Source organism: Labrys methylaminiphilus subsp. lupini, assembly GCF_051161885.1.
Taxonomy (GTDB): Bacteria; Pseudomonadota; Alphaproteobacteria; order Rhizobiales; family Labraceae; genus Labrys.
In genome coordinates, this window is the sequence record NZ_JBMDIH010000002.1 from 1,326,233 (window position 1) to 1,382,579 (window position 56,347).

The window sequence follows — 56,347 nt, forward strand, 5'->3', positions numbered from 1 at the left end:
TCGGTCCCACCCTCGGCGCTCCCGTCGCGATGGGCTATGTTCCCACTGCCAGCGCCGAGCCCGGCACCCGGCTGTTCGCCGAGGTCCGCGGCAAGCGCCTGCCGGTCGTCGTCGCTACCCTTCCCTTCATCACCCCGCGCTACAAGCGCAGCTGAGAGGCCCACCATGACGAAATTCACCGAAGACCATGAATGGCTTGATATCACCGACGGCGTCGCCACGGTCGGCATCACCGGCCATGCCGCCGAGCAACTCGGCGACCTCGTCTTCGTCGAGCTGCCAGGGGTCGGCAAGCACTTGTCGAAGGGGGACGTCGCGGCAACGGTCGAGTCCGTCAAAGCAGCCTCGGACGTCTATTGCCCGCTCGATGGCGAGATCGTCGAGGTGAACGAGGCCATCGTCAACGACCCCTCTCTCGTCAATTCCGATCCGCAGGCCGGTGGTTGGTTCTTCCGTCTCAAGCTGGCCAATGCCGATGATGCGACTGGCCTGATGGACGAGGCCACCTATAAAGCTCACATCGGCTAAAGCGTTTTGTGATGTGACGGAAACATCAAGAATCGCAAAGGCGCTCGAGCCAATTCTTTGAATTGGCTTGGAAACAAGGAGTTGGAGCAAACAAGCGTTCGGTCTCGAACGCGCTTTGCTCTGAGAGGGTACGATGTCTCATACCGAAACCACCTATGATCCCTATGATTTCGCCAACAGGCGCCATATCGGCCCCTCTCCGGCTGAAATGACCGAGATGCTGAAGGCGGTCGGCGCCGACAGCCTCGACGCGCTCATCGATGCCATCGTGCCGTCGGGCATCCGGCAGAAGGCGCCGCTCGCCTGGGGGCCGGCTCTGTCCGAGCACGGTGTGCTCAACCGCCTGCGCGAGGTCGCCGACAAGAACCGCGTGATGATCTCGCTGATCGGCCAGGGCTATTACGGCACCGTCACGCCGCCGGCGATCCAGCGCAACATCTTCGAGAACCCGGCCTGGTACACCGCCTACACGCCCTATCAGCCCGAAATCAGCCAGGGGCGCCTCGAGGCCCTGCTGAACTTCCAGACCATGATCTCGGATCTGACCGCCCTCGACGTCGCTAACGCCTCGCTGCTCGATGAAGGCACGGCCGCAGCCGAGGCGATGGCCCTGTGCCGGCGCTCCGCCAAGTCGAAAGCCAACGCCTTCTTTGTCGATCACCATTGCCATCCCCAGACCATCGCGGTGATCGAGACCCGCGCCGCCGCGCTGGGCTGGAAGGTCGTGGTCGGCGATCCCTTCGCCGATCTCGATCCGGCAAGCGTGTTCGGCGCGCTGTTCCAATATCCCGGCACCTACGGCCATGTGCATGACTTCACCGGCGTGATCGAGGCACTGCACGGCGCCGAGGCCCTGGCCTGCGTCGCCGCCGATCCGCTCGCCTTGACCATTCTCAAGGCGCCGGGCGAGATGGGCGCCGACATCGCCGTCGGTTCGACCCAGCGCTTCGGAGTGCCGATGGGCTATGGCGGCCCGCATGCCGCCTATATGGCGGTGCGCGACGCGCTCAAGCGCAGCATGCCCGGCCGCATCGTCGGCGTTTCCATCGATGCGCGCGGCAACCGCGCCTATCGCCTGTCGCTGCAGACCCGCGAACAGCATATTCGCCGCGAAAAGGCGACCTCGAACGTTTGCACCGCCCAGGCGTTGCTGGCGGTGATGGCTTCGATGTATGCGGTGTTCCACGGCCCGACCGGGCTCAGGGCGATCGCCGAGCGCGTCCATCGCAAGACGGTACGCCTGGTCAAGGGCCTGGAGAGCCAGGGCTACCAGGTCGAACCATCGACCTTCTTCGACACGGTGACGGTCGAGGTCGGCGCGGTCCAGGGCGCCATCCTGAAGGCGGCCGAGGCCGAAGGCATCAATCTGCGCCGGGTCGGCACCAGCAAGATCGGCATCGCCTATGACGAGCGCACCCGCCGCGGCCATACCGAAGCCATCTGGCGCGCCTTCGGTATCGACCGCAAGGATGACGACCTCACCCATGAATATCGGCTTCCCGAGACCCTGGAACGGACGTCAGCCTATCTGACCCATCCGATCTTCCATTTGAACCGCGCCGAAGCGGAAATGACACGTTATATGCGCCGTCTGGCCGATCGCGATCTCGCACTCGACCGCTCGATGATCCCGCTCGGCTCCTGCACCATGAAGCTGAACGCCACCGCCGAGATGACGGCGCTGAGCTGGCCTGAGTTTGCCGACGTCCATCCCTTCGCACCCGATGGCCAGACCCGGGGCTATGCCGAGGCGATCGCCGATCTCGAGGTCAAGCTCTGCCAGATCACCGGTTATGACGCCTTCTCGATGCAGCCCAATTCCGGCGCGCAGGGCGAATATGCCGGCCTTCTGACCATCCAGGCCTATCATCAGGCGCGCGGCGACCATCATCGCGACGTCTGCCTGATCCCAACCTCCGCCCATGGCACCAATCCCGCCTCGGCGCAGATGTGCGGCATGAAGGTGGTGGTGGTCGGCGCGTCGGCCAATGGCGACATCGACCTTGCCGATTTCCGTGCCAAGGCGGAGGCCCATTCGGCCAATCTCGCCGCCTGCATGATCACCTATCCCTCGACCCATGGCGTGTTCGAAGAGACGGTGCGCGAGATCTGCGAGATCACCCACGCCCATGGCGGCCAGGTCTATCTCGACGGCGCCAACATGAACGCCATGGTCGGCCTCGCCCGTCCCGGCGACATCGGCTCCGACGTCAGCCATCTCAACCTGCACAAGACCTTCGCCATTCCGCATGGCGGCGGCGGTCCAGGCATGGGGCCGATCGGCGTCAAGGCCCATCTGGCGCCTTACCTGCCGACCCTGCCGCAGACCGGCGAGAAGGGCGCGGTATCCTCGGCGCCTTATGGCTCGGCCTCGATCCTGCTCATTTCCTGGGCCTATTGCCTGCTGATGGGCGGCGAGGGCCTGACCCAGGCGACCAAGGTGGCGATCCTCAACGCCAACTACATCGCCAGCCGCCTCTCGGCCTCCTATCCGATCCTTTATTCGGCCAAGGGCCGGGTGGCGCATGAGTGCATCCTCGACACCCGCGTGCTGAAGGATCGCGCCGGCGTCAGCGTCGACGATATCGCCAAGCGGCTGATCGACTGCGGTTTCCATGCTCCGACCATGAGCTGGCCGGTGGCGGGCACGCTGATGGTGGAACCGACGGAAAGCGAACCCAAGGCCGAGCTCGACCGCTTCATCGCGGCGATGCTCGGCATCGCGGCGGAGGCCGAGGCGATCGTGGCGGGTAAACTCGATCCGGAGGACAACCCGCTCAAGCATGCGCCGCACACCGTCGAGGATCTGGTGGGCGAATGGAACCGGTCCTATAGCCGCGAAATTGCCTGCTATCCGGCCGGCGCCTTCCGGGTCGACAAATATTGGTCGCCGGTCAATCGCGTCGACAATGTCTATGGTGACCGCAACCTGATCTGCTCCTGCCCGCCACTCGAAAGCTATGTCGAAGCGGCCGAGTAAAGGTTGATAGCCACGCGCCCGGCAGGCGGTCCTTCAGGGCCGCCTGCCTTGATTAGAGAGCGTTGATTAGAGAGCTTGGCATGTTTCTGTCGATTTTCGACATCTTCAAGATCGGTATCGGGCCTTCCTCGTCCCACACCATGGGGCCGATGGTGGCGGCGGCCCGTTTTCTGGAGGAACTGCGTGCCCTGGTCAGGCACGAGCCTGCGATGACGGGCCTCAGGCTCAAGGCCAGCCTGCACGGCTCGCTGGCCTTCACCGGTCACGGCCATGCCACCGACCGTGCCGTCATCCTCGGGCTGATGGGCTTTCTGCCTGCCACCATCGATCCGGACCTGGCACAGGAGAAGGAAGCAGAACTCCGCCATGCCGGCGTGATCAGGCTGCCAGGCCTGCCGCCGCTGAGCTTTACCCCCGACACCGACCTCATCTTCGACTATGGCCCACCTCTGCCCGGCCACGCCAATGGCCTGATCCTCGCGGCCACGGATGCAGAGGGCGCGGTGCTTCTCAGCCGGATCTTCTATTCGATCGGCGGCGGCTTCGTCCTGTCGGCCGAAGAACTCGAAGCCCAGCGCAGCAAGGATGCGTCTTCGTCCGATGAGCCGGGTGCGCTCGGCTTTCCCCATCCCTTCGGTACGGCTGCCGAAATGCTGGCGATGGGCGCCGCCGCCAATCTCAGCATCGCCGAGATGAAGCGGGCCAATGAAGGCGTCGTCCACGGCGGCGCTCTCGACGACAAGCTCGATGCGATCTGGGTTGCGATGGACGGCTGCATCGACCGGGGTTTACGACACGACGGCATTCTGCCGGGCGGCCTGTCGGTGCGGCGTCGTGCACGCACCATTCATCAGCAGCTTCTAGCCGAACAGGGCCGCAATCTCGAACAGCCCCATGTCGTCAATGACTGGATCTCGATCTATGCCATGGCGGTCAACGAGGAGAACGCCGCCGGTGGACGCGTCGTCACCTCGCCCACCAACGGGGCCGCCGGCGTAGTGCCGGCCGTGATCCGCTACTATCGCGATCACTGCCGTGGCTCGAGCCATGAAGGCATCCGCGACTTTCTGCTGGTTGCCGCCGCCATCGGCGGCATCATCAAATACAACGCCTCAATCTCGGGAGCCGAGGTCGGGTGCCAGGGCGAGGTCGGATCTGCTTCGGCCATGGCGGCGGCAGGGCTTTGCGCAGCGCTCGGCGGCTCCAACGAGCAGGTGGAGAACGCGGCCGAAATCGCTCTGGAGCATCATCTTGGCATGACCTGCGATCCGGCCAAGGGCCTGGTGCAGGTGCCCTGCATCGAGCGAAATGGGCTCGGTGCGATCAAGGCGGTGAGCGCCGCCAGCCTGGCCTTGCGCGGCGACGGCAAGCATTTCATGCCGCTCGACAATTGCATCGAGACGATGCGCCAGACCGGCATCGACATGAATCTCAAATACAAGGAGACCTCGACCGGCGGGCTTGCCGTCAACCTGCCGGAATGCTGAGAGCCGACGAGACGAGTTACGATCGGAACGAAGGCGTTGCTCTCCACGCGCAACTCTGTCGCCGTCGCGGGGGCCTGGCTCATTCCTTCCTGGCGGCGAAGGCGTCGAGCGTGTGTTCGGCACTAGCGAGGGTGGGAGTGGCGACCTCACCGGAGTCGAGATAGAGAATGCGCCCTTCCCGCGCCGATCTGAGGAACTTGTCCCAGCCCGGCATGATCTTGTCGAGGCGGGCGCGGATCGCTGCCTGCGAGCGGTCCTTTTCGGCATAGCCGGCCAGTTCGATCAACTCGCCAAGAGTCATATAGTGGGGGCAATGAATGTCCTGCGGCAGATAGGCAATATCGCGGGCGAGCACTTTCCGCCTGATGGCGCCGACGGGGCCTTCCCGCCAGTGTGATCTCGCCGGCGCTCAGGGGCAAGAAGCCCATGATCGCCTCCAGCAGCGTCGATTTTCCGCAGCCATACCCATGCCGAGCTTCTGACCCGTCCCGAGGTAATCGGCTCGGCGCATTGGTGCGTCATCGGAACGACAGAGGACGCAGCCGGGCAGATCGGGCAATAGGCCGGTGCCGGCGCCATCTACGGCTTCATCATCCTGCCGGGCGGGTCGGCCGAAGCATTGCAGCTGGCACTCGATGACCTGGTGCCCCGGCTGGTTGAAAAGCCCGCCTGTTCCGCGATGAATACCGCGGATCTACCTTTGCCGATCACATCGAGGACGATGACGATGCCTGAAACTCGGTGTCCCGATCTCGCTCTGTCATTTGATGGAGCTGAGAAGACCGGCACACCAAGACCATGCCTCCGCCTGCCCCCTCAGGCATATTGCGCGAGGCCATGGCCGAGGGACCAATTGGCTTTCGCAACCTCGACCAGACTGACGAAGACGTCATCGGGCCGGATGCCGGGCTCTTGGCCGAGCAGTTCGGCGATCCGCCGGAACAGCGCCTTTTTCTGTTCCTTGCTGCGGGTGTCATTGGCGGTGATCTGGATCAGTACGAGATCGTCGCTGCGGGCGACTCCGAGATAGGAGGCGCCATAGCGGAAATTGCCGGCCTCATGTTCCGTGATGGTCATGAACTGATCGTCCTCGGGCACGTCGAAGGTCTCGCGCATCGCGCGATAGAGGCCGTCGAAGATGGCTTGCCGGTAGGCCTCCGGCTTTCCGGCCCGCAACGAGATGTGTGTAAGCGGCATATCCGTTCTTCTCCATGATTTCCGTTCGAGATTAGCGGCCGCCCCAACATTTTGATATTCTATGAAAGTGGATATCAATGATAACGATTGGAAATGATGGAACGCCCCCTCGACCTCGATGCCATCAGGGCCTTCGTCCATATTGCCGAGCTCGACAGCTTCACCCGGGCGGCCGAAGCCATGCAGACGACGCAGGCCGCCGTCAGCTTGAAGCTGAAGCGCCTCGAAGACAGGCTCGGCTGCCGGCTCGTTGAGCGGACACCTCGCTATGTGCAGCTCTCGGCCCAGGGCGCTACCTTCCTCGATCATGCCCGCGAGCTTCTCGAAGTGCATGACCGCGCGCTCGGCGTGTTTGCCGGGGCTCGTCAGCGCCTTACCATCGGCATCAGCGATCATGTCGCCGGGCCGGAACTGCCGGCGCTGATCGCGCGCATGAATGCGCAGGACCCGCAGCTTTTGATCGAGATCCGGATCGGCTCGTCCGGTGATCTGCTGCAAAGCTTCGACCGGCGGGAACTCGACACGGTGATCGTGCGCCTGCATGCCGGGCGGAGCGATGGCGAGATCATCACCGAGGAAAAGCTCGGCTGGTTCGCGGCGCCGGGCTGGCAGCACCGGGCGGACGAGCCTCTGCCGCTTGCGACATTGGCTGAACCCTGCGGCGTGCGGGTGATGGCCGGCCGGCTGCTCGACGCGGCCGGCATACGCTGGACGGAGATCTTCGTCGGCGGCGGTGTTGCGGCGGTGGCCGCCGCCGTCATGGCCGGACTCGGCGTCGCGGCGTTGGCGCCACGCATGCTGCCCTTCGGTGCGGTCGAGGTGGGGGCCAGGCTCGGCCTTCCCGATTTGCCGCGCCTGCCCGTGCTGCTGCATAGCCGGCTTGGCAATGGCCGGCCACGCGAAGCACTTGCCGCTCTGTCCGCCGCCTTTCGGGCCGCGGTGCGCGGCTAATGCCCCAGGAAAAGCACGGAAGCATGTGTCGCTCTCCAAGAGTTAATTTTTTGAATTATATATTCATTCTAATTTACTGAAAAACTTAAGTATCTATGCCTTTCATGGGGTAGAGCGTAATGCCGACTCCCCGGCACCGGCAAACGGTATCGCCGCGAAACGGTTGATCGCTTGTCCGCTCGACAGTATCCCTCTTGTCGACAAGAGGATTCTGAAATGAAGAAAAAGTCAGAGGGCGGCCCGTCCACGGAGCGCAAGCGCGGTTCCGGCGTCAAGATGGTCTACGACCTCCTGCGCGACGAAATCCTCGATCTGGTGCTGCCACCCGGAAGCCCGATCGATGAGGTCCAATTGGCGGAGCGCTTCAAAATGTCCCGCACGCCAATCCGCGAGGCCCTGGTGCGACTCGCCGGCGAGGGATTGATCGACACCCTTCCCAATCGTTCGACCATGGTGTCGAGCATCGATTTCCTCAACATGTCGCCCTTTTTCGATGCGTTGGTGCTGATGTATCGGGTGACGACACGGCTGGCAGCCGAGCATCATCGCCAGCAGGATCTGGACGCGATCCACGCCCGCCAGGCAGAATTTGCCGCGGCGGTCGAGGCCCAGGATGCCCTGGCGATGATCGCCACCAATGCCGCGTTCCATTCGGCCATCGCCGAAGCCGGCCGCAATCCCTATTTTGCCGGCCTGTTCCAGCGGTTGCTCGACGAGGGCCGGCGCTTCCTGCGCCTTTATTACCAATCCTTTGACGACCGGTTGCCGCAGCGCTTCGTCGACGAGCACGAAGACATGATCAATGCCGTCGTGGCGCGTGACGTCGACCTCGCCGAACGGCTGGCCAAGATCCACGCCGAGCAGATCGTCGAGCAAATTCGCAAGCTCCTGGTCCGCGACCGCCGTCTCGACATCGCGCTTTGAGGCGTTTTTCTCCAATTTTCCTGGCTCGCCGCGAAACGAAAAGGACAAGCGAAAACAATTCATTACGATAAGTATCGTTCATATAAGAGGGGCTTCGTATCTTTGTATGTCGATTTCTTGTCGACAAATAATATACAAACGCGTATGAAGACGTCGAAGGCGAGGAACCGGTGCCCTTGCGGTGCTACGATCAAGCCTATCCGACAGGCCAACAGAGGAACCCGAGATGAAGGCCAAGATTTTCTCCGGTGTCATCCCCGCGCTGATGACCCCGTGCAAGGCAGACCGCAGCCCGGATTTCGATGCTCTCGTGCGCAAGGGCAAGGAGCTCATCGCCGACGGCATGTCGGCCGTGGTCTATTGCGGCTCGATGGGTGATTGGCCTCTCCTAACCGACGCCCAGCGCATGGAAGGCGTCGAGCGTCTGGTCAAGGCCGGTATCCCGCTGATCGTCGGCACCGGCGCGGTCAATACCGCCTCGGCCGTGGCGCATGCTGCCCATGCCCAGAAAGTCGGCGCTCAGGGCCTGATGGTGATCCCACGTGTGTTGTCGCGCGGCTCGGTGGTCGCGGCCCAGAAGGAACATTTCAAGGCCATCCTTACGGCTGCGCCCGATCTGCCGGCCGTGATCTACAACAGCCCTTATTACGGTTTCGCCACCCGTGCCGACCTCTTCTTCGCCCTCAGGGCCGAGCATTCCAACCTCGTCGGCTTCAAGGAGTTCGGCGGCCCGGCCGACATGCGCTATGCGGCCGAGAACATCACCAGCCGCGACGATGGCGTCTCGCTGATGATCGGCGTCGATACCGCCGTGTTCCATGGCTTCGTCAATTGCGGCGCCACCGGCGCGATCACCGGCATCGGCAATGTGCTGCCCAAGGAAGTGATCCATCTGTGCAAGCTGTCGCAGGCCGCCGCCGCCGGTGATGTCGACGCCCGCCAGCGCGCCCAGGAACTGGAGCAGGCCCTGGCTGTGCTCTCCTCCTTCGACGAAGGACCGGACCTCGTGCTCTTCTTCAAGCACATGATGGTGGTGAAGGGCGACAAGGAATACGCCCTCAACTTCAACGAAACCGATGTGCTGTCCGACAGCCAGCGCGGCTACGCCGAGACTCAGCTCAAGTTGTTCGACACGTGGTATGCACAGTGGAGCCGCCTCCCCGGCGCCGTACAGAAATGCGCCGCCTGACGGCATTGTCGAAAGCACTGAACTGAAAAAGGCCCTCCCATCCGGAGGGCCTTTTTGCTGCTGGCCGGCTCTACAATCGCAACGAGGCCGACAAGAACTCGATTTTGTCATGCCAGAGCTTGTCCCGGGCATCCAGATACCGCAACCCATCGAGATAATGGCTAGATCACCGGGACAAGCCCGGTGATGACAAGAAGCGAAGGTTCCTGCGATCGGTCCGGTTCTGAAGAGCAGTCACCCAGCCAATATGAGGCCCCTCAGTCCACGGCGTCGAGGCCGAGGGCCAGCAGGCGGTCGAGCTGCTCGACCTCCGCTGCACTGAGGAGGATGCCTTCCGCCTGTGACTTGGAGCGCGCCACGAACCGGCGCTGGGACGGAAGCCTGGCGCCCTGCCCGACGATGGTTTCGAACAGAATCTCGGCGCGAGCGAAGGGATCTCCCGGGCGTCCGGCGGCGAATTTCTCGGGCGAGAAGGCAAGGATCAACTCGCCATGCGCCGGCGCCAGGGTGGTGGTGCCCAGGGCTTCCAGTGCTTCGGGGCTGGTGAGATCCCCGATCATGATGCCGGCCAGGAGTTCGATCATGGTGCCGATCGCCGAGCCCTTATGGCCGCCGAAGGGCAGCATCGCGCCGGCAAGAGCCGCCGCCGGATCCGTCGTCGGCTTGCCCTCGGCATCGATTGCCCAGCCCTCGGGCAATGGCTTGCCGGCCCGCCGATGCAGTTCGATCTCGCCGCGCGCCGCGACGGAGGTGGCGAAGTCGAAGACATAGGGCGGCTTGCCCTGGCGCGGCCAGCCGAAGCCGAAGGGGTTGGTGCCGAGCAAGGGCTTGTTGCCGCCGGTGGGCGCCACGGCCGAGTAGCTGGGGCACATCACGAGACCGGCGAGACCCTGCTCCGTCAAGGCCTCCACCTCGGGCCAGAGCGCCGAGAAATGGGTGCAGTCGTTGATCACCAGCGCGGCAAGCCCATAGGAACGCGCCCGCTCGACCAGCAAGGGAAGGCCGAGTTCGAAGGCCGGATTGGCGAAGCCGCCCTTCGCGTTGACCTTGACGATGGCCGAGGCGTCCTGAGCCGACAGTTCCGGCTCGGCGTCGGGGCGGACCTTGCCGGCCTTCACCGTGCGCAGCGCGCCCTCGATACGATAGATGCCATGCGATTTGCAGGCGTCACGCTCGCCGGCGACGATCACCCGCGCCACAGCTCCGGCCTGCGCGGTATTGAAGCCGGCCTTGCGGAAGATCGCCTCCACCTGCTCGCTCAGTTCCCTCGTCGTCAAAAGACGGCTGTCAGTCATGGCATGCCTTTCCTGGTCGTTCGCGTTGCCGCTCGATATCACGGGTTGATAGAAAAAATACACGGTGTATACATATAATCGACAAGCGCGATGAAATTTCGCGTTTCCCCCGCACGGCTCGGAAGGAATGGCATATGGGCTTCACTCCCACAGGCAAGCATCTTGTCACAGGTGACTGGGTCGAAGGCGAAGGGTTCTTCGCATCGGCCCCCGCCCATGGGCCCACCCACCGGTTTTCGATCGGCACGAGCGCGCTGGTGAACCGGGCCTGCGAGGCGGCCGAGGACGCGTTCTGGCATTTCGGCTATGCCAAGCGATGGGAGCGCGCTGCCTTCCTGCGCCTCCTCGCCGAGGAGATCGAGGCGCGCGGCGAGGCGATCACCGAGATCGGCAGCCAGGAAACCGGCCTGCCTGCCGCACGCCTGCAGGGAGAGCGCGCCCGCACCACCGGCCAGCTCCGGCTCTTTGCCGATCATGTCGAGCTTGGCGGTTATCTCGACCGCCGCGTGGATGTGGCGTTACCCGATCGCCAGCCCGCCCCGCGGCCCGAGATCCGCATGATACAGCGCCCCATCGGCCCCGTCGCGGTGTTCGGTGCCTCCAACTTCCCCCTCGCCTTTTCCACTGCCGGCGGCGATACCGCCGCCGCGCTCGCGGCCGGCTGCCCCGTGGTGGTCAAAGGCCATTCGGCCCATCCGGGAACGGGCGAGATCGTGGCTGAGGCCATCGACGCCGCCATCCGCAGGAGCGGCATGCATCCGGGCGTGTTCTCCCTAATCCAGGGCAACAGCCGCGAGATCGGCCAAGCCATCGTGCAGCACCCGTTGATCAAGGCCGTCGGCTTCACCGGCTCGCTCGCAGGTGGCCGCGCACTGTTCGATCTCTGCGCGGCCCGCCCGGAACCGATCCCCTTCTTCGGAGAGCTCGGATCCGTCAATCCAATGTTCCTGCTGCCCGAAGCCCTCAAGGCACGACCCGAGGCACTCGGCCAAGGCTGGGCAGCCTCCCTGACCATGGGGGCCGGCCAGTTCTGCACCAATCCCGGCATCGCTATCGTGATCGAGGGCCCCGACGCCGACCGCTTCACCACCGCTGCAACGGAAGCTCTCGGCAAGGTGGCGCCGCAGACCATGCTGTCGGACGGCATTGCCCGATCCTACCATGAAGGCAAGGCCCGCATGGCCGAACGCAACGCCGTCAGATCCGTGCTGGCGACGCCGATGTCCGGCCGCGAGGTCGCGCCCAGCCTGTTCGAAACGTCGAGCGATCGCTTCGTCGCCGACCACGCGCTCGGCGAAGAGGTGTTCGGGCCGCTCGGCCTCGTGGTGCGGGCATCGTCGCCGGAAGACATGGAGCGGCTGGCCCGCTCCTTCGAGGGGCAGTTGACCGCGACTCTTCATATAGAGCCGGCGGATCTTGCGGCCGCACGCCGCCTGCTGCCAATCCTCGAGCGCAAGGCCGGGCGCGTGCTCGTCAACGGCTTCCCCACCGGGGTGGAAGTCGTCGATGCCATGGTGCATGGCGGCCCCTATCCGGCCTCGACCAATTTCGGCGCGACCAGCGTCGGCACGCTGTCGATCCGCCGCTTCCTGCGCCCTGTTGCCTATCAGAACCTGCCGCAGGGCCTGCTGCCTGAGGATCTGGACGGCTGAGGGCAACGGCTGCAGCCCTCGATAGTAGCGGATCGCCACTATCCGCGAGGGGCACACTATTTCAAGCCTGGTGATCTGAATTTAGGTGGGCCGCAGTCATAATTCGGTCCCGACAATGAGTATTTCATCAGTCGATTCGCGCGGGGCCAGCGTCCACCATAATCATCCTCGAATGCCGGCTTTTGCTAATATGAATCTCATGAAGGCCCTTGCCTTCTTGGGCAATTGGACATCTCTCGGATAATTCAAATAATAGTCATATCCTGTATGTATGGCGCCGCCCTGCAATCTAATGAGTTGTCCTGTCGCAACGTCTTCATCGAGCAACGCCGAGAAAAACAGCCCAACGCCATGTCCATCGACGATGGCGCGCCGAAGTGCGTGAGAATCGGAGATTCGCTGCCCTCTGAAATTGTCAGGCATTTTCACATGGGCATTTTCGAACCACAGCCGCCAATGTTGCAAATCGAATTCGTAAAAGAGGGGTTGGCCCAGAAGCTTGTGGGGATCGACCGGCACACCGATTTTTTCAATCAACGCCGGGCTGGCGACTGCCTCTAGGGATCCGTCAACCACCTTTATCTTCTCAACACCTAGCCACTCACCCGAACCCCAGTTGATGCCTATATCGATACCCTCCCTGCGGTGGTCGGAGGGGTGATAAGAATGATGTAGCCGTAAATCAATTTCGGGGTGGACGGCCAAGAATTCCATGAGATGTGGAGTCAGCCATTGCGCGGAAAGATAGGGTGCCACGCTTATGGTGAGGATCTCCCTATCGCCGGTGTCGGTGATCTTATCAACGGTGCCGGCGATCGTTTCGAAGGCACGGTAGATGCCGTCGAACAACAAGTCGCCTGCATCCGTCAGTGCATTCTTCGTTGACCGTCGCGATACCAGTTCTACCGCAAGTTCCCGCTCGAGATTCTTGATCTGACGACTTACCGCCGCTTGAGTGACACCCAATTCCTCTGCGGCTTTTGTAAAGCTCAACGTCCGAGCGACGACCTCGAAAGACCGAAGGGCGGTCAAGGATGGCAGCTTGCGTCCGCCCATAAGCCATTACCTCAAGTTATGATGTAGTAAATTTAATCGTTTGATTTCAAACAAGATACCAACATTCTTAGCACCAATGTAATTTGGAGGGTAACAAAGTCCATGGGTAGTGAAGCGCAAAGGCACGCCGTAAAAAGTGCAGCTGAAATCCGCAAAGGAGACATGCCGATCTTGGCGCTGAGCGAAGAGGATGTTATGCGGCACCTTGACCCCCGCGAACTCCTTAGCCGCCTGTCGAGCGGATTTCAGGCTCTTGCACGAGGTGCCGTACAGTCTCCGCACCGGCCCGAGATCACGATTCCTGGAAAAGGATTTAGCTTGGCAATGCCCGCCTATATGGAGGGGATGAATATCGCGGTTAAGGTCGTAAATGTGTTCGAGGGAAACCTCGCAATCAACCTTCCGAACCATTTGGCTACGATCACCTTGTTTGATGCGCAGACCGGGGCGCCTGTCTGCATCATGGACGGCACGTATATTACCGCGGTCCGAACTGCGGCATCGGCCGTTCTGTCAGTGGGCGCGCTTGCCCGCAAGAATGCTCGGGTCGCAACGATCATTGGGGCCGGAGTCCAAGGTCGCGAGCATTTGCTGCTACTGCCCTTGGTTGGTGATTTCACCGAGATCCGCATCGCCTCCCTTGAGTATGAAGATGCTGAAAAGCTCGCGCGCCTGAATCCAAAAGCCATTGCCGTCAGGGATGTCGAAGCCGCGGTCCGAACGTCGGATATAGTCTGCTTGGCAAGCCATTCCTACACACCGGTGATTGAGGCAGGGTGGGTACGTGCGGGGACGCATGTCACATCCGTTGGGTATGCGCCTCCGCACGGAGAATTGCCGGTCGAATTGTTGGAAAAGGCGAGCCTTTTTGTCGAAAGCCTTGAGGCTTTCGAGGCACCTCCCGTTGGTTGCGGCGAGCTTTGCGGGATCGATCCCGGCGTCGCGACAACGTTAGGTGACATGCTTTCGCGCTTGAAAAGCGGCAGGCAATTAGAAACGGACATTACCGTCTACAAAGCGATGGGCATCGCAATGGAAGACATGATAGCGGCCGATATCGCGTACAGACACGCAAAATCTAAGAAAATTGGTCAAGTTATTGTTCTATAGCGCAGATCTTTGTAGAACTTATCCATGTTTGCGGTATCGAAATTTCTTCGATCAGATACTATCCGTATTTCTTACCAAAAGACGACCCCAAATTATTGAGTCCGTCTTAAACAATCCGAACTCAGTGCCGTCAAACGTGAGCCCAAGCAAAGTCACTGCGCCCGAAATCTGAGTCGGAAATCCCGATAAGCTCTGGTCCAAACGCGGATAATCCCGATCCGCCGCACTGATCATGCCCAAATGAGGGCATCTCTCATCTTCGGCATAGCCGAAGGCGTTGGGAGGAGATCAAGGGCCATTGCTGGCGCGCCTCGGATCCCGCTCCCGAGCGGAGCTTCTGAGAATAACGTCACCTGCGGTGGCGCCGGGAGTAACAGATTGCGTCTTCAGACCATTGTCGAGAAGCGCTGTGGCGACGAGTGATGGGCACTCACGAGAATAACTTATGCCCACACATAAAATTCTTTTTGTATTCATTTTGTATTTTTAGTTGATTTCGCGCTCGAAAACGCAATAGTGGCCCCGCCGTGAAAAACACGGGCCAACGCAGGGAGAGAGCGTTAGAATGAGGAAATCGGTTGCCGCCTTCGGCCTCATGGCCGCCATCGCCATGGTCAGCCCCGCCAAGGCTGACAAGCTGGATGACATCATCGCTTCGGGAACGCTGCGCTGCGCTGTCGTGCTCGACTTCCCGCCCATGGGCGCGCGCGATGCCAACAACAATCCGATCGGCTTCGACGTCGATTACTGCAACGATCTCGCCAAGGCCCTCGGCGTGAAGGCCGAAATCGTCGAGACACCCTTCCCCGAGCGCATTCCGGCCCTGATGTCCGGGCGCGTCGATGTCGGCGTCGCCTCGACCTCCGACACGCTGGAGCGTGCCAAGACCGTCGGCATGACCATCCCCTACTTCGCCTTCGAAATGGCCGTGACCGCCAATGAAAAGTCTGGCGTCAAGTCCTTCGAGGACATGAAGGGCAAGGTCGTCGGCGCGACCGCCGGCACCTATGAAGCCATCGCGCTGGAAAAGCAGGTCAAGGCCTGGGGCAGCGGCGAATTCCGTCCCTACCAGACCCAGGCCGACGTCTTCCTCGCCTTGAGCCAGGGCCAGCTCGACGCCACCGTCTCGACCTCGACGGTCGCACAGGCCAATGTGAAGACCGGCAAGTTCCCCGGCATCGCCGTGGTCGGCAAGGCGCCCTTCGACATCGACTATGTGGCGCTGTTCACCAATCGCGACGAATACGGCCTGATCAACTATCTCAACCTGTTCATCAACCAGCAGGTTCGCACCGGCCGCTACGCCGAGCTCTACAAGAAGTGGGTCGACGACCACGTTCCCAATCTCACCGTCAACGGTTCCTATCGCTGACCTGACCGTTTCACCGGCGGCGCGCTGGCAAGCTTCGCGCCGCCGATCCTACTCGAGAGGTGAAACGGCATGTTCAAATATGCCTTCCATTGGAACCAGGCGCTGAAGGCGCTGCCGCAGTTGCTCGAAGGCGCCCTGGTCACCCTGCAGATCGCGCTCCTGTCGATGGCGATCGGCCTGGCCATCGCCATCGTCCTCACCTTGTTCCGCCTGTCCTGCAATCGCCTGCTCAGCGGTTTCGCCTCGGCCTGGGTCGAGGTGGCGCGCAATACGCCGGCGCTGTTCCAGATCTACATGGCCCATTTCGGCCTCGGCAATTTCGGCATCCATCTGACGCCGTTCACTGCGCTGCTCGTCGGTATCGCCTTCAACAATGCGGGTTATCTGGCCGAGAATTTCCGCGGCGCCCTCAAGGCCATTCCCGACACCCAGGCCCGTGCCGGCCGCTCGCTCGGCATGACCTCGCTGCAGGCCTTCCGGATGATCGTGGTGCCACAGATGCTGCGCGTCGCCTTCCTGCCCGCCACCAACCAGATGGTCTGGGCCATCCTGATGACCTCGCTCGGCGTCACCGTGGGCATGAATACCGATCTCGCCGGTGTCACGCAGGAGCTGAATGCGCGCTCCTTCCGCACCTTCGAATTCTTCGCGCTGGCCGCGGTGATCTACTACCTGATCGCCAAGGCCGTCACTTTGGCTGCCCGGGCGGTTGCCTGGCGCATGTTCCGGTATTGAGAGGGCTGATCATGTTCAACACCGCCCTTACCTGGAGCGATTTCGCCTTCCTCGCGCAAGGCGCCGGGATGACGCTGGCTGTGACGGCGGTCTCCGTCGCGGCCGGTACCGTTCTCGGCATCCTCTTCGGCGTGATCCGCGTCCAGCTCGGCCCCTATTGGTCGGTGCCGCTGACCTTCCTGCTCGACATCTTCCGCTCGGTCCCACTCCTGATCCAGCTCGTGCTGGCCAATGCCTTCCAGTCCATCGCGCGACTGGGTTGGCCGCCCTTCACCACCTCCTGCGTGGTGTTGAGCTTGTATACGGCCGCCTACTGCACCGAGATCGTGCGCGGCGGCATCGGCTCGGTACCGACAACCACCCGCCGGGCCGCCCGCTCGCTCGGCATGAGCTGGTGGCAGGACATGCGCTATATCGTGGCCCCGCTGGCGATACGCGTCTCGCTGCCCTCCTGGATCGGTCTCACGCTCGGTGTGATGAAGGATTCCGCTTTGGTGCTCTGGCTCGGCCTGATCGAGCTCCTGCGCGCCTCGCAGATCCTGGTCACCCGCCTGCAGGAGCCCTTGTTCATCCTGATGATCTGCGGCGCCATCTATTTCCTCATCAGCTTCCCCATCGCCCGGCTGGGCGGCTATCTCGAAAGACGGTGGTCCCCCCATGATTGAGATCCAGAACGTCCGTAAATCCTTTTCCGCTCTCGAAGTGCTGAAGGGCATCAACCTCACCGTCGACAAGGGCGAAGTGGTCAGCATCATCGGCGGATCCGGCTCGGGCAAATCGACGCTGTTGACCTGCATCAACGGACTGGAGCCGATCAATTCGGGCAGGATCACCATCGACGGCACCGAGGTCCACGCCAAGAGCACCGACCTCAACAAGCTGCGCCGGAAGGTCGGCATCGTCTTCCAGCAATGGAACGCATTTCCGCATCTGACCGTCCTGGAAAACGTGATGCTTGCCCCGCGCAAGGTGCTCGGCATGGCCAAGGCCAAGGCGGAGGAGATCGCAGTCAGGCAGCTCTCCCATGTCGGGCTTGGCGAGAAACTCTCCGTCTATCCCAGCCGCATGTCGGGCGGCCAGCAGCAGCGCATGGCGATCGCCCGGGCCCTTGCGATGTCGCCCGAATATATGCTGTTTGACGAGGTGACATCAGCGCTCGACCCGATGCTCGTCGGCGAAGTGCTCGATACGCTCAAGATGCTGGCAGAAGAGGGCATGACGATGATCTGCGTCACCCACGAAATGGCGTTCGCCCGTGATGTCTCCAAGCGGGTGGCCTTCTTCCACCAGGGTGTGATGGCGGAGATCGGCACGCCGGACCAGCTCTTCGGTGCGCCGCAGAACCCCGAAACCCAGAAATTCCTGGCGAGCGTGCGGTGAGTTCCGATCTCGATGTCGTCGTCATCGGTGCCGGCGTGGTGGGCCTGTCCTGCGCCATCGCCGCCAAGGCGCGCGGGCTCTCGGTCGCGGTACTGGACCGGGAAGGCCCGGCAGCCGGCGCTTCGGCGGGCAATGCGGGGGCCTTCGCCTTTACTGACATCCTGCCGCTCGCCTCGCCCGGCATCCTGAAGAAGGCGCCGAAATGGCTGCTGGATCCGCTGGGCCCCCTGAGCGTGCCGCCGGCCTATGCGCTGCAGATCGCGCCCTGGATGTTCCGCTTCTGGCGGGCCTGCTCGGCGTCACGCGTCGCGCATTCGACCACTGCCCAGACCGCCTTGATGGATCTGTCCAAAGCTGAGCTCGAGCCCTTCCTCACCCAGACCGGCACACTGCCGATGCTGCGCAAGGAAGGCAATCTGCAGGTCTATGAGAGCAAGGCGGAACTCGAAGCCTCGCTGCCGGGCTGGGCCGTTCGGCAGGCGCACGGTATCGAATTCCGTCATCTCGATGCCGCCGGCATGGCCGAAATCCAGCCCGGGCTGGCCCCACGTTTCACCCATGGCACCTTCACGCCCGGTTGGTACTCCATCGCCGATCCCAAGCTCTATACCCTGGCGCTGGCCGACCATCTGCGCGCCAGTGATGGGCTGATCGAGCGGGTGGAGGTCAAGGCGCTGCGCCCCCTCGAAAACGGCGTCGAGATCCTTGGTGCCGACGGCAGCGTGCGGCGAGCCGCCAAGGTGGTGCTCGCGGCCGGCGCCTTCTCGCACCGGATCGTCCGGACCATTGGCGAGATCATTCCGCTGGAAACCGAGCGCGGCTACAACACCACTTTGCCGCCCGATGCCCTCGATTTACGCACTCAGATCACCTTCGGTGGCCACGGCTTCGTGGTCACGCGCCTGTCGACCGGCATTCGCGTTGGCGGCGCCGTGGAACTCGGTGGCCTGGAACTCAAGCCGAATTTCCGTCGTTCCGAGGCCATGCTGAAGAAGGCGCAGGCCTTCCTGCCCGCTTTGAAGCCGGAAGGTGGCGTGCAGTGGATGGGGTTCCGCCCTTCCCTGCCCGATAGCCTGCCCGCCATCGGCCGTGCCCGCGCCACGCCGCGCGTGATCCACGCCTTCGGTCACGGCCATCTCGGCCTGACCCAGTCGGCCGGTACGGCGCGGATCGTCGCCGATCTTCTGACCGGCCATAAGCCCGCCATCGATATCGCTTCTTTCTCGCCTCAGCGTTTCTGACGAAAAGGTCCTGCCATGGCCAACCATACGTTCTCATGCATCGACGGCCACACTTGCGGCAATCCCGTCCGCCTGGTGTCGGGCGGCGGCCCGCGCCTGGAAGGCGCGACCATGCTGGAAAAGCGCGCCCACTTCCTGCGCGAATTCGACTGGATCCGCACCGGCCTGATGTATGAGCCCCGCGGCCACGACATGATGTCGGGCTCGATCCTCTATCCGCCGACGCGGCCGGACTGTGACGTTGCCGTGCTGTTCATCGAGACCTCCGGCTGCCTGCCGATGTGTGGCCATGGCACCATCGGCACCATCACCATGGGGATCGAGCACGGCCTGATCACCCCGCGCGAACCCGGCAAGCTCTCGATCGACGCCCCCGCCGGCAAGGTCGACATCACCTACCGCCAGGAGGGCCGCTTCGTGGAGGAGGTTCGCCTCACCAACGTGCCCGGCTTCCTCCACGCGGAAGGCCTGACGGCCGAGGTCGAGGGCCTGGGCGAGATCGTGGTCGACGTCGCCTATGGCGGCAATTTCTATGCCATCGTCGAGCCGCAGAAGAACTTCCGCGACATGGCCGACCATACCGCCGGCGAATTGGTGGGCTGGAGCCCGAAACTGCGCGCCGCGCTCAACGCCAAATATGAGTTCGTCCACCCTGAACATCCTGAGATCCAGGGCCTCAGCCATATCCAGTGGACGGGCAAGCCCACGCAGGCAGGCGCGCATGCCCGCAATGCCGTGTTCTACGGTGAGAAGGCCATCGATCGCTCGCCATGCGGCACCGGCACCTCGGCCCGTATGGCCCAGCTCGCCGCCAAGGGCAAGCTGAAGGTCGGCGACGAATTCGTGCATGAATCGATCATCGGCTCGCTGTTCAAGGGGCGGGTCGAGGCGGCAACCGAAGTTGCCGGCCGCGCGGCGATCATCCCCTCCATCGCAGGCTGGGCGCGCATGACCGGCATCAACACCATCTTCATCGACGATCGCGACCCCTTCGCCCATGGTTTTGTGGTCAAGTGAACTGGTTTCGTGGTGAAATGAACACCGCCTTATCCGCGCGCAGCATCCTTGCCGGCTCCGCCCACGGGCCTGTCATCGCCAGCGAGGAAGCGCTCAGCTTCTGGGGCGGTGTCGATCCCGCCACCGGGCAGGTGATTGACGTGCACCATCCCCTGCACGGAACCTGCCTCACGGGTGGCATCCTGATGATGCCGTCCAGCCGGGGCTCGTGCACGGGTTCGGGCGTGCTGCTCGACCTCGTCCTCAACGGGCGGGCGCCTGCCGCGCTAGTGTTCTCGGAACCCGAGGACGTGCTGACCCTGGGTGCGCTGATTGCCGCCGAACTCTTCGGCAGGCCCCTGCCCGTGTTGCGCCTGGCGCCGGAGGCTTTCGCGGCCTTGGCACGGGCAAAGTCCGCACGCATCGACGATACAGGCATCGAGGCCGAGGGTCTCACTTTGTCTCTCGCGCCCCCGGCTCTTGCCACGCTCGACCTCACCGATACCGACCGTTCCATGCTCGATGGACGCGACGGACCGGCGATACAGCAGGCCATGCGCATCATCTGCGCCATGGCGGCCCAGCAGGGCGCCCAGGGGCTTGTGGACGTCACCCAGGCTCATATCGACGGCTGCATCTATGCCAGCCCCGCCAACCTGACCTTTGCCGAGAAGATGGCTGAGATGGGCGCGCGGGTCCGCGTGCCCACCACGATGAACGCGATTTCGGTCGATCATGCCCACTGGCGGGAACAGGGCGTGCCGCCCTCCTTCGGCGCCCCCGCCGCGAGCCTCGCCGATGCCTATGTCCGCATGGGCTGCCGACCGACCTTCACCTGTTCGCCCTATCTGCTCGACAGCGCCCCCAATGCCGGCGAAACCATCGCCTGGGCCGAGTCCAATGCGGTGATCTTCGCCAACACCGTGCTCGGTGCGCGAACGGCCAAGCATCCCGACTTCCTCGACCTCTGCATCGCCGTGACGGGACGGGCTCCCCTGTCGGGTGTCTATCTCGATCGGCACCGCAAAGCCCGCCGCGTCCTCGACGTCGAACTGCCCGGAGATGTGGACGATGCCTTCTGGCCGCTGATCGGCTATCTGGCCGGCCGCGCCGCGCCCGAACGCATCCCGCTCCTGCGCGGCATCGCCACGGCCCGTCCTTCGCGGGACGACCTCAAGGCGCTCTGCGCCGCCTTCGGCACCACCTCGGCCGCGCCGATGCTGCATGTCGAAGGGGTCACGCCAGAGGCTGGCGGTGCCGTGGCCGATGACGCCGACCATGCCGTCATCACCCGCGCCGACATGGCTGCAGCCTGGCAGCGCCTCAACGAAGGGCCGGAACAGGTAGAACTTGTCGCAATCGGCAGCCCGCATGCGTCGCTCGACGAATGCCGCAACCTTGCCGAGGCGCTGGCAGGCCGCAGGTGTCTTGCGGATGTCGCCGTCATCGTCACCGCCGGACAGCAGGTCATCCGCGAAGCACAAAGCGATGGCACGCTTGCACGCCTGCAGGAGAGTGGCGTGCAGGTATTGCCGGACCTGTGCTGGTGTTCGATTTCCGAACCGGTCTTCCCGACGCGGACCCGCGCCGTGATGACGAATTCGGGCAAATACGCCCATTACGGTCCTGGCCTGTCCGGCCGCACCGTGCGCCTGGGCAACCTTGCCGATTGCGTGGCCGCAGCCTTGACCGGCCATGCCCCGCGCCGTTTGCCGACCTGGCTTTCCTGAGGAATTCCCATGCGCAGCACCAAGACCATCCATGTGATCTCGGCCCATGCCGAGGGTGAGGTCGGCGACGTCATCGTCGGCGGCGTCACCCCGCCGCCCGGCGACACCATCTGGGAACAGAGCCGCTGGATCGCCCGCGACCAGACCCTGCGCAACTTCGTCCTGAACGAGCCGCGTGGGGGCGTGTTCCGCCATGTCAACCTGCTGGTGCCGCCCAAGCACCCCGAAGCGGACGCGGCCTTCATCATCATGGAGCCGGAAGACACCCCGCCGATGTCCGGCTCGAACTCGATCTGCGTCTCCACCGTGCTGCTCGACAGCGGCATCCTGCCGATGCACGAGCCGGTGACGGAGATCACCCTGGAAGCGCCCGGCGGGCTCGTTCGCGTTCGCGCAGAGTGTCGGAACGGCAAGGCCGAACGCATTTTCGTACGCAACCTTCCGAGCTTCGCTGACAAGCTTGATGCAAAGCTTGAAGTCGAGGGACTGGGCACGCTTACCGTTGACACCGCCTATGGCGGCGACAGTTTCGTCATCGTCGACGCCGCCGCCCTGGGCTTTTCGCTCAAGCCCGATGAGGCGCATGACATCGCCACGCTCGGCGTGCGCATCACCAATGCCGCCAATGCGGCGCTCGGCTTCCACCATCCTGAAAATCCCGATTGGCAGCATTTTTCCTTCTGCCTGTTCGCCGGTGCCGTCGAGCGTACGGCCGAGGGCCTGCGCGCCGGGGCGGCGGTGGCGATCCAGCCCGGCAAGGTCGACCGTTCGCCGACGGGCACGGCGCTGTCGGCCCGCATGGCCGTGCTGCACGCACGCGGGCAGATGACCATGGAAGACAGCCTGACCGCGGTTTCGGTAATCGGCTCGACCTTCACGGGCCGCATCGTCGGCACCACCGAGGTCGGCGGCCGTCCGGCAGTGCTGCCCGAGATTTCCGGGAGGGCCTGGATTACCGGCACCCACCAGCACATGCTCGACCCTTCGGATCCCTGGCCCGAAGGCTACAAGCTGAGCGACACCTGGGGCGCACGCTGAAGCGCTTGCCCGCTTCAGCATTGGACACCGTCATTGACCCGAGACTTCCCACCTGTATCGTCGGCTATCGATATCGATTTTCGGCGATACAGGTGTTTTCGAAATGATGGCGGCCCGCGCAGCAAGACGTCTCGGCCGGCCGGTTTTGCCCCGCCCCGTCTCCACCATGCAGCTCCGCGCGAGGCCTGCGACATCCACTCGATCCGCCGCTATCCGTTTGGAGGTCGGTCATGGATGGGCGTAGGCAAGCCCGTTCCCATGTCGAGCCAGCCAATGGTTCGCCGCTCGAGGTCTTTGGCATCTTCCTCAAGCTCGGACTGACCTCCTTCGGCGGACCGATTGCCCATCTCGGCTATTTCCGCGACGAATTGGTGGTGCGGCGCCAGTGGATCGGCGAGGCCGCCTATGCCGACCTCGTCGCGCTCTGCCAGTTCCTGCCGGGCCCTGCTTCCAGCCAAGTCGGTTTCTGCCTCGGAGTCTTGCGTGGCGGGGGATTGCTGGGCGGCCTTGCAGCATGGCTGGCCTTCACCCTGCCTTCGGCCATTATCCTTATGGCATTCGCTCTCGGCGCATCGGCCCTTGCCGGCCCCCTGGCTGCAGGTGTGCTACACGGCCTGAAGCTGGTGGCGGTCGCGGTCGTCGCTCAGGCGATCTGGGGCATGGCCAAGACCCTCACGCCGGACAGGGAACGCGCCGCCATCGCCCTGGCGGCTGTTGCCCTGACCGTCCTGACAGCAGGCTGGTTCAGCCAGATCGGTGCCATCGCCATCGGCGCGCTTGCCGGGCTCTGGCTCTGCCGCGGCGAACGGAGCACCGCCGTCGGCCGTCTCGGCTTTGCCGTATCGCGGCGCAAAGGTGCCATCGCCCTGGCCCTGTTCGCGGCATTCTTCGTCATTCCCGCCCTCCTCACGGCTGCGACCGGCCCGGACACGATCTTCTCCGGCGTGATCGCTCTGTTCAATGCCTTCTACCGCTCGGGGGCGCTGGTCTTCGGCGGTGGTCATGTCGTCCTGCCGCTGCTGCAGGCAGAGGTGGTTGCGCCAGGCTGGGTCAGCAACGAGGCCTTCCTCGCCGGTTACGGCGTGGCCCAGGCTGTGCCAGGCCCCCTCTTCACCTTTGCCGCCTATCTCGGTGCCATCATGACACCAATGCCCAACGGCATTGCCGGTGCGCTGATCGCGCTGGTCGCCGTCTTCGCGCCGGGCCTCCTCATGGTTTATGGCATGCTGCCCTTCTGGGACGCGTTGCGGCTGCGGCCGGCGGCCCAGGCAGCCATGCGCGGGGCCAATGCTGCCGTCGTCGGCATCCTCGCTGCGGCGCTCTACAGCCCCGTCTGGACCAGTGCCATCCTCTCGCCGCGAGACTTTGCGCTGGCGCTGGCCGGCTTCCTGCTGCTGACGGTGTGGAAAGCCCCACCCTGGATCGTCGTCGGCCTGCTCGCCGCCGGTGGGATTGCCCTTCGCCTGAATTGAGCGCCGAAGTCGGCCATACCTCATATACACGTCATAGGATCAATCGTTTTACAGTACATTTTGACAATTTGTCTGATCAAATCCGATCGGTATTTTAAAATATACAGTTGTCAATTGCTTCAGTGCAGTGTTTTATTGAGGCAAGAGCGGGTTAGTCCGCCACAACAATCCGGCGCAGAGGGGCAGGCAATGACATCGGCCCTCGATTTGTTCAAAGCCGTCAAGTTGGATACGGGCCTGTCCGAGACATCTCAGATTCATGAACTGTTGCGCAGTGCCATCATCGCGATGGCAATGGCACCGGGGGAGGCCATTCAGGAAGAAGAGATCTGCGCCCGTTTATCGATTTCCCGCCCGCCGCTCAGGGATGCAATCCAGCAATTGGCAGGCGAACGGTTCGTCATTATCGAGCCCGATGGCCAGGCGCTCGTTGCCGCGATCGACATCGACGAAGTGCTGACCGGCCAGATCGTCCGGGAAACGCTGGAAGTCCGGATAACGCGCCTCGCGGCCCGGCACTTCGTCCCGGCCCGGGCCAAGGATTTCGAGCATTCTCTGGCCCTGCGGGGCGAAGCCGCCGCGCGGCACGATACCGATGCATTCTTTGCTCTCGACAACGCCTTCCACAAGCTGATCTGCGAAGTCTCAGGCGTCGGCAACAGTTGGCGCACACTCCGTGCCGCAACGGGACAGCTCGACCGCGTCAGGCTGCTCGCCTTTGCCTTCGAAAACAGTTTCGACGTCGTGATCGCCGAACATGGCGCGATTTACCAAGGCTTGAGAACCGGAAGCGAGCAGGCCGCTGTCACGGCACTTCAATTCCAGCTCGACAGCATGTTCGAAAACCTCCGCCTATTGCGAAAGCAGCGTCCGGCTCTATTTGCCGATTACGGCGATATCAATTTCGACATGATCCGTTAGGGTGCAGCACGCGAGCCGTCCCGAGCGCCTGTTCCGGGAAAGCGTTGACTTGCCACCCGCCTCGCTATCCGCCCCGGCGCCGGGCCCTGCTCAATGCAGCCCGCCGACCCCGAGTAGCCGCTCGATTACCTCCGGCTGCTCGGAGAGCGTGGCCGAGGCGCCCGACCAGGCGATGCGCCCCCGTTCCAGAATGACGACATGATCGGCGAAGTCGATCGCGGTCTGGATGCGCTGCTCGACCAGCAGAATAGTCATCTGCCCTTCGGCGGCGAGGCGCGAGAACACGGCCATCAGTTCCTCGCAAATGACGGGGGCCAGCCCTTCCAGCGGCTCATCCAGCAGCAGCACCGTCGGCCTGCCCAGAATGCTGCGGGCCGTGGTGAGCATCTGCTGCTCGCCTCCCGAGAGCTGGGAACCGAGATTCCCGCGGCGCTCCTTGAGGCGCGGAAACATCTCATAGGCTTCCTCGATCGCCGGGCGGCCACGGTTCTTGAGGCCAACGAAAAGATTCTCCTCCACCGTCAGCGAGGCGAAGATGCAGCGGGCCTGCGGGACATAGCCCAGGCCGCCGCGGGCGCGCGAGGCGCTGTCGAGCAGGCTGATATCCCTGCCGCCAAGGCGCAGCGTGCCGCCGTAACGCCGGGTCTGCCCGGCGATGGTGGCGAGCAGGGTCGTCTTGCCCATGCCATTGCGACCGAGTACGGCCAGACGCCCGCCGGCGGGAACGGCGAAGGAAATGTTCTCCAGCACCCGGGTCGGGCCATAACCGGCGCTGAGATCGCTGATTTCAAGCGGCGTTGCGGTCATGCTGACTGCTTCTCATGGGCATAGTTTCCAAGATAGGCTTGGCGGACACGCGCATCCTTCGTCACGTCCTCGGGAGAACCGTCGAAGATGATGGCGCCGGCCGCGAGCACGATGACGCGCCGGGCGAAGCGGAAGACCAGGTCCATGTCGTGCTCGACCATCAGCACGGCGAGATCGGGGGGCAGGCCGGCCAGCGCCTCCTCGATGCGGGGCGTATCGCTTTGCGGCACGCCCGCGGCCGGCTCGTCGAGCAGGAGAACCTTGGGCTTGAGCGCCAACGCCAGCGCGATCTCGAGCAGGCGCTGCTGGCCATAGGCGATCTCCGCGACCGGACGGGTGGCGATCGCTGCGAGGCCGAGCGTGGCCAGCAATGCAGCCACTTCAACCATCACGTCGGGTTTCGCACGATAATGGCCGAAAAGGCGGCCGGTACGGCCCGTGCGCTGCAGGACGGCGAGCGCCAGATGCTCTTGCGGCGTCATGTCAGGGAAGAGCCGGGTGACCTGGAAGGAGCGTACGAGGCCCTGGCGCACACGCTCCGTCGGTCCGAGCCCGGTGACGTCCCTGCCGGCGAGCACCACCTTGCCGGAATCGGGCTCGAGGTGGCCGGTGACCAGGTTGACGAAGGTGGTCTTGCCGGCACCGTTCGGACCGATCAGGGCGACACGGTCGCCGGCGTTCAGGCTGATCGACAGGCCTTGCGTGACGGCAAGGCCGCCGAAGGATTTTTTCAAATCAAGGGTCTGGAACACCGCACTCATCCGCCCCTCCCCTTGAAACGGGCAAGAAGCAGGACGGCCGAGCCATAGAGGCCACGCGGCGCGAACAGCACGACGGCGATCAGCAGGGCGCCGACAATGGTGAGCCAGTGAAACGGATTGGCCGCCGAAACGAAATCCTCGAAACCCATGAAGGCGATGGTACCGACGAGCGCCCCATAGAGCGAGCCGGTGCCGCCGAGCACGAGCATGACCAGGGCCTCGGCCGAGAGAGTGAAACTCAGGCTGTCCAAACCCACCACCTGGGTGGAAAGGGCGTTGAGCCCGCCGCCCAACCCGGCCACGGCACCGGAGATGACATACATCTTCAAAAGCGTGCCCTGCACCGAAGCACCCATGGCACGGATGCGCACGGGATCCTGCCGGATGCCCCGGCAGAGCATGCCGAAGGGCGAGCGCACCAGCAGTCTGAGCATGACGAAGACGACGAGGAGAAGCGCCACACCCAGGCCATAGGCAGTGCGACCCCACAGATCGAACTCGAACAGACCGAAGACGGGGTCGGGTGAGATGCCCGAAAGGCCGTCGCTGCCGCCGGTATAGGCCGAAGCCTTGTTCGCGGCTTCGTGGAAGAGATGGACCACCGCGATCGACAGCACCAATTGCGCGAGCCCCTGCCCGCGCAGGATCACCACCCCCGAGACCAGGCCGGCGAGTGCGCCGCCCACGGCTGAGATGGCGAGCATCGCCAACGGATCGGTGACGTTCCAATGCGCGGCGGCAATCCCCGCGGCATAGGCGCCGGCACCGTACAAGGCCGCATGGCCCAGCGTGGCGACGCCGCAAAAGCCGGTGACGAGGTCGAGCGAAAGCACGAGCAGCGCGACCGAGAGGATACGGGTCAGCAGCGCCAGATTGTCGGGAAACAGGCAATAGCCGACGACGGCGGCGGCCAGGACGGCCGCAAGACCTGCCAGGTCGCGCCTCAGCCAGTTGGTTTTCGGCATTTCTTCCCGACCGGGCACGGATTTGCCCTCCACCATGTCCATTCAGGCTCTCCTGCCCATGAGGCCGCGTGGGAAGACGCAGACGATGGCGATCACGGCGAGATAGAAGAAGAATTCGCCATATTCGGGCAGGAGATAGCGGCCGGTAGTGTCGACGAGTCCAAGCACGAGGCAGGCCAGCAAGGCACCTGGGATCGAGCCTGCTCCGCCGACGCAGACCACAACCAGGAAGGTCACCATGTAGCGCAAGGCATAATAGGGTTCGATCGGCAGGAGCTCGGCACCGACGATGCCGCCGAAGGCGGCGAGCCCGACGGCGATCGCAAAGCTCACGGCATAGACGATCGTGGTGCGCACGCCGAGCGAAGCAGCCATGGCGGCATTGTCCACCGAGGCGCGCAATTTGATACCGAACCCAGTTTTCTCGATCAGATACCAGAGAGCCAGGGCAACGGCCAAGCCACAGGCAATGGCGAATAATTTATGCGCGGCGATGGTGCGAAAGCCGAGATCGACAGGTCCGCGCAACGGCTCGGGCAAGGGGATGGTCTTCAGCGTGGGGCCGAAGACGTAATTGGCGATGCCGATGACGCAGAAGGTGATGCCGATGGTCATCAGCACCTGGGTCAATTCGGGCGCACCATAGAGCCGGCGGTAGAGCAAGCGTTCCAGCGGAAGGGCGATCACCACCGTGCCGGCCACGGCCACCAGGATGGCGAGGGCATATCCCAGGCCGAGGGATTGCACGGCATAGGAAGCGATGTAGCCGCCGATCATGGCGAAGGCGCCATGGGCAAGGTTCACCACCCGCATCAGCCCCATGGTCACGGAAAGCCCGATGGAGATGACGAACAGCACCATGCCATAGGCAAGGGCGTCGATACCCACGCTGAGAATGGTTTGCATGGTCTGATCCAGCACTAGAGGAATGGCAATTTTGTTAAACTACCACTTACTCTATGTCCTTTTTCTAATGCATTTTCTGAACTCAAGGCCTGACTGTTCCAGAAGATGCTCTCTCCCTGGCGCCGCCTTGCACTCTGTGGATCTCGGCGCGGCGCAGTCATTTCAAAGCGGCAAGGCCGGGGTCACCCTGTTTTTCGAAAGTGGCGATTTCCTTGTTGTAATAACTGCCGTCCTCGGCCTTGGTGACCACGCGCAGATAGATGTTCTGCGTGATGTGGCGGCTGTCGGGATCGATCGAAACGGGCCCGCGCGGGCTTTCCCAGGCCAGTCCCTTGACGGCGTCCACCGCCTTCTGGGCGTCCTGCTTGCCGCCGGTCGCCTCGATCATCTTGTAGATGACATGCATGCCGTCATAGGCCCCGACCGCGGGAAACGACAATTCACTTGGGTTGCCGATGGCCTTGCGCGCCGCCTCGACAAATTTCTTGTTCTCGGCCGAGTCATGCGAGACGGCATAGTGGAAGGTGGTCGGCAAGCCCTCGGCGGCCTGGCCGAGCGCCGGCAAATCCGATTCCTGGGTCAGGTCTCCAGGCGCGAGCAACTTCACGCCTGATTTTGCCAGGCCATTGTCATTATAGGCTTTGACGAAGCCGAGCGTGGTGGGGCCGGACGGCAGGAAGGCAAACAGGGTATCGGCACCGGAATCCTTCACCCTCTGCATGATCGGGCTGAAATCATTGGTCGATAACGGCATGCGGATGGTGCCGACGACTTCGCCGCCGACGCCGGTGAAGCTGGTCTTGAAGGCATTTTCCGCATCGACGCCAGGACCATAGTCGCTGACCACGGTGATCGCCTTCTTGGCGCCGCGCTCCAAGGCAACCTTCGCCATGGGCGCCGAGGTCTGCCAGGTGGTGAAGGAGGTGCGCACCACCAGGGGGCTCTTGGTCACGATGGCCGACGTCGCGGCATTCATCACCACGAGCGGCACATTGGCCTGCTTCAGCAGCGGGGTGACGGCCATGGCGTCCGGTGTGAAATAGAACCCCGCGAGATATTGGACGCGTTCCTTGACCACCAGTTCCTGGGCAAGGGCCTTGGACTGCGCGGGATCGGCCTGGGGCACGTCGCGATAGACGATCTCGATGTCGTCGCTACCGACCTTGCTGCCATGCAGAGCCCGGTAGGCGTCGATACCGGCCTTGAAATTCTTGCCCTGGATGGCGAACGGGCCTGAGAACGGACCGATCACGCCGACCTTGATGGTTTCGGCCGGGGCGCTGCCGCACAGCATGACGACCGCCAAGGTCGCGAGAACAGATTTGGCGGCGAGAACGGTTTTTTTCATTCTTTCCTCCTAGAGCAAAGCGCGTCCAGGTGTGAACGCTTGTTTGCTCTAACTCTTTGGTTCGGCGCGTCTTTGCGATTTGAAATGATACGATCAAATCACAAAACGCTTTGAAAGCCGGACCAGCGCCTTTTGGGCACGCCGATCGCAGGCTTTCCATATTGGTCAAATGTGACGCGTTAATTGGTAATGTAAAATGAAAATAAACGCTCGAACCATAACCTGCAGGATATGTGACGGGCATGGGACTCCGAGATTTCAGTAGGGAAGACCGACATAGTTTTCGGCAAGTGCCGCTGACGCCATCTGTGAATGAACGAGATAATCGAGTTCGGCCTCCTGGATCCGTTGCCCGAAATCGTCCGTGTCCGGGAAGCGATGCAGCATCGTCGTCATCCACCATGAAAAACGCACTGCCTTCCATACGCGGGAAAGCGCCCGGCTCGAATAGACATCGATGCCAGCCGATGAATTCTCCCGATAGAACTCCCGCAATCCCCAATAGAGGTAGCGCACGTCGCTCGCGGCAAGATTGAGCCCCTTGGCCCCGGTGGGCGGCACGATATGGGCGGCGTCGCCAACCAGGAACAAGCGCCCGAAACGCATGGGCTCGGCGACGAAGGAGCGCAGCGGCGCAACCGATTTTTCGAAGGACGGTCCGGTGACGATGCCGGCGGCGGCCTCGGGCGGCAGGCGTAGGCGCAGTTCGTCCCAGAAACGATCGTCGCTCCAGTCCTCGATCCTGTCATCGAGCGGACATTGCACATAGTAACGGCTGCGATGAGCCGAACGCATCGAACAGAGCGCAAAACCCCGTGGGTGGTTGGCATAGATCAATTCATGACCGGCCGGCGGCACCTCGGCGAGAATGCCGAGCCAGCCGAAGGGATAGGCCCGCTCATAGGTCCTGATCGCGGTCGACGGCACCGATTTACGGCTGACACCATGGAAGCCGTCGCAGCCGGCAATGAGGTCGCAATCGATGCGATGGCCGGCACCGTCCTTCTCATAGGTGACGTAGGGCGCCTCGCCGCCGAAATCGTGGAGCTCGACATTGCCAGCCTCATAGATGGTGGTCAGGCCTGCAGCCTCGCGCTTGTCCATCAGGTCATGCGTCACCTCGGTCTGGCCGTAGACCATCACCCGCTTGCCGCCGGTCAGGGCTGCCAGGTCGATGCGGTGCAGCCGGCCGTCGAAAGCCAGGGAGATGCCGTCATGCGGCAGGCCTTCGGCATGCATGCGCTCGCCCGCCTTGGCTTCATCGATGAGATCCAGCGTGCCCTGCTCGAGCACGCCTGCACGCACGCGAGCGAGTACATGACCGCGGCTGGCACGTTCGAGGATGATGTTGGCGATGCCCTCATTGGCCAGCAACTGTCCAAGCAACAGGCCGGAAGGACCCGAACCGACGATGACCACCTGTGTGCGCATGTCCTGCCCTCATCGCCGCGAATTCCATGCCATCGGCAGGCTCGGGTCGGTTTTCGTTCCATTTCTGTTTCGGGATCGCGACTATCCGTCGGCCAGCACACCGATACTTTCGATCTGGGTGGCGAGTTCATCCGCCAACCGCAGCGACGCAGTGGCCGCCACGGCCATCTGTGGCAGAAGCAGCCATTCCAATGTCCACGCCGCGCCCGAGCGTTCCTGTTCGTGCAGCAAGGCCTGATGCATGCCGGCAAGCTGCGTGGCGTTGAAGCGAGCGAGCGTAACCAGCATCTCCGCCGCCACCGGATTTTGCTTGTGCGGCATGGCGGAGGATCCTCCGCCGGCGGACAAGCCAATCTCGCCGCCGTCCTGGGCCATCAGGGCGATATCCTGGCCGAATTTGCCGAGGCTTCCTGTGATCAGCGACAGCAGACCGGCGAAATCGGCAAGCCGGTCGCGCTGGCTGTGCCATTGCGGGGCATCGCCGAGACCGAGGCGAGCGGCGAGCCCCGCCTGAACGGCAGCGGCCTTGGTCCCGAGCTTGTCCAGCGTGCCCGCGGCCCCGCCGAACTGCACTACCAGCAGCGCCGGCCGCATGGCTTCGAGCCGCTTCCTGTGCCGTTCCAGCGGTTCGCGCCAAGCCTGTATACGGTCGGCGACCGTAATTGGGATCGCCGCCTGCATGCGGGTACGGCCCATCAGCCTGCGGCTGCCGAATTCCAATTCCAGGCCAGCCAGTTTCGCGACCGCCTCGACCAACAGGTCATCCAGCCGCTGCACTATCGCCACCAGTCGCAACACCAGCGCGGTATCGATGACATCCTGGCTAGTGGCGCCGAAATGCAGCCTGTCGCCATGCGGCGTTCCAACCGCTTCACGCAATTGGCGCACCAACTCCGGCACGATGACGCCATCACTGGCAACGCCACGCCTGAGCGCCTCGAGATCGGGGACGAACGAGGCCAGGCCGAAGGCGATCGCCGCGGCGGCATCGGCTTCGATTACCCCCTCTTCGGCTTCCGCCTCGGCGAGGGCAAGCTCGAAAGCCAGCATCGCCGCCATCTCCACTTCGAAGGAGAACTGGCGTGCCGTTTCCTCATCGCCCAACAGGGAGGCAAGAACCGGATGATCGAGGGGCGAGACTGTCATATATCGAAGAACACTGTTTCCTGCTCGCCCTGCAGGTGGATGTCGAAGACATAGGGATCGCCTTCGCGCGCCGCGACGAGCGTGGCGACGCGATGGCGATGCTCGATGCGTGCCAGCACCGGGTCCTCGGCATTCGCCTCCGCTTCGTCAGCGAAATACATGCGGGTCTGCAAGCCGAGATTGATGCCGCGGGCAACGATCCACAAGGTGAGATGCGGCGCCATCAGGCGGCCATCCTTGAATGGCACCCGGCCCGGCTTGACCGTCTCGAACAGGCACTCACCCGTCGTCATATCCGTCGCCTTGCGGCCCCAGCCGGCAAAGTTGGGATCGGCCTTGCCACGCCGTTCCGAAGGCGAATTGTAAAGGCCGGCGCTATCGGCCTGCCAGATCTCGACGAGCGCGTCCTTGAGCGGCGTCCCCAAGCCGTCGAGCACGCGCACTCGCACGCCGATGCGCTCGCCCTTGGTCGCGGCATTGACCATCACATCGCCGAGGTCGCGGTCATAGACGCCCGCTATCCCTGCGAAATTCGGTGTCAGCCCGATATGCACGTAAGGACCGGCGGTCTGCGAGGGGCTTTCCTTGAGGCGATCGAGAGCCTGAACCATCAATTGCCCTCCAGGCGGTTCTCGAACATCGCCGAGCGGCGACCGCGCAGCACGATGTCGAATTTATACGCACGGGCATCCATGGGGATGGTCGCCTGCATGTCGAGGGCTGCGATCAAGGTTTCGATACCAGCCCTGTCAGGGATCGTCTTCACGATCGGGCACAGCCAGATCAGTGGATCACCCTCGAAATACATCTGCGTGATCAGACGCTGGGCAAAGCCGTGGCCGAACACCGAGAAATGAATATGGGCGGGACGCCAGTCATTGACGCCATTCGGCCAGGGATAGGGACCGGGCTTGATGGTGCGGAAGGCATAGCCGCCGTCCACATCGGTGATGGTGCGGCCGCAGCCGCCGAAATTCGGGTCGAGTGCGGCGAGATAGCCTTCCTTCTTGTGCCGGTAGCGCCCGCCGGCATTGGCCTGCCAGAATTCGAGCAGTGCCCCCGGCACGCCCTTGCCGCGCTCATCCAGGACACGCCCATAGACAATGATGCGCTCGCCGATGGCGCTCTCGCCGGGCCTGGCGAAATTGTGGATGAGGTCGTCGTCGAGTGGGCCCAGCAGATCGTGGCCGAAAACCGGTCCCGTGATCTCGGACAGCGTATTGTCGAGCGACAGCAGCGCCTTCTGCGGCGAGCGCAGCACGGACGTCTTGTAGGGCGGCGTCAGGGCCGGCGGATGCCAGCTCCGGTCGCGCTGAAAGAAAGCGCCCGTCTCGGGCCGGAGGTCGGTGCGTTCAGCGGACATCGGATTTTCCGGCCTCCTCGTCCATCTGGGCAAACACTTGCTTGGCGATCTTGATTGCCCGGTTGGCTGCCGGCACGCCGGCATAAACGGCCACATGCAGGAAGGCTTCGCAGATATCCTCCCGCGTCGCGCCGGTATTGGCGGTTGCCCTGACATGCATGGCCACTTCCTCGTCATGGCCGAGTGCAGCCAGCAAAGCGAGGGTAACGATCGAGCGCTCCCGCTGCGTCCAGGTCGGGCGCGACCACACCGTGCCCCAGGCAGCCTCGGTGATCAGCTCCTGGAACGGACGGTCGAACGCGGTCGAGGCCCCCTCCGCATGATCGACATGGGCATCGCCGAGCACGGCGCGGCGAACGGCGAGGCCCTCGCGATATCTGGCCGAGCGTGGCGCCGAAACACTCATGGCAGGGTCACTCCGATGGCAAGCGTGCAAGAAACTGGGTGATGAGGGCAACGAGCACGGCCGGCTGCTCGATGCAGGGAATGTGGCCGGCGCCGGCGATGACCTCGAATTGCGAACCGGGGATGATATCGGCCATGGAACGCACGAGAGCCGGCGGCGTCGAACCATCCTGATCACCGACGATGCACAGTGTAGGAACGGCGATCGCCTCGGCGGTCCTGGTATAGTCGGCATCGCGGATCGCCGCGCAGGTCGCCGCATAGCCCGCAACGGGCTGACGGGCGAGCATGTTGCGGCAACCATCCAGCGCTGGCTTGCGCTCGGCATGAAAACGCGGCGTGAACCACAATTTCATCACGGTATCGGCGATCGCGGCGATCCCGCCCTTCTGAACAGCGGCGATGCGGCTGTTCCAGCCATCGGCGGTACCGATCTTATGCGCCGTGTCGCACAGCACCAGGCCCTTGACGATGCCGGGTCGGCGGCCGGCAAGGCCGAGCGCGATGAGGCCGCCGACGGAAAGGCCGCACAGCACCACTTCCTTAATGCCGAGATGATCGATCAGGCCAAGGAGATCGTCGACATGGTCCTCGATCTTATAGGGCGTGGGGCCGAGATCGGACAGGCCATGGCCGCGCTTGTCATAGGCGAGCGTGGCGATCGAGCCGTCGAACGCCCCGGCCACCTCGCTCCAGATGCGCAAATCCGTGCCGAGGGAATTGATGAAGACGAGGTGGGGTCGGCCCTGCCCGGCCGGTCTGCGATCAAAATGCAGCGTAATGCCGCCGATGGTGATGAACTGCACGGCCGTCTCCTCCCCGCGAAGATGGATGATGCAATTGGTTTGGTAAAATCATATTTTCTAGCGTTATCTTAACTGCAGGGTTATGGGTCGCCATGATCGACAGCCGTGTCAAGTTCCGCCATCTTCAGACTTTCCTGGAAGTCGCGCGACAGAAAAGCGTGGTGAAGGCAGCCGGCGTGCTGCATGTCAGCCAGCCGGCGGTGACCAAGACGATCCGCGAGCTCGAGGAAGCCTTGGGCGTTTGCGTGTTCGAGCGGGACGGTCGTGGCATCAGGATAACCCGGACCGGCGAAGTGTTCATGCAGCATGCCGGCCTCGCCGTCAGCGCCCTCAGGCAAGGGATCGATTCCGTCGCCCTCGCCGGCGCCAAAGTGGGGCCGCCCCTTCGCATCGGAGCGCTGCCGACGGTCTCGGCCCATATCATGCCGCTCGCCATGCGGTTCTTCCTCAAGGAGGACACCGGCGTCACCGTCAAGATCGTCACCGGGGAAAACAGTGTCCTCCTGGAGCAGTTGCGCATCGGTGAGCTCGACCTCGTGGTCGGGCGCCTGGCGGCACCGGACAAGATGACCGGTTTTTTCTTCGAGCATCTCTATTCGGAACAGGTCGTGTTCGTGGTGCGGCCTGGACATCCGCTCCTCGACAGCGGCGGCAATCTGTTCGAGCAGATGAGCGCCTATCCCGTGCTGATGCCGACGCGCGGCTCCGTCATCCGTCCCTTCGTTGAGCGTATCTTCATCGCCAATGGCATCGCGTCTGTTCCCACGGAAATCGAGACGGTGTCGGATTCCTTTGGCCGGGCTTTCGTGCGCCAGAGCGATGCAATCTGGGTCATCTCCCACGGCGTGGTCAGCAACGACATCGAGGAAGCCACCCTGAGAGCCCTGCCCATCGAGACCAGCGACACGAAGGGACCGGTCGGCCTGACCATGCGCACCGACATGATTGCCCATCCCGCCTTCGCCATTCTGCTCAGGACCATCCGCGAGGCGGCCGGAAAGCTCGGCTGAAGCGCACTGCAACGGATTGCGATCCCGGCAAGCTCAAGAGATCACGCCCGATTCCTTCGCATCCTCGCTGTCGTCGTCTCGATCGCCATCGGCCTTGCGGGAAGTACAGTGAAGTGAAGTGCATTTATTTCTGCTTCTGGCTTCACATATCGCAAATTAAGTGCACTTCACCGTAATTACTTAAGTCAGACTCTCGGTGGGCTAGTGAAGAAGCGCCGCAACTCGCTGGCGACCAATCTTGGCTTGCCGACATTGTCGGAGGCCATGTGGCCGATGCCCTTGAGTTCGACCCGCTCCGCCTGAGGCAACTCGTGCTGCAACGCGTCGAGCGCCATCGGCAGGTAGGGATTGGAATTGTCACCGCCCATGAGCAGGACCGGCATGCGGATGGCGCCGAAGCGCTGAACCTGCCCGGCCGTGGCGGCGACCAGTTGCAGATCGTAGTGGACGGAGGGCACCAGTTCGCGGATCGCTGCCGCCTCTTCGCCGTCGCCGCGCAGCGCCATGCCCATCATCGGAGTCAGCAGCAGCCGGGGCAAGCCGGTGAACCAATCGCGTCGGTCGCCCGTCCCCTTCATCACCGTGACCATGGCGGCCGGCAAATTGCCGGCGGCAAGCTCGCGCTCATAGCGCGGCACAAAGTCCAGCGATGACAGTGTGCCGACCGGCAGCGGCGGCTCGTAGAGCGCAATTCTAGCGAGCGCCTGCGGCCGGTGCAGCGCCGTCCACAGCGTGGCGATGGCGCCCGAACTCAGCGCGAATACGTCGCGCGCGCCCGTTTGCGCCAGCACCGCCGACAGATCGTCGACCTCGGTCTCGATGCCGTAGTCCGGCCCCGGTGGGCCGCTGAGGCCACGTCCGCGCCGGTCAGGCAAATGCAGTGTGAAGCGATCGGCCAGCAACTCCCCCAACTGGGTGAAGTTGCGGCTGCTCTGCATGGCGCCTGCCAGCAGCACGAGGCTCGGGCCAGCGCCGACCTGCCTGTAACCGATGATCGTTCCATCGCGCGAGACAGCGTGACCCACGGTCCATTCAATCATGGCGTTTCTCCAAGCGCGCCGAGCCATAGGCATCGAGGCCGGTTGCGTTCGCCTCACCGCGCAGTACCGTTAGCAGGAGGCGCGCGAGCGCCGCGGCGCCGCCGAAGCCCTGGTCGAGTCCCTGCCCGCCGGCCGGTGAGTGGATGTGCGCTGCACCGCTCGCAGCTTGAACTCGCGGCTGAAACTTCGACATTCTTGGTCGGACATCCATTCTCCTAACGAGAACTGTCCCTATTTTGTCTGTCTCAGTCCAGGGGTTCACTCCAGTCGCAGATTGAGCGCGATAGCCGTAGTTACCAGCTTCGCCTGCGCACGCCGGAGCGACATTGCGATCCCGGCAGGCGTCACGAAATCACGCCCTATTCCTTCGTATCCTCGCTGTCGTCGTCGCCATCGGCCTTGCGGCGTTCGATGACCGCCTGCACCTGCGTGAAATCGGAGGGTGCCATCGACAGGCCCTCGATCTTCTCGCTGCCGATCTGGCCGACGGTCGCCCTCAGCTCACGCACCGGCACGACCTGCACGTCACCGCCATGCAGCATGATCGCCACTGTTCCCGGCTCCACCAGATCGCTGGCGACAATGCCGAGACCGTTCAACAAGATTACCTCACCGGTCACGCATCACTCTCCCCTGAGCAGCTTTCTGTTGATCGAGCACAGGCGCGATCAACAGAAAGCTGCAAGACACCAGACATTGCAGGCGGTCCCGGCGAAGCTCGTCCATGTGCCATGCCGAAAAACCCTGCTTGGTCTCTCCATGCACGTAGCATAGGGGGATCGGGAAAGCGTACCAACCTTTTAAGACTGTCGCCTCGTGCCAAGCTGCCCAAGCATGGAAATCACCGCTGGTTGGCGGCCGACGACGAAATCGGCGAGAAACAGGCGATCGACGGCAAAGCCTCCCTCGCCCCGGCATTTTGCGATTCGGCGGAACCATCAGGGCCGGCAAGGGGCGCGCCAAAACAAGAAGCTGGAGCCAAAGCGCGTTTTCGAAAAATCGAACCTTGCTCCAACTCTTTGTTTCAACAGGTTTTCTTAATCGAGAAGCCTCGTGGCGTAATTGCTCACGGTGGTGCCACCCCACCCATACCCTCGCCCCGTTCTTACAGCGAGAGGCCAGCCTTTGCTTTGCAAGGGCGAGGGGTGAGGAACGGTGCGACCTCAACGGCAGGGGGTGAGCAGTTACTTATCGGCTTTCCCAAAAACGCCTTAGGCGTTGGCTTTCTTGGCCCTGCCGCGCGCGGTGCGGGCCGGGGCCTTCTCCTTGGTCTGGCGGCCCTGCTGACCCAGGCCAAGTTCCTTTGCCAGCCGGGAGCGATGAGCCGAATAGTTCGGCGCCACCATGGGATAATCGGCGGGCAGGCTCCATTTTTCCCGATATTGCTCGGGCGTCATGTCATAGGCGCTGCGCAGATGCCGGCTCAGCGACTTGAACTTGCGTCCATCTTCCAGGCAGATGATGAAGTCGGGTGTGATGGACTTCTTGATCGGTACTGCGGGCGTTGCCGCTACGGCGGCTTCGGCCGGTTTACCAGTATTCAGATCGCTCAGCCGCCCATGCACCGATTGTATCAGTTCGGAAAGGGACGAAGAGGAGACCTGATTGTTTGCGACGTAGGCAGAGACGATGTCGACCGTCAGGTCGACCAGTTTCGTGTCAGCTTCAAGCACGTTCAACCACTTTCATTGTTGTGTTGATTTCAAAGTGAGTGAAGTTTTCTTAGTGGCCGCAGCGTTGTGGACCCGATTGCTGCGGCGATTCTGAAATTCTCAAGCAAATTGCGACGCGTGTAAAGCCGGGTCGGGGAAGTCTTTGAACCTGTCCGCAGGCAACACCGACAGGGCCAACGATTCGACCATATCGGCCTTCGGACGCCATGCCCAAGACTGTCGATATGCTTGCGAAAAAGGCAGCCATCGGTGGTCGGCAGCGGCGATGGCAGCTACTCACCAGGATCGTGGCGCAAAGCAGCGGACCTCAGCCTCGCTCCCGGTCCGAGGTGAATCTCGGGCATGGCGAGGCCGGCTGGCGTCAGCGCTGGCAGCGCCAATAACGATGACCGTCCCTCGTATAATAAACGCGATGGCAGCCGACAGCACTCGCCGGCTTTCGCGTGGCCTGTCGGCGGTCTTCGCTGGGTGGCGCCGGGGGCGGCGTGGGTGGGGTGGCTGCGGTGGGTGGGGTTTCGGGGGCCTCCGCCGTCTCGATGGGGGCTGAACCGATCGGCAGCATCGCCTGCAGGGCGTGCAGGCGGATCCCCACGACCTTCGCGATCTGGCGGGCATCCTCCTCCTCGCAAGCGAGCCGGGTGAGTTGCGTGAGGGCGGACATCTGACCGATCACCAGGGCGGCCTGCACCGGCGCCACCGGCAGCGGCCCCCGCTCGATGCGCATGAAGTCCATATTGGCAGAGACCAATGCCCGCTTGATGTCGCTGCAACTGGCACCATCGGCCCAAGCCGGCGCGATGCCCAAGCAGGTGATCAGGCCGGCGCAAGACAAGGCGAAGGCAATCCTCATTGGTGAACTCTCCAGACCGGAGGGTGATATTGGCGACTTTCTCAAAGCCGTTCAATCGTCAGGCCACCATAACGGCGGCTATTCCTGGCAACTATGAGGCCGGTTCTGATCTTCGCCGCGGCAGATGAAGCCCACGCGGCGTCCCGAGGCAAACGATTCGACGGAAAAGCGCGGTTTGGGGGAGCCTCGCCCTCGGTCCCCAGAGGGCGAGGCTGCGCCGAGTTTTCCCGCGCTGTCGCGCGCACTTTACGTGGTGGTCGCGCTTATTCGCTGCCTTCGCAGATCGGGGTCGGCCGTGGCGGCGGCGCAGGGTGGTCGAGCTTGTATTGCGCCAAGACCGGCTCGAGCACTTGCCGCGACCAGTATTTGGGAGCCCCGATCTCCCTCAGGCAGGCAGCGTTCCAATAGAGGCCGGCGCGGGCAGGCGACTGCCCGGCCGCCACCGAGCGTGCGACATTGCTGACGTCGGCGGCTTCGGGATAGATGTAGAGCGTGGTCGGATAGTCCTTCACCATGGACAGGATCTGCTTCACGTCTCCGAGCGACCAACTGGTGCAGCCATTGCTGCGGCCGCCCGCATAATCCACCAGCTTGCCGAAGGGAACGTAACCATCCTGGTTCGCATAGGGGCTGCTCGGAGCCTTGCGCAAGCACACGCCCTTCAGGGCGACGGCGGCATGGCCGCCGATGGCGCGCTGGCGGGCGTTCGCGGTCTCGCCCACACCATCGAATTGGATGAAGGACCGCAGAAATGCCGCGTCCTGGTTTACGGCCACGCGATAATAGCCCTTGAACGAGGTTTTTGTCTCGGCAGTCACATAGGCGCCGCCCGTCGTCAGTTCCGAATCCTGCGCATTGCCGAAATGCCTCGCGCAGCGTCGTCCATTGGAGAAATCCGCCACGCCCCTCAGATTGCGGCCGCCACCATGCCCCGCCGAAATGGCCCGGAACGAGTGCTGGGATTCGCAGATGATGTAGAAGCGTCCGCCCGAGCTGCCGGGATCGTTGGGGCGCGTCGCATCCATGGCGAAATAGCAGGGATTGTTGACGGTTCCCTGGCTCGCCTTCTGAACATAGAGCGCTCGCGCCCTCTGCAGGACCGGCAGGGCAATCTGTCCCTGCCCCTCGCCGACATACGTCATCAACCAGCCGGGAATGCCGGCGGCCTGGCCAGCCGCCAAAGCCTCGAACGATCCCGCGCCGACAGCGGCGCCAAGAGACAGGCAGGTGATGCCCACGCCCTTCACCAGCCTGGATTTCAGTCGCACCGAGCCGATTTTCCTTGTGTAATGTGGTCCGAGGGCTGCTTTCAGGATCTCCATCCTGCGGATGGGAAGGGCCGCCTTGGGGGTATGAGCCGACCGAGCCATCGTAAGTTCTTTCCCTCTTTATCGCCGAACCGGCCCGCGAAGAAGGCGCGGCACGAGCAATGCGAAAGCCAGGCGAGCATGGCCATAATCCGCACGGGGTCAGGCTAGCCGGGAAGCGTTACGTTTCCTTTACCCACCTTGCATGTCGGCAGAGGACGGCAAATTGATGGAGAGCCGGCGTCCGGGTGCGAAGAAGTGAAGTTGCCCGCCAGATATTGGCGGCAGTGGATGCTTCAGCAACGCTTCAGCGCACCTGCTTTTGAGCTGCCGGTCTTGCGATCGACGACGAGCTCGAAGCTCACCTTCTGCCCCTCGTGCAGTTCGCCAAGCCCTGAGCGCGTCACGGCGGTAATATGAACGAAGATATCCCGACTGCCATTGTCCGGTGCGATGAAGCCGTACCCCTTGGCGGGATCGAACCATTTGACAGTACCAGTGCTCATGCTGAGCCTCCTCCCAGAGGCTTCAATCTCGGCTTTTGGCACCCGATGCGATTTCGAACTTTTGCCAAGGACACCGAAGCTGTCCCGGAAACCCCGTTCATTCAAGCCGGTACAATGTCCTCGGCAGCCAGTTGGCAGGCTATTCCCAATGGCACAGGCGAGCGGGTCGCAGCCTCCGCCCTCAATGCACAAAGAGCCCGACGCTGTGAACGCCGGGCAAGGTCGTTTCCTTAGGACCGTGTCACCCGCCAGCTCCCCCTAAGGCAGGGGCTGGCAGTATCTCGACTGTCGCACGGCCTCGTGATTCCTCCGTGACTACGTCCATGGAGTACGGCGCGCTCGGGCCTGGCAAGCAGCCCCTTTCAGAGATGGCCCGATGGCCCATGCAGTCGGGCGTAATGGGCCGGCGGCAGACCGACATGCCGGGTGAAGGCGACACTGAACGTGCTCGCTGAACTATAGCCCACCCGTTCGGCGATCTCGGCGATGCCGCCCTCGCCGCGCCGCAACAGGGGCTTGGCCAGGGCCATGCGCCAGGCCAGCAGATATTCCATCGGCGCGACGCCGACCATGCGCTTGAACCGCTCGAAGAAAGCCGAACGGGACAGGGCCGCTTCCTGCGCCAATTGCACCACGGTCCACGGCCGGGCCGGATCTTCGTGCATGCGGCGGATCGCGGCTGTAAGGCGCCCGTCACCCAGGCCGCGCAGGAGTCCGGCGGAGGCAGCGGTCCGGGCCGTCGACCGCAGCGCTTCGATGAGAAGAACCTCCAGCAGCCGTGCCAGAATGACCTCGCGTGCGGGCCGCGTCCCTTGTGACTCCTCACCGACGAGTTGCACCAGGGTCGTAAGCCGGCTCTCTCCGCGCACATGGACGAGTTGCGGCAGCAGTGAAACCAGCAGGGCCGCATCGGGCGAAGCGAAATCGCAATAGCCTATCAACATCACGACATCGGGCGGGCCAGCGGGAAAGCCGAGCCTGAATTCGCCGTCGCCAAGGGCAATCGGCGTGCTGTCGATCGCGTCCGATGCCATCGGGGCTTGACTCGACATGGTGAAGCCATGAGCCGCGGGAATCAGCATGAAATCGCCGGCTTGGAGATCGATCGGCTCCTGTCCATCGGCCACGAGGCGACATGCACCTTCAAGGATCGCGCAGTAGAATGGCCGGCCCGCTTCCGTTCGGCGGACACGCCAGGACCCTGCCGCGCCGACGACTTTCGAAAACCGGGCCTCAGGTTGGAGCAGTGTGACAATTTCGGTGAGCGGGTCGATCAAATCCGGACTTCTGCAAATGATATATGGACTTCTCATTGTAGCAAGTCCGAGAACGGCGATCTAGCTTTCCGACTCCGCCAACGAATTTGCGAAAGCCCCGATGAAAACCGTCCTGATTACCGGATGCTCGTCCGGATTCGGCCTCGAAACGGCCCGCTACTTCCTCGATCGCGACTGGAAGGTCATCGCCACGATGCGCACGCCCCGCGAGGAGATCCTGCCCCACTCCGAGCATATGCGCCTGCTCGCCCTCGACGTCACCGATCCCGACAGCATCAAACGCGCTGTGACAGCCGCGGGGCCGATCGACGTCCTGGTCAACAATGCCGGGATCGGCGTTTTGAACGCCCTCGAAGGCACTTCCATGGCTGATATCCGCGAGGTCTTCGAGACGAATACGCTCGGCACCATCGCGGTGACGCAGGCCCTGCTGCCCCAGTTCAGGCAGCGCCGATCCGGCGTCATCGTAAACGTCACCTCCAGCGTGACATACAAGCCGTTTCCGCTGCTCGCCGTCTACAGCGCCAGCAAGACGGCAGTGAACGCCTTCACGGAATCGCTGGCGCTTGAACTGCATCCCTTCGATATACGCGTCAGCCTGGTGCTGCCCGGGCGAGCGCCGGAGACCCGTTTCGGCGAAAACGCGCGAGCTCGCATGCAGGAAGGCATTCCCGAAGCCTATGCCGGCTTGGCGCAGAGCATCTTCGCCGAATGGGGGCAGACGTCCGCGGCGACCCAGGCACAGGACGTTGCAGAAGCGGTGTGGCGCGCGGCGAACGATCCGTCCTGCCCCCTGCGCATCGCTGCGGGCGCCGATGCCGTGGCACTGGCCGGAACGAACTGAACCCGAGGAGCAACCACGCTCCCGTTCTCGCGGCGCCATAGCCTCATGGCTACGGGCCATTCGAGCTACAAGAACACTGAAGGCATTCCTGCCGCCTTCAGTGACCAGGCCAAAGCTGTTCACGACCGAACGCTGCCTTGCTCCAACACTTTGCATCAGAACGTCTTGGAATTCTTGCCGATTCCGGTAATTCATAAAGCAGCATAGCACCTACTGGAATCAGGCACACATCGATAAATGCTTTGCTTTTCAGAAAACCAAGAAGGTATTATTCTGCTATTCATTGGTATAATATCGCTGTATCCTTTATTAACCATGCGTCGTGCACCTGAAATAAACGAGATAGGGAGCGTTTTTCACGTCACGATGCCGATCGGGGCTTGATCAATTCTGCAACTGCGCCCTAGATCGATGCTGGGATAATCGTCATTTCCAGGCCTTTCACCTGTTTGCGGGGGTGTTTCGTGGCAGCTGACACCAAGGGACGTGCTGTTTTCCGGTCGATCATCGGCATTGGCGCGCTGGCCGCGCTGGGCGCGGTGCTGTGGTTCGCGACGCGCCCTCCGCCGCTGATCGTGCAAGGGGAAGTCACCGCCAACCGGGTCGACATCAGTTCCCGGGTGGGCGGCCGCATCGCCAAGCTGGCCGTCGATGTCGGGGACAATGTCAAGCAAGGCGACGTGATCGCCCAATTGGAGAGCCCCCAGCTCGATGCCGGCCTGCTGGCAGCGCGGGCGGCCTTCAATGTCGCCAAGGCCGATTTCGGACGCGTCAACAGCACGCGACAGGAAACCATCGATGCCCGCAAGGCCGACCTCGCCGCCGCCAAGGCGGATGTCGTGCTCTATCAAGAAGTCTCCAATCGCCAGGCCGCGCTGGTCAGGAGCGGCAACACGCCCCAGCAGCGGGTCGATGAGGCCACCCGCAATCTCGAGGCTGCGACCCGCAAGCAGGAAGCGGCCGAAGCGCAGCTGCGCCTGGTGGAAAAGGGTGCGAGCGACGAGGAGAAAGCCCTGTCGGCCGCTCAGGTCAAGCAGGCCGAGGCCAGCCTCGGCCAACGCGAGGCCGATGTGAGCGAGATGACCATCAAGGCTCCGATCTCTGGACAGGTGACCACACGGGTCGCCGAACTCGGCGAGAACTTCAGCGCCGGCGCGCCCATCTATTCGGTGATCGATATCGATGATCCCTGGTTCACCTTCAACCTGCGTGAAGACCTGCTGGCCGGGCTCAAGGTCGGCGACAAGTTCGAGGTCACCATCCCCGCCTTGGCCACCAAGACGCTGAGCGTCCATGTCACCACCATCAATGTCCAGGGCCAGTTCGCGACATGGCGGGCCACCCGAGCCACCGGGGACTTCGACCTGCGCACCTTCGAAGTCCGGGCCAAGCCTGTCGACCGCGTGGAGGGATTGCGGCCAGGCATGAGCGTCATCGCGGCCTGGAACCGGCAAGGCCATTGAGATGACCGGTGTTGGCCGCATCAGAGCCGGCTTCTGGCTGGTGTTCTGCCGGGAATTCGCCTGGCTGCGCCGCCGCCCCTTCCTGCTGTGCCTGACCACGATCATCCCCTTGATCTTGATCGCGGTGCTGTCGGTGACCTTCAGCGCGGGCCTGGTGACGCGCCTGCCGATCGCAGTGCTCGATCTCGACGGCAGCGAGTTGTCGCGCCAGGTCATCCGCACCGTCGATGCCACGCCCGATACCGCGATCGGCATGCGCGTCGCCGATCTCGGCGAAGGCAAGCGGGCCATCCAGTCCGGCAAGATCTATGGCCTGTTGATGCTGCCCAAGAACCTGGAGCGCGATGTCTTTGCCGGCCGCCAGCCTCAGGTCGTGTTCTTCTACAACAATCAGCTGATGACGCCCGGCGGCCTGGCCTCCCGCGGCGTCAACAATGCGGTGCCCGCGGTCGAGGGGGCTGTGCGAATCTCGCTGCGAACCAGCCGGGGCACGCTGGCGGCAGCAGCCCAGCAGGCGATCACGCCGATCCCCGTGCAGACGCAGGCCCTTTTCAATCCGACCCTGAACTACGCCCATTTCCTGCTCGCCTGCATCTTGCCGGCCGTGCTGCAGATCGTGATCGTTCTGTCCTCGGTCTATGCCGTCGGGCTCGATACGCAAACACGCCATCGCCTGCGCATCCTGCGCCGGCTGGGCAAGGGCCTGTGGCCGGCCCTGGCCGGCAAGATGTTGCCCTATACGCTGATCTTCCTCGGCGTACTCGGCCTTAGCGACGCTATCCTTTTCGGTCTCCTCGGCCTGCCGCTGCGCGGCAATCCCTTCCTGCTGTTGGCGGCCGGCACGCTCTATATTCTGGCCTGCCAGTTCTACGGCTTGGTGCTGACCTTGTTCATCAAGCCTGTCGCCTCCGCCCTCAGCCTGGCAACACTGATCGTTTCCCCTGCCTTCGGCTATATGGGGATCGGCTTCCCACGCCTGGGCATGAACGCCTTTGCCTATTGGTGGAGCGCCGGGCTGCCGGGAACCTGGTACCTGACTGCCCGCATCGACCAGACGCTGCGGGGCACGCCGCCGGATCTGTCGCTGCACCCCATCGCGATCCTGCTCGCCTTCGTCATCGGCCTGGCGCTGCTGGCCGGCCTCAAGCTGGAGCTTATGGGCCGCCATACCCAAGCTGAAAAGCGGGCTGCCTTGGCAGCGCGCGCGGAGGCGCGGGCATGAGCGGTATCCTCAAGGCCTTCAGACACGAATTAGGGCGCATCTTCGCGCTCAAGGCGATCTTCTCGACCCTGTTCGTCGCCGCCCTGATCTACGCGGTCTATTATCCGCAACCCTATCGCAACGAGGCGCTGCGCGACGTGCCGATCGCGGTGGTGGACCTCGACGGCACAACCGCCAGCCGCGAACTGGCACGGCGGCTCGATGCCTCCTCGGATGTCGCGGTGGCGATGGCCCTGCCCAACCTTGCCACCGCCGAGCGTGAAGTCTTCAAACGCACGCTCTCCGGCGCGGTGGTGATCCCGCTTCATTTCGAGCGCGACCTCCTGCATGGCCGCGCCTCGCCGATTTCCCTCTATTCCGATGCCAGCTATTTCCTGATCAACTCACGCGTCGCCGGCGCCGTGAATACGGTGGCCCGCGCTTTCGGCACCGAAGTCGAGACGGCCCGCCTCATCGGGCTTGGCATCGACCCGGCGGTCGCGGCGTCGGCAACCAGCCCGATGCCGCTCGTCTCCATTCCCCTGTTCAATCCCCAGGGCGGCTATGCGACCTATGTGCTGCCGGGCGCCTTTACCATCATCATGCAGCAGACCCTGTTGATCGCGGTCTGCCTGCTCGCCACCATCGCCGGCATGCCCGGTGTCGCCGGGCAGAGCGCGCCCAATGTCGGCGCGACCTCCACGGTTCTGGGCAAGCTCGCCGCCTATCTGACCGTGGCCGCGCTCCTGGTGCCGTTCTATTTCATCGTGCTTCCCTATTTCTACAACATTCCCCGGCTGGGAACCCTCGGCACCATGGCACTGTTCGCCTTGCCCTTCGTGCTGTCGGTCAGCGCACTCGGCATGGTGATCGGGCTGATGCTGCGTTCGCCGCTGACCGTGCAGCTCACGGCCGCGGCCCTCGGCATGCCGCTCTTCTTCCTCTCGGGCTTCTCCTGGCCGATCGAAGCGGTGCCGCCTGTCCTGCGCGCCCTGGCCCAGCTCATTCCCGGCAGCATGGCCGTCACCGGCATGACCCAGGTGGTCGAGATGGGTGCCTCGATCGACGATGTCCGGTTTCAGTTCCTAGGCCTGTGGGCGCTCGCCATCGGCTATACCTTGCTCGCCATCCTGCTCGAATGGCGCCGCCAGCGGCGCCAGGCTGCCCGATCTGCCCTCGCCTGAATTTTTCAGGCGCCGAGCTTGTCGGCCAATTCGGTAAAGCTGCCGGCATGGACGTCGAACCAAGGCTCGGGCGCCGTGTCAGGCCGGGCCTCCGGTCCGAACTCCTGCGGCCGCGCCACGAAGGCGGTCCGCATGCCGAAGGCCCTGGCTGCCTTGAGGTCGTATTTGTGGCATGCGACCATCATGATCTGGTCGGGCCGGTAACCGAGATAGTCGACGGCGAGCTGATAGACGGCCGGGGCAGGCTTGTAGCTGCGGGCCAGCTCCGCGGTCAGCACCGCGTCGAAGGGCAGGCCGGCATGCCTGACTACAGCGACTACCGCGGCCATGCCGGCATTCGACAAGGTCGAAGTCACGAATTTGCGCCCGAGCCGGTCGAGCCCCGCCACGCTGTCGGGCCAGGCATCGAGCTTCGTCCAGACCAGGTTGAGCTCGTCGCGCTCCGCAATCGAAAAACGCGCCGACAAGGCATGGCGCTCCAGCAGGACATCGAGGGCCTGACGATAGATCGCATCCACCCGTATCCACGGCCGCTGCCCGGCGATGACCTCGTCGAGCGTGCGGCGATAGAGATCGCGCCATTCGGCCGACAGGCGCGCCCAATCCACTTCGATGGCCTTGGCGCGGTTGAGGCTCGCTCCCATGCGCTGGATAGGCTGGTAGAAATCGACGCAGGTTCCCTGCACGTCGAAGGTCAGCGCCTTCACGCCTTCAAGAGCTTCAGCCGCCACGGCATCTTTCCTGTCCAGAGCCATTGCGAGCATCGTTGCACCCGCACCGGCCAGAATATCTCGACGATTCAATCGAGTCGAAAGCCCCGGTACTTTCATCTGTCCTGCTCCCTGGTTCGCTTTTTTGTCGCGACCGCAAAGACTGGCAGATCTCGCGACGCCATCGCCGACTTGCTCAGAGATTGGACGAATGGATCGCGTCGACGACCGCATCAGTGACCTCCTTGGTGGTGGCCGTGCCGCCGACGTCGGGCGTCAGAATGCCTGAGCCCGTCACCCTTTCCACTGCCCGCATCAGCCTGGCGGAGACATCCGCCTCCCCGAGATGGTCGAGCATCTGGGCGGCCGTCCAGAACGTCGCCACGGGATTAGCGATGCCCTTGCCGGTGATGTCGAAGGCCGAGCCGTGGATCGGCTCGAACATCGAGGGGAAACGCCGCTCCGGATCGATATTGCCCGTCGGCGCCACGCCGAGGCTGCCGGCCAGCGCGCCGGCGAGATCGGAGAGAATATCGGCGTGGAGGTTGGTGGCGACGATGGTGTCGAGGCTCTTGGGATTGAGGGTCATGCGCACCGTCATGGCGTCGACCAGCATCTTGTCCCAACTCACGTCCGGAAACTCCCCGGCGACCTCGGCGGCGATCTCGTCCCACATCACCATGCCGTGGCGCTGCGCATTCGACTTGGTGACGACCGTCAGGAACTTGCGCGGCCGTGATTGGGCCAGCTTGAAGGCATAGCGCATGATGCGGGTAACGCCGACGCGGGTGAAGATCGCGACTTCCGTGCCGACCTCCTCGGGAAGCCCCCTATGGGCGCGGCCGCCATGCCCGGAATATTCCCCCTCGGAGTTTTCGCGCACGATGACCCAATCGAGATCACCGGGCCCGCAATGGCGCAAGGGCGAGGTGATGCCCGGCAGGATCTTGGTCGGCCGGACATTGGCATATTGGTCGAAGCCCTGGCAGATCGGCAGGCGCAGCCCCCACAGCGTGATGTGATCGGGGACGTCGGGCGCACCGACCGCGCCGAAATAGATGGCATCGAATTTCTTGAGCCTGGACAGCCCGTCAGCCGGCATCATCACGCCGTGCTTCTTATAGTGGTCGGAGCCCCAGTCGAAATTCTCGATGTTGAACTTCAGCCTGCCGTCGCGCCTTTCGAGCGCAGCCAGCACCGTGGTGCCGGCGGCGATGACTTCGGGGCCGATGCCATCTGCGGGAATGGCGGCGATGGAATATTCGCGCATCTTCTATGCTCCAGGGGAAAAAGAGGGATCAGCTATGCTGGCGGACAGCGCTGGTGTTGGCAGTATCTGGGGTGCTGGTGGCGGAACGGGCGAGGACCAGGGTCAGCACGGCCGACAGCACCAGAAGCCCGGCGACGAAATAGAGCCCTCCGGCAAATCCGCCCGTCACGTCCTTGATCCAGCCGATCATCGAGGGGCCGACGAAGCCGCCGAGATTGCCGATGGAGTTGATCGTGGCGATGCCGGCTGCCGCGGCCGGGCCGGAGAGGAACAGGGTCGGCATGCTCCACAGCGGCGGCTTCGAGCAGCTGATGCCGATATTGACCAGCGTCAGGGCGATCAGGACGGTGACGATCCCGCTGGCACCTGAAGCGAAGGCAAGGCCGGCCGCCGCCAGCAGGCAGGCGAAGACGACATGCCAGGTGCGTTCGCCGGTCCGGTCGGAATGACGGGCCCAGAACACCATGGCGATGACGGCCATCACGGCCGGTATGGCGTTGAGGAAGCCGACCTGCAGCGATGTCAGGCCGAATTCCTTGATGATCTGGGGCGCCCAGATGCCAAGCGTATACAGACCTGCGGAAGTGCCGAAATAGACCAGAGCAAGGGCAAGGACGCGGATATCGGCCAGACCCGCCCAGATGCCGTGGCTGGCCCTGGGCCCCTTGGCCTTCTGCTCGTCCGCCATGGTAGCAACCAGCCAGGCGCGCTCCTCCTCCGTCAGCCATTTCGCCTTCTCCGGGCGATCGGTGAGATAGAACAGCACGATGATGCCGAAGACCAGCGCCGGTGCAGCTTCGATCAGGAACATCCACTGCCATCCGGCCAGACCCATCAGCCCGTGCATTTCCAGGAGCATCCCGGATATTGGTGACCCCAGCGCCGTGGACAGGGGAGCCGCCGCCATGAAGATCGCCGTGACGGCGGCGCGGCGGCGGGCGGGGAACCAGAAGCTCAGATAGAGGATGATGCCCGGGAAGAAACCGGCTTCGGCGACGCCAAGCAGGAAGCGAAGGATGTAGAAATCCGTCACTCCCTGCACGCAGGCCATCAGGCCGGAAATGACGCCCCAGGTGATCATCACCCGCGCGATCCAGATGCGTGCGCCGACCTTGTTGAGGATGAGATTGGACGGCACCTCGAACAGAAAATAACCGAGGAAGAAGATGCCGGCACCCAGGCCGAAAATGGTCGAGGAGAAGCCCAATTCCTTGTTCATCTCCAGTGCAGCAAAACCGATATTCACGCGGTCGAGGAATGCAATGAAGTAAAGCAGCATGACGAAGGGCACTATGCGCCATGAAATCTTGCGTAAGACACGGCTTTCCAGCTCGCTTGCCACGGCAATCTCCTCCCATTTTTTGCGGAGCGCTTCTGCTGCGCTTGTTCATCGTTTTTCCGCGGAGGAGCCCTGGACTTCAATGCATCCAAGATTATATAATTTATTTGTATAATTGGGAGAGGATCGTGGAACTCGGCCAACTCCGGTGTTTCGCCATGGTGGCGGAGGAACTGCATTTCGGCCGGGCCGCGCAAAAGCTCGGCATGCTGCCGGCCTCATTGGGCCGGCATATCCGGCTTCTGGAGGAATCGCTGGGCACGCAATTGCTGCTGCGCACGACGCGCAATGTCGGCTTGACCAGCGAGGGCACAACGCTCCTGCCGCAGGCGCGCCAACTCCTCGAGCAATTCGACGGCATTGTGGCCCGCTTCAGGGCGATGGGCGGGAACTCGGCCAAACCGCTGAGGATCGGTGCGATCGACAGCGCCGCCGCCGGCCTCCTGCCGACGCTTCTCCAGGACCTTCGAGCTGTTCATCCGGACATGGCAACCCAGCTCATCGAGGACAAGACCATCCGGCTGCTACCAAGGCTGCTGTCCGGGCGCATCGATCTCGCCTTCATTCGCCCGCCCGATGCGGTGGACCACCGCATCAAGACCGTCCGGCTGTTTCACGAAACCGCGGTGGTGGCGATGTCGGTCCATCACCGCTTGGCGGAGCGGCCCCATGTCGCGATCCGCGAGCTCGAGGACGAGCCGCTCATCGTTCCGGAGCGCCGATCCCGCCCCCACAGCCACGACCTCACCATCAAGCTGTTCACCGAAGCCGGCCTGCAGGCCAGGATCGCGCAATTGGCGGATGAAAAGCAGACCATCGTCAATCTCGTGGCGGCGCGGATCGGTATTGCCATCGTCCCCCAATGGACCGCCCGCCTCGCGGTCAGCGGCGTCGTCTACGTGCCCCTTGCCATCGAGCCGGGCGCGATGACCAACAAGCTGCCGCTTTCAGTGGCCTGGCTGAAGGGCGCACGCGATCCGGCCAGGGACAGGATCCTGGAGGTTCTGAACCGGAACCTATCGCGATACGAGGAATCAGCCTGAAGCGTTTTGAATTTTGATGGAACCGTCAAGAATTGCGACAACGCTTTAGCTCGTCCACAAGGCAGGTGCGTGGACGCCGATATAGTCCCAAAGGCGGTTGGCGACGGGACCGTGCGGGCGATCACGCCGTCGCGCGGCGACCAACTCGGTTTCAACACCCGGAAAGGAGGCGCCGGCGATGGAGAGAAGGCGCCCATCCCGCAATTCCTGCTCGATCATGAAGCGCGGCAGATGTCCCCAGGCCATGCCGCGAAGGATGACCTCCTTCTTCATCGCGTGATCGGCGACCGTGCATTGCGGCGCCCCCTCCAAGACGTAGAAATTGACCTTCGCGGCCGCACGAACCGTATCGCGGATGATGCATTGGGTGAGCCCGCGCATTTGATCCGGTGAGATCCGGCGCGTGAGCTCGAACGGCAGAAACCGCGGGGCAACCACCGGCACGAACGACACCTTGCCCAGGTCGATCCATTCCAGGCGGGGATCGGCCTTTTCGACCCAATGCAGGATCAGATCGGCCTCATCCTCCAAAAGCCGTTCCGATGGGCCGCCGATCGTCTCGAAATGGAGGTCCAGTCGTGTCTGCGGGCATTGCGAGAAGAAACCGCCCAGCAGTTGCAGGCCTTCATGCAGGGGGCAGGTGTCGCCGAGAATGACGCGCACATGCGTCTCTTCGCCCATTGCGAGCTGGCGGGCATGTATGCGCAGCGCCTCCATTTCGCCGAGCAGAGACTGGGCCTTGCGGTGGAACGAGCGGCCGGCCTCGGTCAGGGTTACGCGATAGCCGCTGCGGTCGAGCAGGAGGACGCCGAGATTGGTCTCCAGCTTGGCGATCGCCGCGAATATCGCCGCATGCGAACGGTGGAGCGCGGCGGCCGCCGCCTGGAAGCCGCCTTCGCGGACCACGGCATCGAAGCACTGGATTTCCTGGAGCGTGAAGGCTTGCATTGCCAATTATTATTACAAAGATTGTAAAATCTTTTCAATTTTTATTGAAATTCTGCGGCCTTAATTTCGAAACGTCCAACGAGGAGCGCGGCTCTCGATCCCGGCGCTGCCGCCAGAAAGAGCACAGCATGAAAAGGTGCACGCTATGACCAACGCTATTGCCCGGCTGGCCACGCCGGATCCTGAGGAGCCGGCAACCCTGTCGTTCCTGACCACGGGAGACGGCGTCAAGATCGCCTACAAGGTGGACGGCCCGGAAGATCGCCCGGCTCTCATCCTGTCTAATTCCATTGGCACGACCCTGCATATGTGGGATCTGCAGATCCCGCAGCTGTCGAAACATTTTCGGGTCATTCGCTATGATTTTCGCGGCCACGGCGCCTCGGAGGTATCGCCCGGCGCCTATTCAGACGGCCGGCTCGGCCGCGACGTGCTCGAGCTGATGGATTGGCTCGGCATCGAGCGCGCGCATTTCCTCGGCCTATCCCTGGGCGGCTTCGTCGGCCAGTGGCTCGCCATCCATGCGCCGGAGCGCATCGAGCGCCTGGTGTTGAGCAACACGGCCGCCCATCTCGGCCCCGCAGCCTATTTCGACAAGGCCATCGCCGCCGTACTGGCCGCGCCGGATATGAAGGAGACTGCGGAAACCTTCATCGGCAACTGGTTTCCGAAGGCCATGATCGAGGCGAATGGGCCGGTCATTCGAACCTTCCGGGAGATGCTGCTGAACACCTCGCGGCAGGGTCTTGCCGGCAACTGGGCAGCAGTGCGCGATGCCGACCTACGCCGCCCCATCGCCCTGATCGCAGCCCCCACGCTGGTCATTGCCGGTGAGTTCGACACGGTCACCTCTCTCGGCAAGAGCGAAGAGATCGCCAACACCATCCCCGGCGCCCGGCTGAAGGTGCTGCCCGCCGTTCACCTCAGCAATATCGAGTTCCCGCAGGAGTTCGTGGCGGAGGTGCTGTCGTTCCTGCAAGTGGATGCGGCGTAATCGCGATTGGGAAAGGCGGGATTCACACGCGCTCGAGCGCGATGGCGATGCCTTGCCCGACGCCGATGCACATGGTCGAGAGCGAGCGCCTGCCGCCCTTGTGGGCCAATTCCAGCGCCGCCGTTCCGGTGATGCGAGCCCCGGACATGCCGAGCGGATGACCAAGCGCGATGGCGCCGCCATTCGGGTTCACACGCGGATCGTCATCGGCAATGCCGAGTTCGCGCAGTGTGGCAAGCCCCTGCGCGGCAAAGGCTTCGTTGAGTTCGATCACGTCGAAATCGCCCTGTGTCAGCCCCAGCCGCGTCATGAGCTTTTGCGAGGCCGGCGCCGGGCCGATCCCCATGATCCGCGGCGGCACGCCGGCCATCGCACCGCCCAGGACGCGGGCAATCGGGGCCAGGCCATGGGCTTTCGCCGCCGCTTCCGAGGCCAGGATCAGCGCGGCAGCGCCGTCATTCACGCCCGAAGCATTGCCCGCCGTGACCGAGCCCCCCTCGAACAGCGGCCTGAGCTTGGCGAGAGATTCCAGCGTGGTGGCACGGGGATGCTCGTCCCGGTCCATCACCACCGGATCGCCCTTGCGCTGTGGAATCGTGACCGGCACGATTTCCTGCGCCAGCCGCCCATTGGCCTGCGCAGAAGCGGCTTTTTGCTGCGAGGCCAGCGCCATGACGTCCTGCGCCTCGCGGGACACGCCGAAATCATCTGCGACGTTCTGGCCGGTCTGCGGCATGGAGTCGGTGCCATAGGCCTTGTGCATCGCCGGATTGACGAAACGCCAGCCGATGGTGGTGTCGTGGATTTCGGCATGGCGCGAAAAGGCGCTGTCCGCCTTGGGCATGACGAAGGGCGCGCGCGACATGGATTCGACGCCGCCGGCAATCATCAAACCGGCCTCGCCGGCCTTGATGGCACGGGCCGCGGCAAGGACGGCATCCATGCCCGAGCCGCAGAGCCGGTTGATGGTGGTGCCGGGAACCGTGAGAGGAAGCCCCGCCAGGAGAAGCGACATGCGGGCAACATTGCGATTGTCCTCACCTGCCTGATTGGCGCAGCCGAAGATCACGTCGTCGACATCGCGCCAGTCCACGCCAGCATTGCGGGCCATCAGTGCCTTCAGCGGCGCGGCACCGAGATCGTCGGCCCGAACCGACGCCAGCGCACCACCGAAACGGCCGATTGGGGTGCGGACATAGTCGCAGATGAAAACCTCGGTCATGTCATAGCTCCGGAACGACGAGATCGACAATCGGACCGGATACATGGAGCTGAGCCCCTGTCACGGCCTGCAATTGGCCGATTGAAAGAGAGGGCAATTTCTCGCGCAGCACGAACCGACCACCTTCGATGTCAACAACGGCGAGGCTGGTATAGACCCGGGTAACGCAGCCCACCCCGGTCAGCGGCAGGGTGCATCGTTCGAGCAGCTTGGGCTGGCCGTCCCTGGTCGCGTGATCGGTAATGACGGCGACGCGCTTTGCGCCATGCACCAGGTCCATGGCGCCACCGACGGCGGGCACACCCTTCGGCCCGGTCGACCAATTGGCGAGGTCACCGGTCTGGGCGACCTGATAGGCACCGAGGATGGCCACGTCGAGATGGCCGCCCCGTACCATGGCAAAGCTATCGGCATGGTGGAAGAAGGCAGCCCCCGGCTTCAGCGTCACCGCTTTCTTGCCCGCATTGATAAGATCCCAGTCTTCTTCCCCCTCTGCCGGGCTCTCGCCGAAGTTCAGGATACCGTTCTCGGTGTGAAAGATCGCCTCGCGCCCGGCAGGCTGATACTGGACCACCTTCTCGGGAAGACCGATACCGAGATTGACATAGGCGCCATCGGCGATGTCCTGCGCTGCGCGCCATGCAATCTGGTCGCTCGACAATCTGCTCATCTCAGGCCTCCAGCGGATAGGCGGCATTGGCGCGATTCAGGTCTTCTTCCTGATGCGGATGGGGCACTTCGACGATCTTCTGGACGAAGATGCCGGGGGTGACCACCGCCTCGGGATCGATCTCGCCCGCCGGCACGATGCGGCTGGCCTGCACGATGGTCACGGCCGCGGCCATGCACATCAGCGGGTTGAAGTTCCGCGCCGCCATCCGGTAGGTCAGATTGCCATAGGGATCGGCCAATTCGGCCTTCACCAGCGCGACATCGGCCTTGAGCCAGCGCTCGCGCACATAGGAACGTCCCTCGAATTCCGCCACCGGCTTGCCCGCCGCCAGATCGGTGCCGAAGCTGGTTGGCGTATAGAAGGCAGGTATGCCGGCGCCGGCGGCGCGGATGCGTTCAGCCAGCGTGCCTTGCGGCACGAGTTCCAGCTCGATCTCGCCGGCAAGGTAAAGCTGCGTGAACACCACCGGATCCGCCGAGCGCGGGAAGGAGCAGATCAGCTTGCGCACCATGCCCGCCTCGATCAGCGCGGCGAGACCGACATGCCCGTTGCCGGCATTGTTGTTCACCACCGTCAGGTCCCTGGGATGCCCCGTGGCGCG

56 protein-coding genes (2 of these 56 cut by a window edge) are annotated in these 56,347 nt (G+C 63.3%); 26 read left to right on the top strand and 30 right to left on the bottom strand.

Annotated elements, in window-relative coordinates; genetic code table 11:
• The 4 genes from gcvT to ACN6KF_RS31740 all read left to right on the top strand — a co-directional run.
• On the top strand, positions 1-155 hold the final stretch of the coding sequence (gcvT, locus tag ACN6KF_RS31725) for a glycine cleavage system aminomethyltransferase GcvT (protein ID WP_434960864.1). Its footprint begins 1,003 nt before the window's first position; 155 of the gene's 1,158 nt are visible here — the last part of the coding sequence; its start codon lies beyond the left edge, outside the window; it ends in the stop codon at positions 153-155.
• 10 nt (positions 156-165) lie between these two features.
• Positions 166-528: a glycine cleavage system protein GcvH gene (gene gcvH / locus ACN6KF_RS31730; RefSeq protein WP_434960865.1), complete on the top strand. Its 363-nt coding sequence runs from the start codon at positions 166-168 to the stop codon at positions 526-528.
• A gap of 133 nt (positions 529-661) precedes the next feature.
• A complete protein-coding gene (gene gcvP / locus ACN6KF_RS31735; protein WP_434960866.1) occupies positions 662-3,508 on the top strand; it encodes an aminomethyl-transferring glycine dehydrogenase in 2,847 nt (948 codons plus the stop codon).
• An 80-nt stretch (positions 3,509-3,588) separates the two neighbouring features.
• Positions 3,589-4,995, top strand: coding sequence for an L-serine ammonia-lyase (locus ACN6KF_RS31740; protein WP_434960867.1), 1,407 nt, complete (start codon positions 3,589-3,591; stop codon positions 4,993-4,995).
• Positions 4,996-5,074: 79 nt separating this feature from the next.
• Here ACN6KF_RS31740 and ACN6KF_RS31745 read toward each other — a convergent pair whose 3' ends face one another.
• On the bottom strand, positions 5,075-5,350 hold the full coding sequence (locus tag ACN6KF_RS31745) for a hypothetical protein (RefSeq protein WP_434961384.1): 276 nt from the start codon (positions 5,348-5,350) through the stop codon (positions 5,075-5,077).
• A 461-nt stretch (positions 5,351-5,811) separates the two neighbouring features.
• The gene (locus tag ACN6KF_RS31750) at positions 5,812-6,192 is read right to left on the bottom strand and encodes a tautomerase family protein (protein ID WP_434960868.1); all 381 of its coding nucleotides are present in this window, start codon (positions 6,190-6,192) and stop codon (positions 5,812-5,814) included.
• 93 nt (positions 6,193-6,285) lie between these two features.
• On the opposite strand from ACN6KF_RS31750, the gene ACN6KF_RS31755 reads away from it, so the two are divergent.
• From ACN6KF_RS31755 to ACN6KF_RS31765, 3 genes are all read left to right on the top strand, one after another.
• Positions 6,286-7,143 (top strand): LysR family transcriptional regulator, encoded by an 858-nt coding sequence (locus ACN6KF_RS31755; protein WP_434960869.1) that lies wholly within the window; start codon positions 6,286-6,288, stop codon positions 7,141-7,143.
• Between the two features lie 216 nt (positions 7,144-7,359).
• A complete protein-coding gene (locus ACN6KF_RS31760) occupies positions 7,360-8,067 on the top strand; it encodes a GntR family transcriptional regulator (RefSeq protein ID WP_434960870.1) in 708 nt (235 codons plus the stop codon).
• A gap of 226 nt (positions 8,068-8,293) precedes the next feature.
• On the top strand, positions 8,294-9,256 hold the full coding sequence (locus tag ACN6KF_RS31765) for a dihydrodipicolinate synthase family protein (protein WP_434960871.1): 963 nt from the start codon (positions 8,294-8,296) through the stop codon (positions 9,254-9,256).
• 257 nt (positions 9,257-9,513) lie between these two features.
• Here ACN6KF_RS31765 and ACN6KF_RS31770 read toward each other — a convergent pair whose 3' ends face one another.
• Positions 9,514-10,551, bottom strand: a complete 1,038-nt coding sequence (locus ACN6KF_RS31770; protein WP_434960872.1) for an Ldh family oxidoreductase — start codon at positions 10,549-10,551, stop codon at positions 9,514-9,516.
• Between the two features lie 134 nt (positions 10,552-10,685).
• Here ACN6KF_RS31770 and ACN6KF_RS31775 point away from each other — a divergent pair, with 134 nt between their 5' ends.
• On the top strand, positions 10,686-12,203 hold the full coding sequence (locus ACN6KF_RS31775) for an aldehyde dehydrogenase (NADP(+)) (protein WP_434960873.1): 1,518 nt from the start codon (positions 10,686-10,688) through the stop codon (positions 12,201-12,203).
• 162 nt (positions 12,204-12,365) lie between these two features.
• Here the strand turns inward: ACN6KF_RS31775 and ACN6KF_RS31780 are convergent, their stop codons facing one another.
• A complete protein-coding gene (locus tag ACN6KF_RS31780; RefSeq protein WP_434960874.1) occupies positions 12,366-13,259 on the bottom strand; it encodes a LysR substrate-binding domain-containing protein in 894 nt (297 codons plus the stop codon).
• 102 nt (positions 13,260-13,361) lie between these two features.
• Here ACN6KF_RS31780 and ACN6KF_RS31785 point away from each other — a divergent pair, with 102 nt between their 5' ends.
• From ACN6KF_RS31785 to ACN6KF_RS31835, 11 genes are all read left to right on the top strand, one after another.
• Positions 13,362-14,369, top strand: a complete 1,008-nt coding sequence (locus ACN6KF_RS31785; RefSeq protein WP_434960875.1) for an ornithine cyclodeaminase family protein — start codon at positions 13,362-13,364, stop codon at positions 14,367-14,369.
• Between the two features lie 565 nt (positions 14,370-14,934).
• Positions 14,935-15,741 (top strand): ABC transporter substrate-binding protein, encoded by an 807-nt coding sequence (locus tag ACN6KF_RS31790; protein WP_434960876.1) that lies wholly within the window; start codon positions 14,935-14,937, stop codon positions 15,739-15,741.
• A gap of 69 nt (positions 15,742-15,810) precedes the next feature.
• Entirely contained in the window at positions 15,811-16,476 is a 666-nt protein-coding gene (locus ACN6KF_RS31795; RefSeq protein ID WP_434960877.1) for an amino acid ABC transporter permease, read from the top strand.
• Between the two features lie 11 nt (positions 16,477-16,487).
• Positions 16,488-17,141, top strand: a complete 654-nt coding sequence (locus ACN6KF_RS31800) for an amino acid ABC transporter permease (RefSeq protein WP_434960878.1) — start codon at positions 16,488-16,490, stop codon at positions 17,139-17,141.
• On the top strand, positions 17,134-17,856 hold the full coding sequence (locus ACN6KF_RS31805) for an amino acid ABC transporter ATP-binding protein (protein WP_434960879.1): 723 nt from the start codon (positions 17,134-17,136) through the stop codon (positions 17,854-17,856). Before ACN6KF_RS31800 ends, ACN6KF_RS31805 begins: the two co-directional genes overlap by 8 nt.
• On the top strand, positions 17,853-19,097 hold the full coding sequence (locus ACN6KF_RS31810; protein ID WP_434960880.1) for an NAD(P)/FAD-dependent oxidoreductase: 1,245 nt from the start codon (positions 17,853-17,855) through the stop codon (positions 19,095-19,097). The genes ACN6KF_RS31805 and ACN6KF_RS31810 overlap by 4 nt, the downstream gene beginning before the upstream one ends.
• A gap of 15 nt (positions 19,098-19,112) precedes the next feature.
• Positions 19,113-20,114 carry a 4-hydroxyproline epimerase gene (locus ACN6KF_RS31815; RefSeq protein ID WP_434960881.1) on the top strand — a complete coding sequence of 334 codons (1,002 nt, stop codon included), beginning with the start codon at positions 19,113-19,115 and terminating at the stop codon, positions 20,112-20,114.
• Positions 20,115-20,131: 17 nt separating this feature from the next.
• Complete coding sequence (gene lhpI, locus ACN6KF_RS31820; protein WP_434960882.1) at positions 20,132-21,823, top strand: cis-3-hydroxy-L-proline dehydratase; 1,692 nt, start codon at positions 20,132-20,134, stop codon at positions 21,821-21,823.
• A 9-nt stretch (positions 21,824-21,832) separates the two neighbouring features.
• Positions 21,833-22,861, top strand: coding sequence for a trans-3-hydroxy-L-proline dehydratase (locus ACN6KF_RS31825; protein ID WP_434960883.1), 1,029 nt, complete (start codon positions 21,833-21,835; stop codon positions 22,859-22,861).
• 230 nt (positions 22,862-23,091) lie between these two features.
• Complete coding sequence (gene chrA / locus ACN6KF_RS31830; RefSeq protein WP_434960884.1) at positions 23,092-24,333, top strand: chromate efflux transporter; 1,242 nt, start codon at positions 23,092-23,094, stop codon at positions 24,331-24,333.
• Positions 24,334-24,522: 189 nt separating this feature from the next.
• Positions 24,523-25,254 (top strand): GntR family transcriptional regulator, encoded by a 732-nt coding sequence (locus tag ACN6KF_RS31835; RefSeq protein WP_434960885.1) that lies wholly within the window; start codon positions 24,523-24,525, stop codon positions 25,252-25,254.
• Between the two features lie 90 nt (positions 25,255-25,344).
• Here the strand turns inward: ACN6KF_RS31835 and ACN6KF_RS31840 are convergent, their stop codons facing one another.
• From ACN6KF_RS31840 to pcaD, 11 genes are all read right to left on the bottom strand, one after another.
• On the bottom strand, positions 25,345-26,061 hold the full coding sequence (locus tag ACN6KF_RS31840) for an ABC transporter ATP-binding protein (RefSeq protein ID WP_434960886.1): 717 nt from the start codon (positions 26,059-26,061) through the stop codon (positions 25,345-25,347).
• A complete protein-coding gene (locus ACN6KF_RS31845) occupies positions 26,058-26,822 on the bottom strand; it encodes an ABC transporter ATP-binding protein (RefSeq protein ID WP_434960887.1) in 765 nt (254 codons plus the stop codon). The genes ACN6KF_RS31840 and ACN6KF_RS31845 overlap by 4 nt, the downstream gene beginning before the upstream one ends.
• On the bottom strand, positions 26,819-27,823 hold the full coding sequence (locus ACN6KF_RS31850) for a branched-chain amino acid ABC transporter permease (RefSeq protein ID WP_434961356.1): 1,005 nt from the start codon (positions 27,821-27,823) through the stop codon (positions 26,819-26,821). Before ACN6KF_RS31850 ends, ACN6KF_RS31845 begins: the two co-directional genes overlap by 4 nt.
• 6 nt (positions 27,824-27,829) lie before the next feature.
• Entirely contained in the window at positions 27,830-28,693 is an 864-nt protein-coding gene (locus ACN6KF_RS31855; RefSeq protein WP_434960888.1) for a branched-chain amino acid ABC transporter permease, read from the bottom strand.
• Between the two features lie 157 nt (positions 28,694-28,850).
• Positions 28,851-30,041, bottom strand: coding sequence for an ABC transporter substrate-binding protein (locus tag ACN6KF_RS31860; RefSeq protein ID WP_434960889.1), 1,191 nt, complete (start codon positions 30,039-30,041; stop codon positions 28,851-28,853).
• 258 nt (positions 30,042-30,299) lie between these two features.
• The gene (pobA, locus tag ACN6KF_RS31865; RefSeq protein WP_434960890.1) at positions 30,300-31,472 is read right to left on the bottom strand and encodes a 4-hydroxybenzoate 3-monooxygenase; all 1,173 of its coding nucleotides are present in this window, start codon (positions 31,470-31,472) and stop codon (positions 30,300-30,302) included.
• 81 nt (positions 31,473-31,553) lie between these two features.
• Positions 31,554-32,618, bottom strand: a complete 1,065-nt coding sequence (locus ACN6KF_RS31870; RefSeq protein ID WP_434960891.1) for a 3-carboxy-cis,cis-muconate cycloisomerase — start codon at positions 32,616-32,618, stop codon at positions 31,554-31,556.
• Positions 32,615-33,229, bottom strand: coding sequence for a protocatechuate 3,4-dioxygenase subunit alpha (gene pcaG / locus ACN6KF_RS31875; protein WP_434960892.1), 615 nt, complete (start codon positions 33,227-33,229; stop codon positions 32,615-32,617). Before pcaG ends, ACN6KF_RS31870 begins: the two co-directional genes overlap by 4 nt.
• Entirely contained in the window at positions 33,229-33,981 is a 753-nt protein-coding gene (gene pcaH, locus ACN6KF_RS31880) for a protocatechuate 3,4-dioxygenase subunit beta (protein ID WP_434960893.1), read from the bottom strand. Before pcaH ends, pcaG begins: the two co-directional genes overlap by 1 nt.
• Positions 33,971-34,387, bottom strand: a complete 417-nt coding sequence (gene pcaC / locus ACN6KF_RS31885; protein WP_434960894.1) for a 4-carboxymuconolactone decarboxylase — start codon at positions 34,385-34,387, stop codon at positions 33,971-33,973. The genes pcaH and pcaC overlap by 11 nt, the downstream gene beginning before the upstream one ends.
• Positions 34,388-34,394: 7 nt before the next feature.
• Positions 34,395-35,192: a 3-oxoadipate enol-lactonase gene (pcaD, locus tag ACN6KF_RS31890; RefSeq protein ID WP_434960895.1), complete on the bottom strand. Its 798-nt coding sequence runs from the start codon at positions 35,190-35,192 to the stop codon at positions 34,395-34,397.
• A 92-nt stretch (positions 35,193-35,284) separates the two neighbouring features.
• On the opposite strand from pcaD, the gene pcaQ reads away from it, so the two are divergent.
• On the top strand, positions 35,285-36,202 hold the full coding sequence (pcaQ, locus tag ACN6KF_RS31895) for a pca operon transcription factor PcaQ (protein WP_434960896.1): 918 nt from the start codon (positions 35,285-35,287) through the stop codon (positions 36,200-36,202).
• A gap of 185 nt (positions 36,203-36,387) precedes the next feature.
• On the opposite strand, the gene ACN6KF_RS31900 is transcribed toward pcaQ, so the two are convergent.
• The 8 genes from ACN6KF_RS31900 to ACN6KF_RS31935 all read right to left on the bottom strand — a co-directional run bounded on the left by ACN6KF_RS31900 (position 36,388) and on the right by ACN6KF_RS31935 (position 42,855).
• A complete protein-coding gene (locus ACN6KF_RS31900; protein ID WP_434960897.1) occupies positions 36,388-37,242 on the bottom strand; it encodes an alpha/beta fold hydrolase in 855 nt (284 codons plus the stop codon).
• The gene (locus ACN6KF_RS31905) at positions 37,235-37,435 is read right to left on the bottom strand and encodes an FAD-dependent monooxygenase (RefSeq protein WP_434960898.1); all 201 of its coding nucleotides are present in this window, start codon (positions 37,433-37,435) and stop codon (positions 37,235-37,237) included. The genes ACN6KF_RS31900 and ACN6KF_RS31905 overlap by 8 nt, the downstream gene beginning before the upstream one ends.
• A gap of 166 nt (positions 37,436-37,601) precedes the next feature.
• Positions 37,602-37,862, bottom strand: a complete 261-nt coding sequence (locus tag ACN6KF_RS31910) for a hypothetical protein (protein ID WP_434960899.1) — start codon at positions 37,860-37,862, stop codon at positions 37,602-37,604.
• A 591-nt stretch (positions 37,863-38,453) separates the two neighbouring features.
• Positions 38,454-38,915, bottom strand: coding sequence for a Ros/MucR family transcriptional regulator (locus tag ACN6KF_RS31915; RefSeq protein WP_434960900.1), 462 nt, complete (start codon positions 38,913-38,915; stop codon positions 38,454-38,456).
• A gap of 361 nt (positions 38,916-39,276) precedes the next feature.
• Positions 39,277-39,765 carry a hypothetical protein gene (locus ACN6KF_RS31920; protein ID WP_434960901.1) on the bottom strand — a complete coding sequence of 163 codons (489 nt, stop codon included), beginning with the start codon at positions 39,763-39,765 and terminating at the stop codon, positions 39,277-39,279.
• A gap of 263 nt (positions 39,766-40,028) precedes the next feature.
• Positions 40,029-41,033 (bottom strand): hypothetical protein, encoded by a 1,005-nt coding sequence (locus ACN6KF_RS31925; RefSeq protein WP_434960902.1) that lies wholly within the window; start codon positions 41,031-41,033, stop codon positions 40,029-40,031.
• Between the two features lie 335 nt (positions 41,034-41,368).
• Positions 41,369-41,578, bottom strand: coding sequence for a cold-shock protein (locus ACN6KF_RS31930; RefSeq protein ID WP_434960903.1), 210 nt, complete (start codon positions 41,576-41,578; stop codon positions 41,369-41,371).
• 362 nt (positions 41,579-41,940) lie between these two features.
• Positions 41,941-42,855: an AraC family transcriptional regulator gene (locus ACN6KF_RS31935; protein ID WP_434960904.1), complete on the bottom strand. Its 915-nt coding sequence runs from the start codon at positions 42,853-42,855 to the stop codon at positions 41,941-41,943.
• A 100-nt stretch (positions 42,856-42,955) separates the two neighbouring features.
• Between ACN6KF_RS31935 and ACN6KF_RS31940 the strand changes: the two genes are divergently transcribed.
• From ACN6KF_RS31940 to ACN6KF_RS31955, 4 genes are all read left to right on the top strand, one after another.
• A complete protein-coding gene (locus ACN6KF_RS31940) occupies positions 42,956-43,699 on the top strand; it encodes an SDR family oxidoreductase (RefSeq protein WP_434960905.1) in 744 nt (247 codons plus the stop codon).
• Between the two features lie 464 nt (positions 43,700-44,163).
• On the top strand, positions 44,164-45,162 hold the full coding sequence (locus ACN6KF_RS31945; protein WP_434960906.1) for an HlyD family secretion protein: 999 nt from the start codon (positions 44,164-44,166) through the stop codon (positions 45,160-45,162).
• A 1-nt stretch (position 45,163) separates the two neighbouring features.
• Positions 45,164-46,384 carry an ABC transporter permease gene (locus ACN6KF_RS31950; protein WP_434960907.1) on the top strand — a complete coding sequence of 407 codons (1,221 nt, stop codon included), beginning with the start codon at positions 45,164-45,166 and terminating at the stop codon, positions 46,382-46,384.
• Positions 46,381-47,547, top strand: coding sequence for an ABC transporter permease (locus tag ACN6KF_RS31955; RefSeq protein ID WP_434960908.1), 1,167 nt, complete (start codon positions 46,381-46,383; stop codon positions 47,545-47,547). Before ACN6KF_RS31950 ends, ACN6KF_RS31955 begins: the two co-directional genes overlap by 4 nt.
• Positions 47,548-47,552: 5 nt before the next feature.
• Here ACN6KF_RS31955 and ACN6KF_RS31960 read toward each other — a convergent pair whose 3' ends face one another.
• The 3 genes from ACN6KF_RS31960 to ACN6KF_RS31970 all read right to left on the bottom strand — a co-directional run bounded on the left by ACN6KF_RS31960 (position 47,553) and on the right by ACN6KF_RS31970 (position 50,869).
• Positions 47,553-48,278 carry a haloacid dehalogenase type II gene (locus ACN6KF_RS31960; protein ID WP_434960909.1) on the bottom strand — a complete coding sequence of 242 codons (726 nt, stop codon included), beginning with the start codon at positions 48,276-48,278 and terminating at the stop codon, positions 47,553-47,555.
• 175 nt (positions 48,279-48,453) lie between these two features.
• Entirely contained in the window at positions 48,454-49,527 is a 1,074-nt protein-coding gene (locus ACN6KF_RS31965) for a tartrate dehydrogenase (RefSeq protein ID WP_434960910.1), read from the bottom strand.
• 28 nt (positions 49,528-49,555) lie between these two features.
• Complete coding sequence (locus tag ACN6KF_RS31970) at positions 49,556-50,869, bottom strand: MFS transporter (RefSeq protein ID WP_434960911.1); 1,314 nt, start codon at positions 50,867-50,869, stop codon at positions 49,556-49,558.
• 125 nt (positions 50,870-50,994) lie between these two features.
• Here ACN6KF_RS31970 and ACN6KF_RS31975 point away from each other — a divergent pair, with 125 nt between their 5' ends.
• Complete coding sequence (locus tag ACN6KF_RS31975) at positions 50,995-51,909, top strand: LysR family transcriptional regulator (RefSeq protein WP_434960912.1); 915 nt, start codon at positions 50,995-50,997, stop codon at positions 51,907-51,909.
• A 45-nt stretch (positions 51,910-51,954) separates the two neighbouring features.
• Here ACN6KF_RS31975 and ACN6KF_RS31980 read toward each other — a convergent pair whose 3' ends face one another.
• A complete protein-coding gene (locus tag ACN6KF_RS31980; RefSeq protein WP_434960913.1) occupies positions 51,955-52,857 on the bottom strand; it encodes a LysR family transcriptional regulator in 903 nt (300 codons plus the stop codon).
• A 145-nt stretch (positions 52,858-53,002) separates the two neighbouring features.
• On the opposite strand from ACN6KF_RS31980, the gene ACN6KF_RS31985 reads away from it, so the two are divergent.
• Entirely contained in the window at positions 53,003-53,851 is an 849-nt protein-coding gene (locus ACN6KF_RS31985; RefSeq protein WP_434960914.1) for an alpha/beta fold hydrolase, read from the top strand.
• Positions 53,852-53,873: 22 nt separating this feature from the next.
• Here ACN6KF_RS31985 and pcaF read toward each other — a convergent pair whose 3' ends face one another.
• The 3 genes in view from pcaF to ACN6KF_RS32000 are tightly spaced (at most 1 nt apart) and all read right to left on the bottom strand, a layout consistent with a single transcriptional unit that may run on beyond the window.
• A complete protein-coding gene (gene pcaF, locus ACN6KF_RS31990) occupies positions 53,874-55,073 on the bottom strand; it encodes a 3-oxoadipyl-CoA thiolase (RefSeq protein WP_434960915.1) in 1,200 nt (399 codons plus the stop codon).
• Position 55,074: 1 nt separating this feature from the next.
• Complete coding sequence (locus tag ACN6KF_RS31995; protein WP_434960916.1) at positions 55,075-55,743, bottom strand: 3-oxoacid CoA-transferase subunit B; 669 nt, start codon at positions 55,741-55,743, stop codon at positions 55,075-55,077.
• 1 nt (position 55,744) lies between these two features.
• On the bottom strand, positions 55,745-56,347 hold the 3' portion of the coding sequence (locus ACN6KF_RS32000) for a 3-oxoacid CoA-transferase subunit A (RefSeq protein WP_434960917.1). 129 nt of this gene lie beyond the right edge of the window; 603 of the gene's 732 nt are visible here — the last part of the coding sequence; its start codon lies off the right edge, out of view; the stop codon is at positions 55,745-55,747.

Coding starts and splice junctions, on each gene's coding strand:
- ACN6KF_RS31750 (WP_434960868.1), bottom strand. CDS start 6,192: ATGCCGCTTACACACATCTCGTTGCGGGCCGGAAAGCCGGAGGCCTAC.
- pcaQ (WP_434960896.1), top strand. CDS start 35,285: ATGATCGACAGCCGTGTCAAGTTCCGCCATCTTCAGACTTTCCTGGAA.
- ACN6KF_RS31760 (WP_434960870.1), top strand. CDS start 7,360: ATGAAGAAAAAGTCAGAGGGCGGCCCGTCCACGGAGCGCAAGCGCGGT.
- lhpI (WP_434960882.1), top strand. CDS start 20,132: ATGAACACCGCCTTATCCGCGCGCAGCATCCTTGCCGGCTCCGCCCAC.
- ACN6KF_RS31785 (WP_434960875.1), top strand. CDS start 13,362: ATGGGTAGTGAAGCGCAAAGGCACGCCGTAAAAAGTGCAGCTGAAATC.
- ACN6KF_RS31845 (WP_434960887.1), bottom strand. CDS start 26,822: ATGAGTGCGGTGTTCCAGACCCTTGATTTGAAAAAATCCTTCGGCGGC.
- ACN6KF_RS31790 (WP_434960876.1), top strand. CDS start 14,935: ATGAGGAAATCGGTTGCCGCCTTCGGCCTCATGGCCGCCATCGCCATG.
- ACN6KF_RS31825 (WP_434960883.1), top strand. CDS start 21,833: ATGCGCAGCACCAAGACCATCCATGTGATCTCGGCCCATGCCGAGGGT.
- ACN6KF_RS31905 (WP_434960898.1), bottom strand. CDS start 37,435: ATGTCGAAGTTTCAGCCGCGAGTTCAAGCTGCGAGCGGTGCAGCGCAC.
- pobA (WP_434960890.1), bottom strand. CDS start 31,472: ATGCGCACACAGGTGGTCATCGTCGGTTCGGGTCCTTCCGGCCTGTTG.
- ACN6KF_RS31805 (WP_434960879.1), top strand. CDS start 17,134: ATGATTGAGATCCAGAACGTCCGTAAATCCTTTTCCGCTCTCGAAGTG.
- ACN6KF_RS31780 (WP_434960874.1), bottom strand. CDS start 13,259: ATGGGCGGACGCAAGCTGCCATCCTTGACCGCCCTTCGGTCTTTCGAG.
- ACN6KF_RS31965 (WP_434960910.1), bottom strand. CDS start 49,527: ATGCGCGAATATTCCATCGCCGCCATTCCCGCAGATGGCATCGGCCCC.
- ACN6KF_RS31755 (WP_434960869.1), top strand. CDS start 6,286: ATGATGGAACGCCCCCTCGACCTCGATGCCATCAGGGCCTTCGTCCAT.
- ACN6KF_RS31955 (WP_434960908.1), top strand. CDS start 46,381: ATGAGCGGTATCCTCAAGGCCTTCAGACACGAATTAGGGCGCATCTTC.
- ACN6KF_RS31950 (WP_434960907.1), top strand. CDS start 45,164: ATGACCGGTGTTGGCCGCATCAGAGCCGGCTTCTGGCTGGTGTTCTGC.
- ACN6KF_RS31855 (WP_434960888.1), bottom strand. CDS start 28,693: ATGCAAACCATTCTCAGCGTGGGTATCGACGCCCTTGCCTATGGCATG.
- ACN6KF_RS31740 (WP_434960867.1), top strand. CDS start 3,589: ATGTTTCTGTCGATTTTCGACATCTTCAAGATCGGTATCGGGCCTTCC.
- ACN6KF_RS31765 (WP_434960871.1), top strand. CDS start 8,294: ATGAAGGCCAAGATTTTCTCCGGTGTCATCCCCGCGCTGATGACCCCG.
- pcaH (WP_434960893.1), bottom strand. CDS start 33,981: ATGTCCGCTGAACGCACCGACCTCCGGCCCGAGACGGGCGCTTTCTTT.
- pcaG (WP_434960892.1), bottom strand. CDS start 33,229: ATGGTTCAGGCTCTCGATCGCCTCAAGGAAAGCCCCTCGCAGACCGCC.
- ACN6KF_RS31770 (WP_434960872.1), bottom strand. CDS start 10,551: ATGACTGACAGCCGTCTTTTGACGACGAGGGAACTGAGCGAGCAGGTG.
- ACN6KF_RS31900 (WP_434960897.1), bottom strand. CDS start 37,242: ATGATTGAATGGACCGTGGGTCACGCTGTCTCGCGCGATGGAACGATC.
- gcvP (WP_434960866.1), top strand. CDS start 662: ATGTCTCATACCGAAACCACCTATGATCCCTATGATTTCGCCAACAGG.
- ACN6KF_RS31940 (WP_434960905.1), top strand. CDS start 42,956: ATGAAAACCGTCCTGATTACCGGATGCTCGTCCGGATTCGGCCTCGAA.
- ACN6KF_RS31995 (WP_434960916.1), bottom strand. CDS start 55,743: ATGAGCAGATTGTCGAGCGACCAGATTGCATGGCGCGCAGCGCAGGAC.
- pcaC (WP_434960894.1), bottom strand. CDS start 34,387: ATGAGTGTTTCGGCGCCACGCTCGGCCAGATATCGCGAGGGCCTCGCC.
- chrA (WP_434960884.1), top strand. CDS start 23,092: ATGGATGGGCGTAGGCAAGCCCGTTCCCATGTCGAGCCAGCCAATGGT.
- ACN6KF_RS31860 (WP_434960889.1), bottom strand. CDS start 30,041: ATGAAAAAAACCGTTCTCGCCGCCAAATCTGTTCTCGCGACCTTGGCG.
- ACN6KF_RS31870 (WP_434960891.1), bottom strand. CDS start 32,618: ATGACAGTCTCGCCCCTCGATCATCCGGTTCTTGCCTCCCTGTTGGGC.
- ACN6KF_RS31840 (WP_434960886.1), bottom strand. CDS start 26,061: ATGACCGCAACGCCGCTTGAAATCAGCGATCTCAGCGCCGGTTATGGC.
- ACN6KF_RS31985 (WP_434960914.1), top strand. CDS start 53,003: ATGACCAACGCTATTGCCCGGCTGGCCACGCCGGATCCTGAGGAGCCG.
- ACN6KF_RS31850 (WP_434961356.1), bottom strand. CDS start 27,823: ATGGTGGAGGGCAAATCCGTGCCCGGTCGGGAAGAAATGCCGAAAACC.
- ACN6KF_RS31815 (WP_434960881.1), top strand. CDS start 19,113: ATGGCCAACCATACGTTCTCATGCATCGACGGCCACACTTGCGGCAAT.
- pcaF (WP_434960915.1), bottom strand. CDS start 55,073: ATGACCGAGGTTTTCATCTGCGACTATGTCCGCACCCCAATCGGCCGT.
- ACN6KF_RS31835 (WP_434960885.1), top strand. CDS start 24,523: ATGACATCGGCCCTCGATTTGTTCAAAGCCGTCAAGTTGGATACGGGC.
- ACN6KF_RS31930 (WP_434960903.1), bottom strand. CDS start 41,578: ATGAGCACTGGTACTGTCAAATGGTTCGATCCCGCCAAGGGGTACGGC.
- ACN6KF_RS31775 (WP_434960873.1), top strand. CDS start 10,686: ATGGGCTTCACTCCCACAGGCAAGCATCTTGTCACAGGTGACTGGGTC.
- ACN6KF_RS31980 (WP_434960913.1), bottom strand. CDS start 52,857: ATGCAAGCCTTCACGCTCCAGGAAATCCAGTGCTTCGATGCCGTGGTC.
- gcvH (WP_434960865.1), top strand. CDS start 166: ATGACGAAATTCACCGAAGACCATGAATGGCTTGATATCACCGACGGC.
- ACN6KF_RS31920 (WP_434960901.1), bottom strand. CDS start 39,765: ATGAGGATTGCCTTCGCCTTGTCTTGCGCCGGCCTGATCACCTGCTTG.
- ACN6KF_RS31800 (WP_434960878.1), top strand. CDS start 16,488: ATGTTCAACACCGCCCTTACCTGGAGCGATTTCGCCTTCCTCGCGCAA.
- ACN6KF_RS31795 (WP_434960877.1), top strand. CDS start 15,811: ATGTTCAAATATGCCTTCCATTGGAACCAGGCGCTGAAGGCGCTGCCG.